This window comes from Vreelandella salicampi, assembly GCF_013415105.1.
Taxonomy (GTDB): Bacteria; Pseudomonadota; Gammaproteobacteria; order Pseudomonadales; family Halomonadaceae; genus Vreelandella; species Vreelandella salicampi.
In genome coordinates, this window is the sequence record NZ_JACCDF010000012.1 from 1 (window position 1) to 56,958 (window position 56,958).

Genomic DNA, 56,958 nt, shown 5'->3' on the forward strand with positions numbered 1-56,958 from the left:
AACTCAGTAGTGAAACCGCTCAGCGCCGATGGTAGTGTGGGGTCTCCCCATGCGAGAGTAGGTCATCGTCAGGCACTTATCCGAAAAATCCCCCCGGGCTTATGCCCGGGGGGATTTTTTTATTTTAGTCTTTTTTAAAGAACTACCGTTCACTACCACTCAATAGGCTTACCGGCCCAATCCCAAAAGCTTCCCGTGTCTTCCGGTGTTCGTTTGGCCATAACGTCGATAAGGCTTCGCGCTACAAAGTCAGGCGTAAAGAGCTTGTCTTCTGGTACGCGTGTTTGGAATGGCTTTGATAACTCCGTGTCCGTGGTACCAGGATGTAAGCAAAGAATGATCGATTGTTGATTGAGCCGCTTTAGCTCCATAGAAGCAGTTTTCAACAGCATATTGTGTGCTGCTTTGCTTGCACGATAGCTATACCAGCCGCCAAAGCCGTTATCTCCAATAGAGCCAACGCGAGCAGAGAGGCTAGCAATTATCGTGGGGTGTTTTCCCTGTAGTGAGCCTTTTAGGGCGGCAATCAACAGTGTCGGCGTTGCAGCGTTGATGTGCATCACACGGGCGAAAGTCTCAGCATTAAGGTCTTCCAGACGCTTTTCAGGCCCAACTCCGTGCTGACTGTCATGTAAGATCCCGATAGCGTTCAATAGCAGGTGTACAGGCTCTCCTTTTAGCTGGTCACTCAACAATTGTCGGCCACCCTCTTGCGTAATATCCGCCGACAGAGACTGTACGCGGGGGTCAGAGTAGCTTCGGGGGTTGCTTCTGCTTACACGACTATTAGCTTGCCAACTTGGGATGAAGCTGAAAGGGCTTGCGCCATGGCATGTCCAATACCGCCACCCGCGCCTGTTATGACGGCGGTAAAAGCATCGGGAAGGTGAGGCAGCATACAAAGCTCCTAAATGAAAACAGAAGTTTCCATTGAAGCGGCTTGTATATGTTTTGTCTATATTTTAGGCGGGGTTTTGCAGGAGTCTAAGCCGACGCGTTGATGCGGCCAGGTTGGGCGCTGTTACGACCATCGGGCTTGTACAATGTTTTTTCGGCAATCTGACGGATATAATCCAGCATCTGCTGGTTATGTTTCATGCGAAGTGAGAGCATCTGACCGGTTAGCTCGTTCATGCGCGCAACGCGTTCACTTTTTCCCAGTAGTTGTTGCCAGTCGGAGTGGCAGTTGGCATCTTTCGCCGCCCGCTTGGCGCCGGTAGCACCCTTTTCATAACCAAGCTTGCTTTGCACATCACGACGGAGGCTTTCCATGCGATCAAGCTCTGTCAGTAGGGATTGTTTATCATGCGCTAACGTAGCCAGTGCGTCGCCATCGATATCACCTTGGGTAAGGAGCGATTGCTCTTTTTCCATTAGCGTGATCAGCGTGTCCATCCGCTTTTGCTGATTATGGAGTAGGCGCGCAAGGCTCATGAGAACGTCTCCTTACAGAATCGGTGCTGATTACTCATTACCTAAGCTAGCAAGTAAACCGCTGGCAATGCGTTCAGGGTCAATGTCAAGTTTACCTTCACGGATGGCGTCACGAATTTCACCGACTTTGGTGAGGTCGATATCCTGCGAGGTGTTAACACTTTGCTGACTCAATCGCGTTGCATCCGCTGAAGACTGCTTAGCGCTCGCAGCGTTTCCAGCTTGGGGTTTCTGCGCTTCATCGCGCGGTTGCGCCTGGTTGGGGCGAAGCAGCGAATTTACGTTATCCACTTTCACGTTGTTAGCCTCCGTTAAACTTGGGTGGCGTTTTTCGCCAATTGACTATGCTATCGGCGGTGCATGGCAAAACTTTAGCGCCTGGCGGAGAAATTCGCGCTAAAAATCGAGCTGCAAAACGCCATCAGCGATGATGCGTGCTTCCAAGATTTCACGGGAGCCAAACCGCACGCGTATCCTCTCATCTAGGCCGCCGTCATCCATGGCCTCTCCCTCGCGAGAGATACGAAAGGCAGTGCCTTCGGCAATAACGGTGACGCGCTGCCCTCGCTCGACCAAGCGTGGTGCTTGGATGTCGTGGGCTTGAAACGAGCTGCCGCTTCGAATGGGACGGAGTGCAACATTGCCGACAATATTATCGGCGTCGGTTAGCGTGCGCGAAGAGAGCTCGCCAAGGTTGCCGCGTTGCGTATTGAGCATGGATTCAGTAATCAGCGTGCCGCGTGAAATATCCTCTGACGCTACTGCATAGGGGCCGATAACGTCCACTTGGGCTTGTAGGTAGCGAATTTGGCTCTGTTGTTCACCACAGCGAACGCCAACAGAGACGCGCCCCAGTGGCGCTTGATCGGCATTAGGCAGAAAAGGGGTTGGGTTGATGCAAGCGGGTAAATGGGGCGACGGCGCGCGCAGGTCTATCACGACCTCTTCGCCGAGCGTCTGGGTCTTCTCGTACAAAAATTGGTGAACCCGCTGGGTTAGCGCTTCATTATCAGCGAAAGCGGTGTTGGGGAGAAAAACCGCAGTAACTAATATCGCGCCAAATAGCGCCAACATGACGCGAGGTATCCATAAAGGGTGAAGGGGCAAAAATGCCAGCATGGCTGAGGTCTCGGTCGTCAACTAAGTCTAAGGCGAGAGAAAAAGAACGCCTGGAGTGTAACGAAAAGACCTAGTTGGCATCAGCAGAAATACCGGGTGAAAAAAGGGCTGTTCCATGCTTTAGAATGACGCCGAGGAGGGTATTCTTCATCATCAAGAAATTCCCATTTATTTCGCCTCTCAGAGAGGGTCGGCATGATCGATAAACTAGAATCTGCCTTCAATCATCACCAGCAGGCACTTAGCTTGCGCCACGCGCGGCATGAAGTGCTGGCGGCTAATATCGCCAACGCGGATACGCCTAACTATAAAGCGCGCGATATCGATTTTGGCAGTGAGTATAAAAAAGCGGTCGAAAACAGCGAACGCTCGCAAGGCAGCCGCGATGGCTTGGCGCTTGATCGTACATCAGCGCGCCACTTGCCGGGCGAAGGGCCCGCCTTGAAAGGCGGCGCTGGTAATATGGACTTGCTCTACCGCATCCCTGACCAGCCAAGCTTAGATGGCAATACGGTGGATATGGACCGTGAGCGCTCACAATTTGCCGATAACGCCGTGCGTTATCGTGCTGCGCTGTCGATGCTCAATAGCCGCATTCAAGGGCTGAAAAATGCCATGCAGCCGGAATAATAAGGCGAGGATAAATTATGACAATGTTTTCCGTATTTGATATTGCCGGCTCCGCCATGAGCGCGCAGTCGCAGCGGATGAACGTCACCGCAAGCAACATGGCTAACGCCGATAGCGTTGCCGGGCCGGACGGTGAAACCTACCGTGCCAAGCAGGTGATGTTTGAAACCCAATCGCAAAATAACCGCTACGGTGTCGGCGGTGTACGCGTAACGGAAGTGGTCGAAGACGACTCGCCGTTGCGCATGGAATACATGCCTAATCACCCCGCCGCGGATGAAGACGGCTACGTGGCCAAACCCAATGTTGAACCCGCGCACGAAATGGTCAACATGATATCGGCATCGCGTTCCTATCAGGCCAATATTGAGGTTTTTAACACCAGCAAGCAGATGCTGATGCAAACGCTTACGCTAGGTGAGGGCTAAATTATGATCAACGGTCTTAACCCCGCAACGCTGAGTAGCATTAATGGTGGTGGCGATGGCGCTAAGCTCAACGATAGTCAGTCTGATGAGCTGCGTGAAAGCTTTTTGACCATGCTGATCACTCAGCTGGAAAACCAGGATCCAATGGATCCGATGAAAAACGAAGAAATGACTTCGCAGCTCGCGCAAATTAATACCGTGAGCGGCATCGAGAAGCTCAACGACACGCTCAATGGCATTACCCAGCAGATGGATGCCGGCAAGATGTTGCAAGCGTCGGGCTTGATCGGTAATGCGGTATTGGTGCCGGGCAATAGCGTCAAGGTTAACGTCGACGATGAAGGCAAATCCTACGCCACGCCGTTTGGTATCGAGCTTGATAAGCCCGCTGAGCGCGTTGATATTTCGGTCACTAGCAAAACGGGCGAAGTGGTTTACACCGAACAAGTTGAGAATGTTAGCGCAGGGGTTCAATCGTTTAGCTGGGATGGCTTGAATAACAACGATGAACCGCTAGTGAAAGGTGACTACCGCGTAAGCCTTAAAGCGTTTGATGCTGAAGGCGAAGAAATGGGCGTAGAAGCACTCAATTATGCGTTGGTGGAGGGTGTGACACCCGCTAAAGATAACGGCGATGTGCGCTTAGATTTGGGCGCCATTTATGGCCAAGTCGGCATCGACCAAGTTAAACAAATTCTTTAATAAGCAAATTTCAGGGGTAAGAGAATGAGTTTTTCACAAGCGCTTAGTGGTCTTAACGCACAGCAACAAAAGCTCGGTGCCGTCGGCAACAACATCGCCAACTCGCAAACGGTCGGTTTTAAAAGTTCCGAAGTGCAGTTTGCCGATGTCTATGCCCAGTCACGTATTGGCCTGGGTACCCGGGTTTCCGCCACGCTGCAAAACTTTAGTCAGGGCAACATTGAGTCCTCCAGCCGTAATATGGACCTAGCCATCGCTGGCGAAGGCTTTTTCCGCTTTGAGCAGCCCGGTGGTGGAGTCGGTTATTCGCGCAACGGCCAGCTGACCATGGAGCCCAATGGCGACCTGGTAAATGCTCAGGGCGCGCGGATTATGGGTTATGCCGCAATTGACGGTGAGGTTCAGGGCGGTGGTGATGTTGAAGCATTAAACGTTGATGCTGGAGACTTAGCTGCTAATAAGACAAGTGAACTCGATGTATCGCTAAACTTGGATGCGGAAGAAGAGGCATTAATAGACGAAGACGGGGATCCACTTTTTGCTGGGGGTACTGATGAGGAAAATGCGGCAAATGTGGCTAACGGCTTAGGCGCCAACCAATATTCGTATTCCACTAACGGTACGATTTACGATTCTCAAGGTAATGCGCGTAACTTAACAATGTATTTCACTAAAACCGCTGCCAATGAGTGGCGTGTAGATGCTCGAATGTCCGGTGGACCAGCAGGAGCACCTAATTACGGATTTACTGATATAGGCGATGGCCTCGACTTCGCTCAAAATGGAACCCTAGATGGTTTTGAAGAATTTGATATTGATTTGAGCGCTGCTGATGCCATAACCAATGATGATGGCGATGTAGATAATGATTTAAATGAATTTGACAATACTGCTGATGGTACTGATGAAACTCTCGCTTTTCAGGAAATAACGGTTGATTTTGCAGGGACTACCCAGTTTGCAAATAGCTCTACCGTTAACGAACTTAACCAAGACGGCTATACCTCCGGTTCGTTAGTGGGTGTCACCATCGAAGACGACGGCACCATTGTGCGTAACTATTCCAACGAGCAGTCGTTGGCGGCTGGGCAGATTGCCCTAGTCAGCTTCCGTAACCCGGAAGGATTGAAGCCTGAGGGCGATAACTTGTGGTCGGCGACGGGCTCTTCTGGTCAGGAGCTGGTCGGTGCGGCGGGCACAGGCCAACGAGGTCTGATTGAGGCGAGCGCGATTGAAACCTCTAACGTCGACTTGGCAGGTGAGCTGGTGGATATGATTATCTCGCAGCGGGCGTATCAGGCCAACTCGCAGACCATCAGTACTCAGGATGAGTTGCTGCAGACCATTATCAACCTTTAATTGACCGTTAATCGGCCATTAAGCGCCTTGGGCGACGCATAAGGAGTCAACCGTGGATCGGATGCTTTATACCGCGATGAGCGGTGCCAAACACAGCATGGATCAGCAGTCGGTGGTCAGCAATAACCTGGCTAACGTCTCAACCACTGGCTTTCGCGCCCAGCTCGACGCCGTTCGCGCGGTGCCGATTCAGGGTGAGGCACGGTTAGATTCGCGCACTCACGCGGTGACCACAACGCCGGGCACGGATTACTCCCAAGGCCCGATAGAGAGTACCGGGCGTGCGCTTGATGTGGCGATGCAAGACGATGCATGGATGGCGGTGCAGGCCGAAGACGGTACTGAAACATATACGCGCCGTGGCGATTTGCAAATCGACTCTGACGGTATTTTGTTGAACGTCGGTCGCCCGGTGATAGGTGATGGTGGGCCTATAAACGTACCCCAAGGGTCTGAAGTGTTTATCGGCGCTGATGGCACCATCAGCGCTATCCCTGAAGGGGTCGGTCCAGAAGCGTTAGTGAACGTTGGCCGCATTAAGCTTGTGACACCAGAGCCGGGTGAGCTAAACCGCAGTGAAGATGGTCTCTTTCGCGCACCAGATAATGAAGAGGGCGAGCCGGGTGCCTTGGCGGCTAACGAAGATGCGAAGCTGACTAGCGGCGTGCTAGAAGGCAGCAACGTCAGCGCCGTAGATGCCATGGTATCCATGATTGATGTCGCCCGCCGCTATGATATGCAGATGAAAGTGATCAGTTCGGCGGATGAGAATGCCCAGCGTGCCAATGGCATGCTCTCTCTCCAGGGTTGATACACCTGATAGCCAAAGGAATTTTTAATGATTAAGTCTCTCTGGACGGCCAAAACAGGCTTGGAATCACAGCAGACCAAACTGGATGTGATCTCTAACAACCTGGCCAACGTCAGTACCAACGGGTTTAAGCGCTCGCGGCCGGTATTTGAAGACCTGCTTTATCAAAACATGCGCCAACCCGGCGCACAGAACAATATTCAAGACCGTCTACCCTCAGGCATGCAAGTGGGTACCGGTGTTCGTCCGGTGGCCACGGAGCGCCTACATACCCAAGGCGGGCTGGAGCAGACCGAAAACTCGCGCGACTTAGCCATTAATGGCAAAGGCTTTTTCCAAGTACTGATGCCTGATGGCACTACCGCGTATACCCGCGATGGTAGTTTTCAGCTGAATGAAAATGGCCAGATGGTCACCGCCAACGGCTACCCTCTGGAACCGGCTATTTTTATTCCCGAAAACGCCCTGTCAATCACCATTGGTGAGGATGGTATCGTCAGCGTGCGTGAGCCCGGCAACCCGGTAGATAATGAAGTCGGGCAAGTTAACCTTGCGTCTTTCATCAACCCCACCGGGCTTGAAAGTGTTGGCGGCAATCTTTATTTGGAAACAGGCTCATCCGGTGCGCCAAACCAAAACATTCCAGGCCAAAATGGCATCGGCTCACTCTCCCAGGGCTATGTGGAAACCTCCAACGTGAGTGTTGTCGAAGAAATGGTCAGCATGATCCAAACCCAGCGCGCGTATGAAATCAATAGTAAGGCGATTACGACCAGCGATGAAATGTTGGCGCGTTTAAGCCAGTTGTAATGGCCGTTATTATGAGGCAAGTGATGCGCCACGTTTGTTCAGCTTTTGGTAGGCGATTAACGCTTTTGGGTTTGGGGCTCCTCATCGTCGCAATCGCCGGTTGTGCACAAATCCCTCGGGCCTCTGTGGTCGGTGAGCAAGAGCAAATCAACATCGTAGATAGACCGCCACCGGTGCCCAATGGCTCGATTTACCAAGTACGGCGTGGCTATCAGCCGCTCTTTGAAGACCGTCGACCAAGAGCAATTGGCGATATTTTGACCATCGTTCTTGATGAAGAGGTCAGTGCGAGCAAGAACTCACAGTCCAATGCTGACCGTAGCGGTAGTGCGGGCTTAGAGCTTGAACAGCTACCCGATGCGTTGAGTACGCTTGCCGAATATGGTTTTGATGTGTCGGGGAATAGCGACTTTAGTGGTGGAGGAGGGTCGCAGGCAACCAACTCCTTTACCGGCACGATTACTGTCTCTGTGCTGGATGTCTTGAATAACGGTAATCTGCGCGTGCGTGGCGAAAAGCAAATCGCGATCAACCAAGGCACTGAGTTTATACGTTTTTCGGGCGTAGTTAATCCCCGCACCATTACGTCACAAAATACCGTGCCGTCGACGCAGGTCGCTGATGCACGGATTGAGTACGTAGGAGATGGTTATATTAATGAAGCGCAGCACATGGGCTGGTTACAGCGCTTCTTCTTAAACGTATCGCCCTTCTAGCGGTGATGTGACAATAACCGAGAGTAGAGATACACAATGCGATACCACCAAGTTTCAGCTAAACACTTTTGGCAGCGCGTTTGCGCTATCGCCTTGGTGTGCATGGCGTGTATCGCTGCGTTGCCCGCGCAGGCCGAGCAGGTGCGCGAACTATCAAGCTTTGCTGGTGTGCGTAATAATCAGCTAGTAGGGTATGGGCTTGTTGTGGGGCTCGATGGCACCGGCGACCAGACCACTCAGGCACCGTTTACCAGCCAGAGTCTCGCCAATATGCTCTCGCAGTTAGGGGTCACTATTCCTCAGGGCACCAATATGCAGCTGCGCAACGTAGCGGCGGTGATGGTGACGTCGGATCTGCCGCCTTTTGCGCGTCCGGGTCAAGAACTCGATATTGTGGTTTCCTCTGTTGCCAACGCCAGCAGCCTACGTGGTGGCACGTTGTTGATGACACCGTTGAAAGGCGCCGATGGTGATACTTACGCTATGGCACAAGGCAATATGCTGGTGGGCGGTGTCGGCGCCGAGGCTGGTGGCAGCAGTGTGCAGATTAACCAGCAGGCAGTGGGTCGGATTCCCAATGGCGCCACGGTGGAAAAAGAGGTGCCGCTAAACCTTGGTGCCAATGGCGGTACGCTGGAGCTGCAGCTAGATCAAGCTGATTTTGGCACTGCGCAGCGAATGGTTACCGCGATCAACAACGAATTCGGTCGATCCGTAGCATATGCACGTAATGGTGGGGTGATCGCGCTGGATGGCCCGGCTGACAATAATGCGCGTGTCAATTTCATGGCGCGCGTCGAGAACGTCGATGTAACCCCCACGCGTGCACCAGCCAAAGTGGTGGTGAATGCGCGGACAGGGTCGGTAGTGATGAACCAAGCTGTGACGTTACGCGAAGCTGCTGTGGCGCATGGCAACCTTTCAATTACAGTCGATGCCAACTTTGCGGTCAGTCAGCCCAATCCCTTGGGAGAAGGCGAAACGGTGGTGGTACCGAATGCCGATATCGATGTCGAGCAGCAAGAAGCCTATCTGCGGATGGTGGAAGGCGCTCAGCTTAGCGAAGTCGTGAATGCCTTGAATGCACTGGGAGCCACACCACAAGATCTCATGTCGATTCTTGAAGCATTGAAGCAAGCAGGGGCCCTGCGCGCTGAACTGGAGGTGATCTAGTGAGCGTGAATCAAGATATGACCGGCCAGTTCGCGCTGGATATGCAAGGCTTCCAGCGCTTGCAGCATACGGCGCGCGTGAACCCAGAGAAAGGTGTTGAAAGCGCGGCCCAGCAGTTTGAAGCGCTGTTTGTGAAGATGATGGTCAAAAGCATGCGCGACGCGGTGCCTACCTCGGGGTTGATGAGTAGCCGCCAAACCGATTTTTATCAGTCTATGCTGGATCAGCAGTGGTCGCAGGTGATTGCCTCGCGCGGTATGGGTTTAGCGGACGCATTGGTTGATCAACTTGAGCGCCAAGGGGCGTTTCAGCGTAGTGAGCCTTCAGCCAATAGTGATAACGCAATGCAAGAGCTTATTGCCGGCATTCCTCGTGGCACGCCACGCCCGCTCGATAACCCTAGCCCGCTATCGGATAAAGATAGTGCTGCGGTTGCTGCTAATGCCGAGCCTCAAGGCTTTTTGTCTGAGCTTGACGCGGTACGTCAAGCGGCGCCTGCAATGGATAGCCCTGCACTGAATAGCGTGAGTGAGGCGACGCCTGAAAACGACAACGCGGCGCGCGATCATGTTGAACGGTTCAAAGAAACACTGGCAGAGCCTGCACAAGCGGCTAGCCGTGCAACGGGCGTTCCTGCCGAGCTGATACTTGCCCAGGCGGCGCTGGAAACAGGCTGGGGACGGCATGAAATCACCACTCAAGATGGCCGAAATAGCCATAATCTGTTTGGCATTAAGGCCGGTAGCCGGTGGGAGGGTGACACCACCGACATCGTCACCCACGAGTATGTGAATGGCCGCCGCACACAGATGACCGATACCTTCCGGGTCTATGACTCCTTTGAGCAGGCTTTTACCGATTACGCCACGCTCATTGGCAGTAACCCGCGCTATGCCAATGTGGTGAGTGCGCCGGATGCCCAGCAAGCCGCACAGGCGTTACAGGCAGGCGGTTATGCGACAGATCCTCGCTATGCGGCAAAATTAGAGGCGGTGATGCAAACGCTGGGACCACTAGCATCGAATGACTTTCTGGCCACGTCGCGCTAGTGAACCCTTAAGTTTTTCTGCGCTTAGCCGATAAGTAAAACATCGGCTTAAGGAATCGAACCATGAGCATGTTTTCTACCGGGCTAAGCGGCCTTAATGCTGCGCAGAACGCCCTCAATACGACCAGCAATAATATTAGCAATGTCTACACGCCGGGCTATAACCGTGAGCTCACTCAGCTAGGTGAAGGCTCGGCGGGTACTAGCGGCGTACAGGTCGATAATATCGAACGCCAGTTTAATCGCTACGTCGCTAATCAGCTTAATAGCGCCAAAACTCAGTCGAGTGCGCTGGAAAAATATTCTGAGCAGGTTACCCAGATTGATAACTTGTTGGCGGACCGCGATGCGGGCTTGGCGCCGCTGATGCAAAACTTCTTCTCCTCGCTTGAAGACTTGGCTAGCGCGCCTTCTGACCCCGCTTCGCGTCAAGGGGTGTTGGGTAACGCGCAAACGTTAAGCGCGCAGTTCCGCTCGTTTGATGGTTATCTGCAAGACATGCAGAGCAATATCAATAGCGAGATTGAAGACGAAGTTACCCAGATCAATAACACCACCGAGCAGGTCGCTGGCTTGAACCGTGAGATCGCGCTTGCGCGGGCGCGTACCGGTGAAGCGCCTAACAGCCTGCTGAACCAACGTGACAAGCTGGTATCGGATCTTAATGAGCGGATGGATATTCGCCTCAATATCCAAGATGGGAAAACTTATAACATCAGCCTACCCAACGGTCAGCCGTTGGTGACGGGTACCGATTCCTTCACGTTAGAGCCGATGAAGTCGGAGCTTGATCCGCAGCGTACCGTTGTCGGTTACCGCGATGGTGGCGGTAACTTGGTCGAGCTAGAGGAAGACGTGATCACCGGCGGTGCACTGGGTGGTTTGATGAGCTTCCGCCAGGAAACGCTGGATAAAACCCAAAACCAGATTGGCCAATTAGGCGTTTCGCTCTCCACCGCTTTCAACGAGCAGCACAAGCAGGGCGTGGATCTAAACGGGGAGCAGGGTGAAGACTTTTTTAATGTCCGCCAGCCGCAGACGTATAGCTACGCAAGTAATAGCGCGGACGATCTTTTAACATCAGCTGAGTTCGACACTACTAATATCGATGATCTTCGGGCAACTGATTACACCGTAACGTTTGACGGAGGTGATCCAACCGTTACCCGTAATGATAACGGCCAGGTCGTCGATTTTGATGAAGATGCTTGGACTGATGAAAATAAGTTAAATTTTGGTGGTGTTTCCCTCGAATTTAGCTCGGTTCCTGCTGATGGCGACAAATTTGAAGTCCAGCCTGTCCGCCGTGCAGGTGCGGGGATGGAAGCTAATATCGCCGATTTGGATAAGATTGCGGCGGGTAGCTTCATCATCGACAGCAGCGGGGACATGCAGGTTAGTAATATTCAACTGAGCGGCGGTAATGCCTTTTCGCAGGCCGATCAGATAGAGGTGGATCTGGAAAATGATGCTGCCGGAACGACAGGTACTATGACATTTTCTAACCTCAGCGCGTCCACCACAGTGTTAGTGAATGGTGAGGAGCGGCAGCTTGATGGAGGTGTTATTCAGGCTAGTGGCCAAACAAGCGGAAATCCCGCTGATATTGAGGCTGATGATAAGATCACTGTAGACGGCATAAGCTTCGTCGTTGATTCAATGCCAGCGGCGGGTAACACTCAGTCTTTGACGCTTGAGCAGGGTGTTGCTTCTTCAGGCGATAACCGTAACGCCCTCGCCCTTCAAGACTTACAAAGCCAAGACGTTGTGGGCGGCAGTGCGTCGGTCAGCGGTGCGTACGGCGGGATGGTAAGCGATGTGGGTAACCGTACCAATATCACCCAAGTCAACTTGGATGCGCGCCAAGGCTTAACCGATCAGTTGGAAGCGGTGCAGCAGTCGGAATCAGGCGTGAATTTAGACGAAGAAGCAGCAAACCTGATCCGTTACCAGCAGTATTATCAAGCCAATGCGAAGGTAATCGATTCGGCAACGACGATCATGGACACCATTTTGGGTCTGCGCGGTTAACTCGGGAGCTTAAGTCATGCGTATTAGTTCGGTCACCATGTTTGAGCAGAGCACTGCGTCGATTAATCAGCAGCAGAGTGACTTTCTCAACGTTAGCAAGCAGATTGCCAGCGGCCGCCGCGTGGTTAATCCTTCTGATGATCCGCAGGCAGCTGCACGTGCTGTTCGCGTAGATCAATCGAAAGCGGTGACGCAGCAGTTTGAAGACTCCCGTGTTTCTGCACGAAACTCATTGGCGCAGACTGAGAGCATTCTCAATAGCGTGAGCGATGCCGTCACCAGCGCTAAGACGCTGCTCGTGCAAGCCTCTAGCGATACGTTAAGCGATGTTGACCGTGAGTCCATTGCCAGCGAAATGCGCGGCGTTTATGAGACGATGATTGGTCAAGCCAACGCCACCGACGGCAATGGCCGCTACTTATTTGGCGGCTACGCGGATAACGCCCCGCCGTTTGTTAAAAACGCCGACGGTGATGTGGAGTATAAAGGCGATAGCAATGCGCGTGAGCAGCGCATTGATTCCTCACGCTTAATGCCTGTTACCGAAAACGGCGACTCTATTTTTAAAAGCGTACCGAGCGGTGCGGGTTATGTGGCTGAAGCTACAAAGACAGACATTAATGGTGATCCTTTAGCTGGCAATAATGCTAGGAACGATGGAAGTGTTAGCTTTGGTGGCCCGCAGGTTAGCAACGTCAATGATGATGGCTACGGCGATAGTTATCGCATTGTGTTTTCTGATAATACAACTGATGCTGATGTTGAGTTTGACTACCGCGTAGAGCGCTTTGATGCTGCTAACGATGAGTGGGACACAGCAACTCCAGTTGAAAATGGTAACTATACAGGTGATGGTCAAACTGTCTCTTTTGGCGGATTGGATGTCACGTTTGACGGTGAACCAGAAGCTGGCGATCAAATCCTAGTCGCCCAAGCGGGCAGTGATCAGCGCGAGCCGAATCTTTTCCGCACAATGGAAGAAGCCATTCGGGTTCTGGAAAAGCCGGTAGAAACCGACGCGGAAAAAGCAGACTTGCGCAACACACTCAACACGTCGATGCGTGATTTGGATAACGCACTAGATAACGTATTGACCGTGCGTGCTTCAGCCGGGGCGCGTTTAAATGAGCTGGATGTGGTGGATGCCGTGGGCGGTAACCGGATGCTGAACTATGAGCAGACGCTTTCGGACCTTGTTGACCTAGATTATGTCGATGCGATATCGGAATATAGCTTGCGCCAAGTAGGTCTGCAGGCGTCGCAACAGGCCTTTGTCGATGTCAAAGGCATGTCGCTGTTTGATTATCTGCGTTAATACATCGCGTTAGCGCACCTTAAGAACCCTGGGCTAATTGCCTGGGGGTTTTTTATGGCTTAAGACACCTGGGCCATTAACTCAATTAAGCCCTGCATAAAGGCGACGCCATCGCTGAAAAGCCGCTGCAAAAAGCTGCCGATGTCTGTCATCAGCACCATCAGCAGCAGTAGCCCAACGGTGAGCGAGGTAGGGAAGCCGATATTGAACACGGTGAGCTGAGGGGCTGAGCGGTTTAAGATACCCAGCGCTAAGTTGATGATCAGCAGTGAGGCAACCAGTGGGAGTGCTAAGAGCATGCCGGAGGCGAAGATAGTGCCACCGTAGCGGGCAAGTACCTCAAAGGCGTTGGCGTTAATCAGGTCGATGCCGATGGGCAACGTTTGGAAACTCATCACCAGGGTTTCCAGCACCATAAGATGCCCATTCATGGCGAGGAACATCAAAAGCGTAATCATATAGAGAATACGTGATAACACCATGATGTTAGTGCCGCTTGCGGCATCAAAAAAGCTGGCAAAGGCCAGCCCCATTTGTAGCCCGATGAACTCGCCTGCGGCTTGCACCACGGCAAAGACAATGTGCATTACCGTGCCAATGGCCGCCCCGATGATGATCTGTTCAACAATAATTCCCGCACCGGCCCAAGACATAATCGGCACATCGGGCATGGGGGGAAGAACGGGCGCAATGACCACCGCCACCACAGCGGCAAGCGCGACTTTGGCTTGGTTAGGAACGCTAGAATGGCCCCAGAGCGGGGTGGCGGCCATGAACGCGGTTATGCGCACAAATGGCCAAAAAAAGGCCACCAGCCAACCGTGTAGCTGGGTGTAAGTGACCTCAAACATGCTCTTACATCACCATACTGGGGATGTTAGTAAAGAGGCGTTCAGTGTAATCAGTAATCAGCCCCAACAGCCAAGGACCCGCGATGACCAAGGTGGCAAAAACGGCCAGAATTTTAGGGATAAACGTAAGCGTCATTTCGTTAATTTGGGTCGCCGCTTGGAACAGACTGATCAAAAGCCCGGTGGCGAGAGCGGCAAGCAGCAACGGGCCTGCCAGTAACAGCGTGACGCGCATTCCTTGGTAGGCAATGTTCATGACCATTTCGGGTGTCATGGTGAAACTCCTGCACGGCAGTGTGCTGGTGAATAGGGGCTTATACGATATAGAAGCTTTCGGCCATCGAGCCGATGATAAGCTGCCAACCATCAACCAGGACAAAAAGCATCAGCTTGAATGGCAGCGAAATCGTGATGGGCGGTACCATCATCATACCCAGCGCCATCAACGTGCTGGCAACGACCAGGTCGATGATCAAAAATGGAATAAAGATCGTAAAGCCGATTTGAAAAGCAGTTTTCAGCTCGCTCGTGACAAAGGACGGAAGCAACACGCGCATGGGTAGCTCTTCCGGCCCTTCCATCGGGCCAATGTCTGCTAGGCGTGCAAAAAGGGCGATATCCGGCTCGCGTGTTTGTGCCAGCATGAATTCACGAAAAGGCTGCTGCGCGCGTACAAAAAACTCTCCGAAGTTGATGCTCTCTTCCGATAGGGGCACCCAAGCCGTTTGATAGACCTGCTCGAGTACCGGCGACATAATAAAAAACGTCAAAAAGAGCGCGATGCCGAGAAGCACTTGGTTAGGCGGCGTGGCCTGGGTTCCCATGGCGGTGCGCAGCAAGCTCAGCACAATGATGATGCGCGTAAAACTGGTCATCATTAACAGCATGGCCGGCAAAAATGCTAGCGAGCTTAAGAAAAGCAGCGTTTGCAGCGAGACGGACCACTGTTGCCCGCCGCTCTCCGTTGGCTCGCTGACAATACCAGGAATTTCCTGTGCGAAGCTCAGGCTTGGCAGCCCCAACAGCACGAAAAGCCCAAGTAGCGCAATAAATGCAGGTAGGAATCTCGATGGTTGTGTTGGCATGGAAGTTGAAGCGGGCATCCTATAAGTCATGGCGTTGTATCTGAGTCTGAGGATGCGGAAGCGCTATCGCGTGTGGGGTGCTTTTGGAGCGCTTTGGCCAAGCGTTGTGAAAAACGTTGGCCTGGCACGTTACCATTTGATGGCGGCCTGGGCGCGGAAAGCTCGTGCAGTTTGCTAATGTGACCGTTTCCTACGCCCAGCACTAGCCAAGTGCCTTCCACATCCACAATCACCACACGCTCGCGGTTACCAACAGCTGTGCTGCCGACCACTTTTAGGTTCACGTTTTGATGCGAGCCTTGGCGTGTCCAGCGCTTGAGCAGAGCCGAGCAGAGAAAAATGATGGCTACAACCAGAGCAAGCGCCGCCGCGGTCTTACCTAGCGCCGCCATGCCAATGAGGGCATCACTGCTGCCAGCAGACGTAATAGCGCTATTGGATGTGGCCTCTGTGCTCATCGGTTCAGCTTATGGATCCGCTCAGAGGGCGTGATAATTTCGGTAATACGGATACCGTATTTATCTTCGATCACCACGACTTCACCCTGGGCAATCAAATAGCCATTGATCAGAATATCCATCGGCTCGCCGGCCAAGCCATCAAGTTCAATCACAGAGCCCTGGGCAAGCTCCAGCAGTTGCTTAATGGTGAGTTTGGTGCGCCCTAACTCAACGGTCAGTTTGACCGGGATATCCATGATCATTTCAAGATCACGCGAAGCAGCGCTGTTATTTTCTTGATTCAACGGAGGGAAAACATCGCTGCTGGCGGCTTTTGCTTTCGGCGGCTCTGGAGCAGACGCTTCTTCCTGCTTTGAGGTATCGTCTTCTTCTACCGCTTGCTGCTCTGCCATGGCGGCAGCCCAGGGGTCTTCTTCCTCTTCCGAGCTATTCGTATCCGCGCCATCCGTACTTTGTTGCGCTGCTTGCTCAAACGCATCATCGTCTGTGTTGGTATCGCCGTCGGTAGGCTCTTGTTCAGACATGGCGGCCGCCCAATCGTCATCAGAAACGTTCTGATCGTCAGAGTTCTGATCGTCAGGCTTATTGGGATCAGTCATGCTTTCGATTCCTTGGCTTTCAGTCGCGTAGACCCGTTATTAAAGTCGTCGGACGATAGGTTATTCATGGCGGCGTGGTCATACATTCTCAAAACGCGCAGCGCACGCTGCTGATTTTGGCTGCCGAACTGGCACTCCATGACGGGCACGCCATCGACATGCGCGTTTACCTTTTCGGGGATCTCAACAGGGAGTACATCGCCTTTTTTTAGCCCCATGATCTCGGCAATACGACTAGGGATATGAGCGAATTCTGCTACGAGCTCTACTTCCGACTGCCTTAGCTCGCTCGCCATGCGTTTGTTCCAGGTGCCGTCCTGATCATGGTTGCTGTCGTTGATCGGGTTGGCGAGTAGGTCGCGCAATGGCTCTATCATCGCGTACGGCATGCAGACCTGAAAATTACTCGCTAAGTTGCCGACTTCAAGATTGAACTTGGTATTGACCACTATTTCATTGGGCGAGTTGGTGATGTTGGCAAATTTAGACTGCACTTCTGAACGTAAGAAGTTGATATCTAAGGGATAAACAACTTTCCAAGCCTCTTCGTAAGCTTCTAGCGCCAAGTTAAGTAAGCGCTGTATAATGCGCTGCTCGGTATTGGTAAATTCACGACCGTCTGACTTGGTCACAAAGCGTCCATCACCACCGAATAAGTTATCCACTACCATAAAGACGAGGTTAGGGGGGAATACAAAAAGCGCAGAGCCTCGCAGAGGCTTCATGGCCACAATGTTAAGGTTGGTTGGCACCGGCACATTGCGCGAGAAGTCGCTGAAGCTCTGGTAACGCACGGACTCAACGGTGATATCGGCGCTGCGCCTAATCAAGTTGAAGAGCCCGGTACGGAAGTAGCGCGCAAAGCGTTCGTTGATAAAGTCCAACGCATGCAGACGCTCGCGTATTACTCGATGTTGCGTAGAAGGATCATAGGGACGAATGCGCGATTCATCACCCTGCTGCTGGCCCGACGACGAAGAGCTCTCCTCGTCACCGCTGACCCCTTTTAGCAAAGCATCAATTTCATCCTGGGACAGTAGATCGTCCTGTGACATGACGGCTCCGAGTTCCCGGGTTATTGCACAATGAATTCAGTGAAAAGCACTTCACGTAAATCCAAGGGCGCTTGATTTTCTGCTAATGGCTCATTCAGCGCAGTGATGATGTCTTGTGAAAGCGCCTTTTTGCCTTCCGGTGATGTGAGCTCGCTGGCTTGCTTACCTGACAGAAGTGTTAGCAAGCGGCTGCGTACTTGAGGCATATGCTCATCTAGAATCACTTTACTTGTTTCATTACCAACGCGCAGCGTAATGCCCGTGTAGAGTAGCCGTGCGCCTGCACGGTCGCTTTCAAGGTTGACCGTAAAAGGCTCAATATCCAGAAAAATAGGCGACTGGCGCTCTGGCTCCGCTTGGGCTTCAGCGGCATTACCGTTGCCATTCTGGTTCATTACCATATAGATGGCCGCTGCGGCTCCCGCTGAAGAGAGCAGTACGAGGATAATCATTACCCAAAGCAGTTTTTTTGATCCACCGCTTGATTCTGCCATTGTGCTTCCCGTGGTCATTATGCGCGAGAGAGTATTATGCCCAATGCGCGTTTTTGTGATGAAATGAATAGGCTCGCTGTGCGAGCCCATCTTCTAGCTTAAGACTCACAAGCGTTAGTCATTAAGCATATAAATCAACGTGGCCATCGATTGCCACTGTCCTTGGCTGTAGCGATGTTTGTTCGCTAGTGTCTTCGCTGCCCCCTTCAAGGGTGTTGCCTGCCTGACCGGCTGTGTTGCTTCTACCCTCGGCAAGCTCAGATTCACCGTTTTGTTGGCGCTGTTCGCCGACAGAGGTTTCACCTAAGGAGATACCCTGTTCGGCCAACGCCTCACGCAGTTGAGGGATTGCCTGTTCAACGACTTGGCGCACTTGTGCGTGGGCTGATAGGAAGTGTGCCTGAGTGCCTTGCTCGCTTACCTTGAGCGAAATAGACAGCGGGCCAAGCTCAGCTGGGTGCAGCTGTAGTTTTACATGTTGCTCCCCGCCACGTTGCGCAAACTGCACTAGCTGCTGACCGAGCTGCTGTGGCCAAGCGGGGCTAGAAACCGGGGTGGCGACACTACCTTGTGCCGCCGCTCCCTGAGAAAGCCCGCTGGCGCTATTTTGCAGCGCTGCGGCAGATGACCCTGCACCATTCAAGCTCGCCTGGAGGGCAGCAGGCAATTCAAAATTGGGGGCGGGCGTCGAATTGTTAGTGCTAGCCAGCGCAGCAAGCAACGCATCGCTGCTGATGCGTGACGTGTTATTAGCGCTCGCGCCATCAAGTAGTGACAGCGCTCGATTAGCCGCTTCACTTTGTGACGTTGCGTCTGATGATTGGGCACTCGCTCGCATCGCGGCAAGGGACGGCGAGAATAGCGTAGACGCGGACGATTTCGTGTCGTCGTTAGCTGTTGTGATTTGTGCACTGTTAGCTTGCATCGCCGCCACGCCGCCTAGAAGTGCTGTCAGCTGGTCAGCAAGACCCACATCGCCTTCGCCATTCAGGGCTTCAAGGGCGCTTGCGAGTGCTTGTTGCTCCTGCTGCAATGCGTTGTCGCTCATTGATTTGCTGCCGGATGATCCTTCAAACGCTGACATCAGTTGGAGCCGCTGGGTAATTTCAGTCAACGGCGAGGCGCTATCTGATAACTCACCTTCAAACAGCTTGTTGCCGAGCAACGCATCGGCTCCCGCATTGTCGTTTAAGGATGCCGTTAGCGCTTGTAGCGCATTCATGAGTTCAGGTTGCTGGCGAATTTGCTCCATCAGCGCTTGCATATCGGCTTGTTGTAGCTGCTCTTCACTAAGGCCGAGCGCTTGAAGCTGGTCGGCAATCTGTTGTAGCGAAACCGGGCCACCGCCGCTTTTTACGTTCCCGCTAGCGGCTTGAGCACCGTGGCTCAGCGAGGTGTGCGATGCCTGGCTAAAGGCTTGCATAAAACCATTCGCCTGTGCGTCGCCTGAGCGAGTGGCAGACGCGGCAGCGTTGGATTGGCCTTGGTGCATCGAAAGCAGAGCATGAATGTTCATAATTCGTCCCTGACACCGTTACCGCGGTGTCTCAGATTGCTGGCGTGCCATACGGCTAGTCACCAAGTCATCGTTAATCTTCTGTTCTTGGCGCGCGCTGCGGCGCTGCGCTTCGAGCAAACGGCGCGAGGCCAGTGTGTCGTAGGAAGAGAGCTTGCGCTGTTCTTGGCGCCACTGCTCTTGGCTTTTCTCTACGCGGCTTTGCTGCTCTGCAAGCGCTTGCTGGGCGCGTGTCAGTGCGGCATCCAGCGAAGCAAGAAACTGTTGATAATTGTACATGCTGGCGGGGTCAATGCCCTGGCGCATGGCCGTTTGGAGACGCTCGCTGTATTCCGCCCGGTAGCGGTGCAACGCTTGTAGCTGCGCCTGCGTTTGCTGCTCGGTTTGACGTTCTTTCGCCAGCAGTTGCCCAGCTTGATCGCGCGCATCTTTAGCGAGACCCGATAGCATCTCGAGTTGCGATGTGCCTGTTTGGGACGTGCTCATGCTTGCCCTCCAGCGGCCTGCTTACCAGCAACGGCGTCTAGTGCTTGCCGTGATGCCTCCATCGTCGCACATTCGTCAATATTCTGCTGTAAGAAGTGCTCAAGCTCGGGAAAACGCTTGACCGCTTCATCGAGTTGCGGGTCATGCCCCGGCGTATACGCGCCAACGCTGATCAAGTCACGGTTGCGCTGGTAGCGCGAGAAAAGACGTTTAAAGTTACGCGCATTACGTTGCTGCTGTTCATCCGTAATCGCTGTCATGGCGCGACTAATAGAAGCTTCTATGTCGATTGCCGGGTAATGCCCCGCCTCGGCTAGTACGCGTGATAGTACAATATGACCATCTAGAATAGCACGTGCTGAATCAGCGATGGGATCCTGTTGGTCGTCTCCTTCGGTGAGTACCGTATAAAATGCGGTAATCGAGCCGCCGCCGCGTTCCGCGTTGCCCGCGCGCTCTACTAGGCTTGGCAATTTGGCAAACACCGAAGGTGGATACCCCTTGGTGGCGGGGGGTTCGCCGATCGCGAGGGCAATCTCGCGTTGCGCCATGGCATAGCGCGTCAGCGAATCCATAATCAGCAAGACATTACGCCCCTGATCACGAAATCCTTCGGCTAAGCGCGTTGCGTAGGCGGCGCCCTGTAAACGCTGTAGCGGTGAGGTATCGGCGGGTGCTGCCACTACCACGGCCCGGCTGCGGCCTTCAGGGCCGAGGATGTTATCAATAAAGTCTTGCACTTCGCGACCACGCTCACCAATCAACCCCACTACGATCACGTCGGCTTTTGTATAGCGAGCCATCATGCCCAGCAGCACGGACTTCCCCACACCAGAGCCAGCAAATAGACCCATTCGCTGGCCGCGGCCGACGCTTAATAGTGCGTTAATGGCGCGGATGCCCACGTCGATTTGCTCATCAATCGGCGCGCGCGAAAGCGGGTTTAATGGAGGGGTGCTGAGTGTGGCGCGTGGCGCCTCATCTATGCTTTCGTAACCATCTAACGGGTTGCCATTGCCATCAAGTACACGCCCGAGAAGACCATCTCCCAGCGGAAAGCGGCGGGCGCTGTGCCCGGCATCACTCAACGGTGATACGCGTGCGCCAGGCATCAATCCGAATATTTCTTCCAGCGGCATTAAATAGAGCTTGTCACCGGCAAACCCGACGACTTCGGCTTCGGCGTAACGCGCGCTTTGACCTAGACGGCCATCGCTGCCGGGTAGTTCAATGCGACAAGCGCTACCTACCGCGACTTTTAACCCCACGACTTCGATCACCATCCCGGTAGCGCGTACGACACGTCCACTAATGCGATAGTGCGGCAGCTGGTCGACGCGCTTTAGCGTACGACGCAGCGCTGTTTGCCAGCGTTGATGGTGGTGTGTAGTGGCGGTCGTCATGGCATTACTCTGTCGCGTTATCCGGCGATTCGTTATCGCTAGGCGCTAACGTATGACGCTGGCGTGTTTGCGACTGAATCGATTGCCAGCGACTTTCAAACGTGGCGTCTAGCTCACCTTGTGCGCTCGTCACACGGCATCCGCCGCGAGCGAGTTGGTCGTCGGGCTGTAGTTTCCAGTTGGCAGCACGTAGTTCGTCGCCTAGGTGTTGTTCCACAATCGCGTGGTCGTCCGGATTTAACCACAGGCGCTGTTGGCCGACTAAAGGGGGCTCGGTATGTAAAAGTTGACGCACGGTATCGAGGATATGCTCGGGCGAGGTGTTTAACGCATCGCTAGCCAGCTGTTTTCCGGTAGCAAGGGCCAAGTCAACAAGGTCATGGGCCACGGTATCGTCAAGTAGGCCAAGTGCCTCGTTAAACTCTTGGGTCAGCGTTGCCAGTGGGGTAATAGTCTGCTTTATCTGCTTCTCAAGTTCTTTGTTCGCTTGCTCGCGGCCTTCTTCAAGTCCTTGCGTACGCCCCTCTTTTTGCCCACGTTCAAAACCGGCTTGATATCCTTCTTCTTCGGCCTGGCGACGCACCTTGTCATAGAGGGCTTGGCGCTCTTGCTCTTCGCGCTTGCGCGCCGCTTCTGCCGCTTTCTTTGCAGCAGCAACTTTGCGTTTGTGCTCGGCAGCGGGCGATTCTTGCTCACCGGGCTTGCGATGCGCGGGCTGACTCAGCTCGTCCATTTGCCAACGCCGCCAATGGCCATGACGGTCGAATTCGGCGGACTGGAAATCAGACATACTCGTCGTCTCCACCGGCTAAGACGATTTCGCCCGCGTCGGCTAGGCGGCGTACCACTTGAAGAATGGCTTTTTGCTCGGTTTCTACTTGTGAAACGCGGATAGGGCCGCGGGCTTCCATGTCTTCACGCACCAGGTCTGCCGCGCGTTGCGACATATTGCGTAGGAACTTGTCGATTAGGGCGTCTTCTGCACCTTTGAGTGCGACCACCAACGAGTTGGTCTCGACTTCTTGTAGCAACATTTGTATCGCACGGTTGTCGAGGTCGAGCAGGTTCTCGAACAGGAACATCTCGTCGATGATCTTCTGTGCCAAATCTTCGCTGTGCGCACGGACGGTTTCGATAGCCGTCTCTTCCTGAGAAGAGTTCATCAGATTGAGAATTTCGGCAGCGGTTCTTACGCCGCCCATTTTGCTGCGTTTGAGGTTTTGGCCTTCAAGCATATTACTGAGTACTTCAGTGAGCTCTTGAAGCGCAGCTGGCTGAACGCCGCTAAACGTAGCGATACGCAGGAGGACGTCGTTACGCAGTTTTTCGTCGAAAAGCTCCAAGATATCGGATGCCTGGTGGCGCTCTAGGTGGACCAAAATGGTGGCGATAATTTGCGGGTGCTCATCGCGGATGAGTTCCGACACCATTGAGGCTTCCATGAGGTTGAGCGCATCAATGCCTGAGTTTTCCCCGGTGGTTTCGAGAATATCCTCAATTAAGCTGGACGCACGCTCGCTGCCAAGCGCTTTGGTCAGCACCGAGCGAATATGGTCGCTAGAGTTGAGGTTAAGCGCGACAAACTCTTCTGTCTCTTGATGGAAAGCTTCCAGCACTGCCTTCATGTCTTCGTGAGAGACCTGCTGCAGCTTTGTCATTTCCATACTGATTTCTTGCACCTCGTTAGCGCCGAGGTACTTAAAGACTTCCGCGGCGCTGTCCTCGTCGAGGGCGAGAAGTAAGATGGCGCTTTTACGCGCGCCGGTCATTTCTGCGACTGCACTACTCATTTCGAATTCATCCAGCTGCGAATGATCATGGAGACCATGCGGGGGTCTTCTTGGGCCATTTCACGAAGATCATTGAGGTTGTGCTCGTAAAGCGACGTTTTACGCTTACGTTTGGGCTTGCGGTACGTCTCATCCGCCTCTTCACCACCTTCGGTGCTTTCCCCGCTTTCATCGTCGTCGTCTTCACCCACGCTTGTGTGCAGCGTGCCGCCGCCTGGTACCGCGGCCGCCATGACCGGCATTTGCGTGTAACGCTTGATTAGCGGTCTCAAAATCAGCAAGTAGAGTAGCAGTGCGGCAAGGGCGACAAGCAAATAACGGCCGAGGTTTGATGCCATTTCCAGCACCTCGGGGCGTTGCCACCATTCTCTGGTGTCTTCCTCTTCGCGCTCCTCGGCAAACGGCGTATTCACCACGTCAATGGCGTCGTCGCGCGCGGGTGAAAAGCCCATGGCTTGACGAACCAAGCGCTCTATTTGCTGCACTTCCACGTCACTCAGCGCTACTTGTTCCCACTCACCCTCTTCGTTCATTTCTTCGCGGTAGTTGACCACGACGGCGGCGGTTAAGCGTTCGATTTGCCCTCGGCGGTACTGGATATGCTCAACGTTTCTATCAACTTCGTAGTTGATCACATCATCTTGGTTCAGGCTACGCAAATCGCCGGGGTTGTTGGCGTCTTCTTCGCCCTCTTCTTCGCCTTCACCGTCTTCGGGAGCGTTGATAGGGGAGGGGGCAACGCCTGGCGGCGTATTGCTTAATGCCCCGGGAATACCGGTGGCGAGCGGGTCTTCACCATCAAGCGAGAGGCTCGTCTGGCGGCTGCGAACGGCGGCTTCGTTGGGCGGCTGGTTAGGTCCGTAGGTTTCAGAAGTTTCTTCGCGGCGTGAGAAGTCAATCTGCGCGGCCACTTGAGCACGAATATTATCGTCGCCGAGGATAGGCGTCAGAATATTTTCTATGCGTTGTTGATAAGAACGCTCAACTTCTTTGATGTATTCCAGTTGAGAGCCATCCAAGTCGTTATTGCCGCCCGTGTCAGCCGAGAGTAAGCGCCCGTCTTGGTTAACCACTGAAACATCTTCCGCCGCGAGCTCAGGCACGCTGCTTGATACCATGTGCACAATCGCACTGACTTGGCCCTGGCCTAATACACGGCCAGGTAAAAGCGTGAGCACTATCGATGCTTTAGCAGACTCACGATCACGAATAAAAACCGACGGTTTAGCCATTGATAGGTGCACGCGGACATCTTCAACCGGAGCGAGCGATTCAATGGACTCGGCTAACTCACCCTCAAGGCCGCGCTGGTAGTTGACCTGTTCGGCAAACTGGCTAATGCCGAAGGCCTGATCCTCCATGAGTTCCAGACCGATGTTGCCCCCGCGAGGCAGGCCTTGCTCGGCAAGTTGCAAGCGCAGCGTGTGGACATTTTCGCTAGGAACTAGCAGGGCTTGTCCGTTGTCGCTAAATTGGTAAGGGACGCCACGAGTGTCAAGCTCGGTAATAATGCGTCCACCATCGGCTTCACTGAGATTGCTGTAAAGCACGCGGTATTCGGGGCTACTTGCCCACATAAATAGCGCCGCGATAATTGCCACACTAGCCGCGCCTGCAATGAGAAGGACGACCAAGGGATTGCCACGAAGCTGCTGTTTGACGCGCTCAGTTGTAGACAGGGCAGGCTGATTACTCGCCTGTGCCCCGTCTTGCTGGGAAGTTTGTGTCGTACTGTTTTGACGGCCTGTCGCTGTGCCGGTTTCGCTCATGCGTTCCTCCAAGAAGGCAAGCAAAACCGGTTACGACCCAGGCACATCACCAAAGAAGACATAGGCTATATCCGTCAATCGCGATTGTCCGCTATTCTAGTCATGCGGAATTATGATGGACGCCATTATCCGGTGGCACGTCGAGCCTAAAGGAACGAAAAGCCTAGGTTTTTATACGCATTTGTTCGCATGAGGAAGCTGACACCGGTGTTAGGCTTTGCGCATTATTCCATTTTTCAGCGCTTGAGGCATGTGTATGAGCTCACCGGCGATTCAATCCGCGTTGCAACAGATGCAGCAGCTAGCTAGCCAAGCCAGCCAGCAACCCCTTCAAGGGTCTCAGGTGTCTACGGCGGCTGGGCAGGGTAGCTTCGGTAGTGAACTTCAAGCGTCTATCCAGCGCATCAATCGTTTGCAACAAACCGCTAATAGCCAAGCCGTGGCGTTCCAGGCTGGTGATTCTGACTTGGCGCTTAACGAAGTGATGGCCGATATGCAGAAAGCGAGTGTTGCCTTTCAGATGGGCATGCAGGTACGTAACCGCGTGGTTTCGGCCTACAGAGACGTGATGAACATGCAGGTATAACGTCGCTGTTTGGCGATGTTAGGCGGTTAAGTCTACCAGACCGCCTTGCAGTTCATTAAGGCGTTCGGCAATACGCAATATCTCTTCTGCGGGAATCTGGCGAATAACTTCACCCGATTCACGGTCAACAACGCGTGTGATAACACGCGAGCTCTCCTCGCTTAAATCGAACTCCAGCCCGCGTTGGCTCATGACTTCATTGATGCGTTGCAAGGGTTCGGTCAGTGCAGCGGGCGACGTCACGGCGTTATTGCTTTCTGCTTGAGCAAGCTGCGATCCTGCGGTAGGCAGCTTATCCAAGACGTTTTCCAGACGTTGCCTGGGGGTGACATCGTTTAATGACGACGCTGATAGCGTATGAGTCGCATCCGTTAGTGGTGAGCTCATATCTATTCCTCTTTTTTAATGCCCGTGTGGTAGCTAGGTTAATCAGGCTATCTAGCAGGCGTTTCTTTTTTTATAACCTCAAATCGACTATCGGCAATTCTTTCCAGATCTTTAAATTTTGTAACGCTAGTACAGTATAGCGAATAGCGGCGAAGCCGCCAGGCAATCGACGTTGTCTAGCATTTCTCCACTTTCCCGCAGCCGCTGGGGATTTAAGCCGTTGAAAGGGGGCAGGGTAGACATACGTCAAACCGAGCGGCTTTACACGCTGATGGTTGAAAACATCAATCGAAGGGCTCTGGGGTATTAGGCGAGAAATATTAAGCTAGCTATGCGCTAGGTGGGGCGGTTCTGGTATCCTTCAGCGCGGCATTAGGGCATTCGCATTAGCCACCAGATTTGTCGTTAAGGAATATAGGGAAGTGAGGCGAGGATGTCAGCGCAAGAAGATGAATATGAACGGGTCGCAGGATCGGTTGCGATTGAGTCACTGCTTAAAGGTTTAATTGAAAGCGGTGGCGTTTCGCTGTGCTTAAATGAGCCTGACGCGCGGCCAGAGCCAATTGTGCTGATGGAGCAGCATGCAGGGGAAACCTTGGTGATGGACCTGTCTTCGGTCGATCATCTGCTAGCTCGCTTGCAAAACGGCGCGACCTTTTTTTTGCGTGGCCAAGCGCAAGGCAAGGTGGTGCGTACTCCGTCGCTTGAGCTTACTGAAGTTCGTCATGCTGGCGGGCGCTATTTATGTTGTAGCGACTATCCGGCGTTTCTTGATGTGTTACAGCGCCGGGAATCCTTCCGTGCTGAGCTGCGGATGGGCATGGAAGTGCCGGTCACGCTGTTTGGGCATGATGATTTGGCTGTCCAGGGTGAGCTTCGCGACTTATCCCAAGATGGCTGCCAAGTCGAGCTACCTATGACCGCCAGCGGTATTCTTTCCCAGGCGGACGCTCAGCCGCTAAAAATGGGGTTTAAATTCCCTGATGGTACGTATTTTGAAGTCCAGGGCGAAGTACGCCACCGGAAAACCGATCCTGATCATCAGCTGCTAAGGATTGGCTTTCGCTTTACGAATTGCAGTTCTGAACAAGAGCGGCAAATTTGGTATTTCGTTTGTGAAATTGAGCGTGAGGCGTCACGTTACAAGAAAGATAACCAGTCAGGACGTCAACCGTCGCCGTTGTTTGAAGTGCCCAAAAAACGCAGCAACAGCGATAATATCGGCCAACGCGAGCTAAAACACTACGCTACGCCGATGGCGCGGCGTTTGGCCAAAGTGGCGGCGTATCTCGACTCTCAAATGCTGCTGTTGCAAAACGGAAGCGACGTAAATTCTCGCCAACTTTCGCGTTACGCTGATAGGTTGCTGACGCTGCATGAAGAGGACCGTGAAGCTCTGCTGTTTGCAACCCGCTGCATGACGCGCGAGCCATTACTGGTACGCCACAGCCTCTCCGTCGCCGTGCATTTATTGGATCTGGTGGGCAGCAATATTCCCCAGGATTTACGTAAGGCCATTGCAGCGAGCGCCATGGTGCACGATTTGGGTAAAGCACTCGTGCCACAAGTGCTCTTTCAGGCGCCTAAGTTTGAAGGGACGCACCGCAGTGTGATGAGCGAGCATGTCGAGTTGATTTTGTCGCGGCTAAACAATTGTCACTGGCTATCGGCGCGCATTGCCCAGGCCGTGATTGGTGGTATTAACGAGCGTATGGATGGAAGCGGCTACCCGAAAGGGCTAAGCGGCAATCAGCTGCATGAGTTGGCAAAAGCCAGCGCGATTGTAGACGTGGTAGAGGCGATGCGCCGTGATCGAGCCGACCGGCCCGCACGCACCGCTCAGCAGATCTATCGTCACTTGCTTCGCCACCCACATCAGTTTGATCCGAGCTGGATGAAGCGTTATATCGAGCATTTTAAGGCTCTGCCCATTGGTTCTTTGGTGCGCTTCTCAAGTGAGCAGTTGGCCTGGGTGCTACGCTTAGACGCTAAAGGCAATGCCACTGAAGTACAGATTGCTAAACAAGCCGAGCCCCCTTCCAATGAGAATTTAAGGGCGGTTATCCGGGGTGATGTGGCCGAGCGACTGGGGCGGCCTGTTGGTGAAGTGGCGGTTTCTACCTAATGCCGACGTGGCGCGAGGTTAAAAACCTAAGTTAGAAAAACAATGCAAAGATGAAAAACATAGCGTCGCGTTAAAGTCACCGTAGTTGGCGCCGATATGATAAATATTAGCGGTTCATTTCATGACAGGAGTTAGTATTTATGACTTACTCACGTGGCGCCAATGCCTACGGCCGAGGAGCCAATGCGTATGCTCGGGTAGGGGTCGAGAGCGGAGTGATGTCGGCGAACCCGCATCAGCTTATTGTGATGCTGTTTGACGGCGCCCAGGCCGCCATTCGCGCAGCTCGCATTCATATGCAGGCAGGCAATGCTGGCGAGAAAGGCAAATCGATCTCAAAGGCGCTAGATATTATCAATAATGGCCTCGCCGCGGCGCTCGACCAAGAAAAAGGTGGTGAAATTGCCGAGCGCTTGGGCTCGCTTTATGAATACATCGCACGGCTATTATTGGCGGCTAACCTGCGCAATGATGAAGAAAGCCTAAACCAAGCAGAGCAACTGCTTGAAGATATCGCCTCGGCATGGCGAGAAATTGGCCAACAGCAAAGCGCATGAGGCATGTGCATGTCAGCGTCTAACTCCACCTACGACCCGGTGGCGCAGCAATCATTGCTCGACGCCTATGCCGCACTGCTTGATAGTGCGGCACAGATGCATGAGCTTGCGAAAGCGGAAGAGTGGACAGCGCTTATCGAACAGCGTACCCACTACGTTATGCTGGTGGAAAAGTTGAGGCAGCTCGACGGTGCTCTGACGTTAGATGAAAGGGCGCAGAGGCGCAAAGCCGAGCTTTTAGAGGCGATTCTTGAGCACGACGTTGAGATTCGTCGTCAACTTGTTGCGCGCCGTGACGAGTTGGGCAAACTGATCGGCGTCTCTCAACGCCAGCGCAGTTTGCACCGCGCATATGCACCGCAACAAGGTGATTCCGACGCATTTTATGCGCTTGGTGAGGCGGATACGAAGAGGTCAACGTGAGCGGTATCACGCCGTTAATCGATACCTTAATGCATCAAGTGTTGGGCAAACGAGGAGATGCCTCGCCGCGTGTCTTAAATGAGCCGGTGCGCCCCGTAGACCCTGGTGAGGGGCTGCGAGCTGTGCGTAGCGACTCAAGTTTGGATGCACGCTCTTCTGACCCTCGTTTAACTGATCTGCGCCGTTTACCACCCCAACTGGATTTTCCTCGCCAAGACGTTCGTGGCGGACTAACTCCCCAAGGCCCAGGCTCAACCCAGACGCACTTTAGCCCCGCCGCGCGCAGCATTGCCGATGTTCTGCTGCGCTTCCCTGCGCCCCCTTCCGTGTTACGGCCCGAAGCGCCGTTGATGTCGACAGCCGAAACCGCTTCGCCACAAACCCTCGCTACGCGGCTGGAATCGAGCATCCGTGACAGCGGTCTGTTCTATGAATCACACCTGAAGCGTTGGTTTCAAGGCGAAGGGTCACGGCAACAGTTATTGCGTGAGCCGCAAATGCAGCCCGGTATTCGGCCGTCGCCTTCGTTGGCGAATCTAGCGCTGGGAGGTGCTAGCGGCACCGCGGCTGGCGCTGGGAGCTCGGGGTGGGGAGCTATTAATAACCCTCTTGCGCCTAACGGGCCGCCGCTTTTGTTGCCGTCCTCCGTTCCTTTTGTGGTGCCGGAAAGGTCTGGTTTAAGCTTGATGCTGCAGGGGCTTCAAGGCGGCCAGCTAGGGCAGGGTGGCTCAAATAGCCCTGGCGGAAGCTCTTTGATTCAGCCTGGTAGTGTGTTGCTGTCGGCGACCGGCAGTCCTGAGGGGGCGGCTGGGCGTGGCGCCAACGTGCCGAGTGGCACACCGCTAAATGCGACCCCTGACGCCGCGCGAGGAGAGCTGGCCGGTGCGCGTGAGATGCTAGAAATGGGTACGGCGCGGCAATCGCGAGATATCGTACATGAGAGCTTGCAAAGCATGGTGCGTCAGCAGTTAGAGATGCTGGTGATGCCCACGATTCGCTGGGAAGGCGATGTATGGGCGGGAATCTTCATGGCGCTGGTGGTTACGCTCCCCACTCGTGAAGAAGAGCAAGGAGGTGAAGAAAAAGGCGACCAGGAAGCGGATGGTTGGCGCTCCGAAATGCGCCTTGAGGTGCCTAATTTGGGTGAGTTAGAGGTGGTCTTATCGCTCTACCGCAGGGCGTTAAGCGTTGATCTCACCACTGAGAGCGAAACGGTTCACCAGCGCTTAGAGGAGGGCGTGCCTGCGCTTGAAAAGCGGCTATCTGCGCTGGATCTACGTAAAGTGCAAGTGCGCGCGCGCCATATAACACAAGAGGGCGCTGATGAACTCTCCGGGTGAGCGACGGCGCGAGGCAGTAGCACTCGCGTATCAAAGCGATGACGGTGCCCCGCGTGTGGTCGCCAAAGGTTATGGTGAGCTAGCGGAGCGTATCATGGCGGAAGCTCAGCGCCAGGGAATCTATGTGCACGATGCACCGGAGCTGGTGGCGCTTTTGATGCAGCTTGATATAGATGAAGAAATTCCCGGCAGCCTTTACCAAGTCGTGGCGGAACTTTTGGTGTGGGTGTTTGAACTTTCTGCCGAAGGAGTTAGCCCTCGCGACGCGTCTGAGTAGCCAATATCGCCATTGTATGCAACCATGAAGTAGATAGAGGTTCCCTATAAAGGGTGCATGCAGAAAGGGTGAACCATGGATCTACCGTGTCGTTTTCATAGGGCAGCATGAGTCAAACCAGCTTTCTCGACGAAATCCAAGAAATCAACTTAACCTACTTGCTTCTTGCCCAGCGCTTGCTGGGAGAAGACCGCGAGACAGGGATGTTCCGTCTCAAAATTGACGCCGAGATGGCGGATCTTCTCATGGCGCTTAATGCACGGCAGCTCACTCAGTTAGCGCGTACTAACCAGCTTCTGTGCCGTCTGACGTCCGTTAGCGCCGAGCAGCTTCACCAAGTGACACAAAATCCGCGCGATCAGGGGTTGGCTGGGTTGCACACTTCGCTGCTGCTAGCTGGTGAAACACCCGAGTCTCTGCCTAAGCGTCCGAAGACATCTTCCTCAAAGACACCCGACTCAGGTGAGGAGAGTCAGTGAGTCAAAAAAGCTTGGTGGATGAAATGCACCAGGTGCAGCTGGCCATTGAACTAATTGAGCTAGGTGCACGGCTACAGGTGCTGGAGACGGAAACAGAATTAAGCCGTACGCGCTTAATTAAGCTCTATAAAGAGGTGCGTGGTATGTCGCCGCCGAAAGGCATGCTGCCCTTCTCGGCCGACTGGTTTATAACTTGGCTTCCGAATATCCACTCGTCGCTTTTTTACAATACCTATATCAGCTTGATGCAAGATGGGGATTGCGAACGCATTGATGCGTTTGTGAAAGCCTATCGCTTATATGACGAGCAAATCTCCTTAGAGGGTGTCGAGCCCGCCTTGGGGCTGACGCGCGCTTGGACGCTCGTGCGCTTTTTCGAGAGCGACCTTTTACAGCTGAATAGTTGTACCCGTTGTGGGGGGCGCTTTGTCGCGCATGCGCATAGCCCCACACAAGATTACGTGTGTGGTATTTGTCAGCCACCTTCGCGAGCGGGGAAAACCCGCAAAGCTTCCGCTAAAAAAACGTCGAAATAGCCACCTAACGTTTGCACTGCTATTCAAGTTGGACAAAAAAGTGCCGAGTATATAGATGCAACGCATTCATAATGGTACTTTTTCATCAGCGCCGGTATTAAAGCGTTGTGCGTTTATTCGCTGCCGAAAGGCTTTTCTGGCGACAAAAGAATAGCAAGGAAACTGCCTGTGCTTATTCCTCTAGGGTATTTAGTAGTTCTACTTTCCGTATTTGGCGGCTACGTTTTAGCGGGCGGGAGCCTGGGGCCGCTGTTCCAGCCAACTGAGCTTTTGATGATTGGTGGCGCTGGTGTCGGGGCGTTCATTGCGGCCAACAACGGTAAAGCGCTAAAGGCCACGTATAAAATCTTCCCCAAACTAAGGCGCACGAAAAAATATAATAAAGCCATGTATATGGAGCTCATGGCGCTGCAGTTCAAGCTGCTGTCTAAAATTCGACGCGAAGGGATGCTCGGGATCGAGCGGGATATTGATAACCCACAAGAGAGCCCGCTATTCCAAGAGCATCCGACGCTGCTGGCCGACCCCCATATCATGAATTTTATCACCGATTATCTGCGCTTGATGGTAAGCGGCGGCATGGAGCCAATGGAGATTGACGAGCTTATGCTGCATGAGATTGAGGCGTTTGAGCAGGAGTCGCACATTCCCATTGACGCTATCGCTAAAGTGGGTGATGCCATGCCCGCGTTTGGCATTGTCGCGGCGGTGATGGGGGTGGTGAAAGCTCTGACGTATGCCGATGCCAGCCCCGAGCAAATGGGCGTAATGATTGCCCACGCGTTGGTGGGGACTTTCCTGGGTATTCTGCTCGGCTATGGCTTTGTGAACCCCGTCGCGAGCCATTTGGAACGCCAAGCCAAGGAAGCGGAAAAAATGCTGCAGTGCATCCGCGTGACGCTGCTGGCGAGCCTGCATGGTTACGCCCCCCAGATTGCCGTTGAGTTTGGCCGTAAAGCCTTGTTTACCGCCGAGCGCCCAAGCTTCACGGAACTGGAAGATTACGTGCGCGACGCCAAAAAGGCAGGCAGTGCATGAGTCAAGGCGGAGATAGGCGCCCGATTGTTATTCGGCGCAAAAAAGTGGTACACGCTCACCACGGAGGATCATGGAAAATTGCGCTGGCAGACTTCATGACCGCGCTCATGGCGCTTTTTTTGGTGATGTGGATCTTATCCACCGCCAGTGAAGAGCAGCGTAAGGGGGTCTCTGAGTACTTCAGTATGCCGCTGACCACTGCTATCACGGGCGGAGATCGCTCTGGCAGTACCAGTGCGATTCCCGGTGGTGGGCCAGATCCTGCCCATATTGATGGCGAGCGCGCCCGTATCGACACCCTTCAGCATACCCGCCCCAGTATGCAGGACCGGCGCTTTTTCCGCGACGTGCAAGAGCGCATCGAGCAAGCCATCGCCCTAGACCCTGAGCTTAACCAGATGCGCAACCAGATGCGCTTTGATCTCACCCGGGAAGGGCTGCGCATTCAGCTACTCGATACCGAACAGCGCCCTATGTTCGAACTAGGTAGTGACCAGGTTGCGCCCTATATGCGTGACCTATTGCGCACGATGGCGCCACTGATAAACGAGTTGCCCAATGAACTGAGCATTAGTGGCCACACCGACAGTATTCCTTATAGCGGTGGGTATCGCGGCTACAGTAACTGGGAGCTGTCCAGTGACAGAGCTAACGCCTCGCGACGTGAGCTTATTGCCGGCGGACTTGATCCGGGTCAACTGCTGCGGGTTTCAGGCTTTGCTGACCGGGTTACTCTACCGGACACTGAATCGGATGACCCGGTCAACCGCCGCATTGAACTCGTGGTACTGCTGCCGGAGATTGCCGACGCCATCCGCAACCCAAGCGTGATGTCGGACATGCCGTCGCCGATTCCCCTGCCGGTTCCCGGTTTAGACGTGGACGCAGGTATAGAAGTGGACGCTCTAAATGACAACTTTTCACAGCCGCCAGAGACCGCTGAGTAGCTGGCCGTTGACATAAAAATACGACGTACAAGGTGGGATGGTGCATGGATATCACGGATTTTTTTGACACCTTTTTTGAAGAAGCCGAAGAGTTGCTTGCGGATATGGAGCAGCACTTGCTGGAGCTGGATGTCGAAGATCCGGACAGCGAACAGCTAAACGCCATTTTCCGCGCCGCCCACTCTATCAAAGGGGGCGCGGGCACGTTCGGCTTTACGGCGTTGCAAAAAACAACGCACATTTTTGAGAACCTGCTCGACCACGCGCGTAAAGGCGAACTTGCGCTGCGGGCCGACCTCGTTGATACGTTTTTAGAGGCAAAAGACATCATGCACGACCAACTTAATGCCTACCGTAGCGAGGAGGAGCCCGATCAGGAGGTATTTGAGCGTATTTGCCAAACGCTTCAGCAGATTGCGATAGAAGAAATTGGTAAAGGGCTGGAAGCGGCAGAAGGTGCACCGATTGCCAATGCCACCTCATCTTCCTCATCGAGTGACACCAAAACAGCATCTGCCAAAGAGGTGCCGGTGGAAGAGGCGAGTGGCACAGATGCTCCGTCAGCGGCGTCTGGCGACATGCTTAAAGTCACACTGATCAACGTAGATGAAAAAGACCGTACTCTGTTGGTTGAGGAGCTTGAGCAGCTAGGCGATGTACAGTCCCACTCGGGAGATGAAGCACACTACGAAGTGATTCTTCAGGGCAACATCAGTGCGGACGATATCGAAGCCGTGATGTGCTTTATTATCGAGCCGGAGCAAGTGGAAGTCACCGCTATTGAAGGCGAAGTGCCAGCGCCCAACGCCCCCGCGAAAGCGCCAGAAAAGGCACAGCCGCAAGAGAAAGCCCCAGAAAAAGCGGCGGAGCCGGCAGCAAAAGCCGAGAAAAAGCCCGAGAAGAAAGCCGAAAAGCCGAAGACTAAAAAAGCTGCCGCCGAGTCCTCTTCGATTCGTGTTTCCGTCGACAAGGTGGATCAGATCATCAACTTGGTGGGCGAGCTGATCATCACCCAATCGATGCTCGATCAGACGGTGAGTGACCTTGAAGACCCTAATAGCTCACTGCAAAACGGCATGAGCCTCTTGCAACGTAACGCGCGGGATCTGCAAGAGTCGGTGATGTCGATTCGCATGATTCCAATGGAGTTTGTTTTCAGCCGTTTCCCCCGCGTGGTACGTGACACAGCGGGAAAGCTGGGCAAAGACATTGAGCTGGTCACCGAAGGTAAGTCTACTGAACTCGATAAGAGCCTCGTGGAGCGCATTACCGACCCCTTAACGCACTTGGTGCGCAATAGCCTCGACCACGGCATTGAAATGCCCGATGAGCGCGAGGCCGTGGGCAAACCGAGAACCGGTAAGTTGACGCTCTCCGCTCGCCATCAGGGCGGCAATATTCTGATTGAAGTGAAAGACGATGGCGCAGGCATGGATCGCGAGCGCCTGTTAGCCAAAGCGCGGGAAAATGACCTGAACGTGTCCGACACCATGAGTGATGAGGATGTTTGGCAGCTGATTTTTGCCCCCGGTTTCTCCACTGCCAAAGAAGTGACCGATGTGTCCGGGCGTGGTGTGGGCATGGATGTGGTGAAGCGAAACATCCAAGGCATGGGGGGCCGCGTCGAGATTCAGTCGAAAAAAGGCGAAGGCACCAATACGCGCATTGTCTTGCCGTTGACGTTGGCGATTTTGGACGGCATGTCGATCAAAGTTGGCGCAGAGACGTTTATATTGCCGCTTTCTGCCGTGCTTGAGTCACTGCAGCCGGCCAAAGGCGATATGTACGCCATGGCCGGTGACGATGTGGTACTTAAAGTACGCGATGAGTACCTGCCGGTCATTGCTATTCACGAAGTGCTCGACGTTGAAAACGCCATCACCGATCCGACCAAAAGTATTGCCGTCATCGTGCAAGGTGAAGGGCGCCGCTACGCCATGCTCGTTGACGAATTGATCGGCCAGCAGCAAGTGGTGGTGAAAAACCTAGAAGATAATTATCGCAAAGTGCCAGGCATCTCAGCGGCGACCATCCTCGGTGATGGTAGCGTGTCGCTGATTCTGGATATTACAGGGCTACACCGCTTAAGCCGGGCGAAAAAAGAGTCTGGCAAACCGGTAAGTCAGCAAAACCCGATGTACTTTAAGGAGGCAGAGCCGTCATGAGCCAGGCTAACAACGATGCGGTGCTTGCCGCCGCAGAAGCAGACAACCGTGAATTTTTGGTCTTCTCACTAGGGGATGAAGAGTACGCGATTGATATTCTCAAAGTGCAGGAGATTCGTGGTTACGAAAACGTAACGCGTATTGCCAATGCCCCCGACTTCATCAAAGGGGTCACCAACCTGCGCGGTGTGATCGTACCGATTGTGGATCTGCGCATTAAGTTCCATTTGGATAGCGTTGAGTACGGTGGTCAAACGGTCGTGATCGTGGTCAACGTGGCGGATCGTATTGTTGGCATCGTGGTCGACGGCGTCTCTGACGTGATGACACTTACGCCGGATCAAATCAAGCCGGCCCCCGAGTTTGGCGTGACGCTCTCTTCAGACTTCCTCAGTGGCCTAGGCAGTCTAGAGGATCGCATGCTGGTGCTGGTCGATATCGATAAGCTACTGACCAGCGAAGAAATGGCGCTGGTGGATAGCACCAGCAACCGTTAACAGGGTTGGTTACGCAGGGAGCGTTGTGCGTGACACAGCTAATACGACAACTAATGCAAAACCTGACGGTTCGGCTCAGCTGGATCCTCGTCCTATTGACGTTTTCCGTACTGGTGCTGCTGGCTTGCGGTGCGGGCTTTTATGCGCTGCAACAGGGCGCGCACATTGTGGCTAACGGGGGTGACGCGGCGGCGCAACAAGCTGCGTTTGCCGACATTGCTCAGTGGTTGCGCTGGGCACTACTCGCGCTTGTGTTGCTCACCGTGGTAACGGTGATCGTTGTGATGTGGGGAGTGGCGGCTAATGTGTTGCGGCCGTTGGATAACCTAGTGGGTTACTTCGAGCGGATGGCGCAGGGCGATTTAAGCCAGTCGGTACATGTGCCGGGGAATAACGAGATAGGCCGCCTTTATCTCGCCTTGGCAGACATGCAAGCCTCTCTCTCGCACACGGTGGGCGAGGTGCGCGAGAGCGGAGCCTCTATCTACGACCGCTCGCAACATATCGCGAGTGGTAATAACGATTTGTCGGCGCGTACCGAGCAGCAGGCATCGTCGTTAGAAGAGACGGCATCAAGCATGGAGCAACTCTCCTCCACGGTGTCCCATAATGCTGACAATGCTCGCCAAGCCAGCCAGCTTGCGGGGGACGCGACATTCACGGCAAGGCGCAGCGGTGAAGAAGTCGGCGAGATCGTCACGACGATGGAAGAGATTAGCCAAAGCTCCCACCAGGTCGGCGATATTATTACCGTGATCGATAATATTGCGTTTCAAACCAATATATTAGCGCTTAATGCCTCGGTTGAGGCGGCGCGGGCGGGCGAGCATGGCAAGGGATTTGCCGTCGTGGCCCAAGAAGTGCGAAGCCTGGCTGGCCGCAGTGCAGATGCCGCCAAAGAGATTCGCCACCTAATCAATCAATCGCTAAGTAAAGTGGATGCAGGCACTGAGCGGGTCAACCAGGCAGGGAAGACCATGCATACGTTAGTGGAAGCGGTGGAGCGTGTCAGCGATATCATGGATGAAATTGCCGCCGCGTCTGAAGAGCAAAGTAACGGTATTGTTCAGGTCAACCAGGCGGTAACGCAGATGGATCAGGTAGTACAACAAAACGCTGAACTGGTGCAGCAAGCCGCGCATAGCGCCAATGAACTGGAAAAAGAAGCAGCGCGCCTACGTGACGCTGTTGAACGTTTTACGATTCAAACAGAGCACCATCTCAAGCTAACGTAAAGCGCGCCGATCCCCTGACGACAAAACAAAACGTAAGGCATAACCATGCGAAATAACCAACCGGTGACTCAACGCGAAGTTGAGATTAACGATGAAGATTCTCTAGTTACAAGAACGGATTTGAAAGGCTGTCTTACTTACGCTAATCCGACGTTTATTGAGATCAGTGGCTTTACGCAAGATGAGTTGATTGGCGCGCCACATAACATCATTCGCCACCCTGATATGCCGCCGGCAGCGTTTGAAGACATCTGGCGTACCATTAAAAAGGGGGGCACTTGGCGGGGCTTGGTAAAAAACCGCTGCAAAAATGGCGACCACTACTGGGTGGAGGCCAGTGTGTCACCCATTATGGAAGGCGACGACATTATCGGTTACGCCTCTGTCCGGGTTAAGGCGAGCCGCGACGCCATCGACCACGCTGAGCGCGTATATGCCGAGATGCGCGACGGCCGAAATTCACGCGTGTATTTGGACAAAGGACGCATTCGAAAGCGTGGTATCATCGCGCGCTTATCGCGGGTGCGCCTTGACACGATTCGTGCCAAGTTAACCGCCATGATCGTGGTTGCAGGCCTTTTATTGCTCGTTTGCAGCGGGCTAGGGCTATACGGTTTACAGGTAGCAGGTGAACGCTTAGAGCGGGTTAACAACGACGGCCTACTCGATGTGATTCGCTTGCAGCAGATCGACCAAACCATCGCTCAGGCGCGACAAGCGATGATCGAACCGGAGCGGATGGCGCTCATCGAGCAGCGCTTTGATATAGGGGAGTCGATAGAAGCGCAAGCGGCTGAGGTGGCGTCTGCATGGGAGGCGTATTACAGCCGTGAGGTGAATAGCAATGAGCTCTCACGTGAATTTGATCAGCAGCTGCAGACGTTTTTAGCGCAAGGAATGAACCGTGCGGCCAGTGTGCTGCAGTCAGAAGATACCTATGACGCTTTCACCGGGCTTGATGAGGTGATTCGCGTGATGAACCGTGACGGCCAAGCGATTTCGACGCAGGTAAACCAGCTGATTGAGCAAAAACAGCGCGCCGCAGAAGCCATGGCGGCTGACGCAGAAGAAGGGCAAACCTTGATGCTTTCCGCACAGGCCGTGGTGCTGGTAGTGGGCCTGCTGCTACTGGTGCTGATCGGTGTGCTAACCCTGCGCGCGATTACCCGACCGCTGAACAATGCCGCACGTTTTACCCTGCAGATTGCGAGTGGCAACCTGGCGGTGAAGGAGCCGGTACAGCGCCGCGACGAAGTGGGCTATTTGATGGATGCGCTGAATATCATGCGCAAAAGCCTCAGCAGTATTATTGGCGATGTGAAAAGCGGTATCGATGTCGTTACACCTTCGGCGCGGGACATTGCCAGCGGCAATGAAGAGCTGTCAGCCCGCACCGAGCAGCAAGCGGCGGCGTTGCAGCAAACGGCATCAAGCATGGAAGAGATGACCACTACGGTGCGCCAGAATAGCGAAAACGCACAGGAGGCGCGTCGTTTAGCCGAAAATAACAACGCTCAAGTGACCCAAACGAGTGACCTGATGGGGGAGCTTGTCGCGAACATGGAGCGCATTACCCATAGCGCCAAAAAGATGACCGATATCATCGACGTGATCGATTCTATCGCCTTCCAGACCAATATCTTAGCCCTCAATGCATCGGTTGAGGCGGCGCGTGCGGGCGAGCACGGGCGCGGCTTTGCTGTGGTCGCCGACGAAGTGCGAAAGCTCGCTGGGCGCAGTGCCGATGCCTCTGGTGAAATTCGCCAGCTCATAGACGGCTCTAACCGCGATATCAACGCTGGAGCGGGACTGGTGAAAAAAGCCGAAGGGGCGATTGCCGAGGTGATTCAAGCGACCCAAAGTGTGACGCAAATTATGCACGAAATTTCCTCCGCCTCTGAAGAGCAGAGCAGCGGTATTGTGGAAGTTAACCAAGCCGTGGCCGATATGGATCAGAGCACGCAGCAAAATGCGGTGCGCGTGCAGGAAACGGCGCGGGCGGCGGCGGCGCTAGAGCAGCAAGCATCGTTGCTGGCGCTATCGGTGGAAGCCTTTCGTTTAAAATCAGGCGGTTCGTTGCACTCAGCTGCGTTGCAGCATTCTGTTAATGTGAGTTCGAATCCGTCAGGTAGTTTGCCAGGACGCCAAAGCGATGGCGATGAGCGCCGCGAAACTCGGCCGACATTGTCGAATAAACGACAGCCGGCCGCTGTGGATGAGTGGGAGGAGTTTTGACACAGCAACGTGAAGGAACGGACGCCAGCCAGTGGGCGTCGAGTAGCCAAATCGAACGCGATCTGGTGCTGACAGACGCTGACTTTACGCGTATCCGCGAGCAGATATACCTGCGCGCGGGTATCGTATTGGCAGAGCATAAGCGTGAGATGGTCTATAGCCGCTTAGCCAAGCGGCTGCGTCACCATGGCCTTACGCGCTTTAGCGACTACCTTTCGCGTCTTGAGCGCCAGCCGGATGCGAAAGAGTGGGAGGCGTTCACCAACGCGTTGACCACCAACCTCACCGCATTTTTCCGTGAGGCGCATCACTTCCCGCTGTTAGCGGAGCACATTAAGCATAAAACCGGCCCGGTGAATGTTTGGTGCTCGGCAGCGTCAACCGGTGAAGAACCCTACTCAATCGCTATGACGCTCTTGGAGACGCTAGGCCCCAAGGCTAGCCAATCCAAAGTGGTGGCGACTGATATCGATACTGAAGCGCTGCAAAAAGCGCGGGCGGGCGTCTACCCGCTTGAGCAAGTTAACAAGCTTGACGAAGTGCGTGTTAAGCGCTTTTTCCAAAAGGGGGCAGGTCGTCGCCTGGGGTTGGCGCGAATACGCCCGGAAGTCTCGGAGCTCGTTGAGTTTTTGCCGCTGAATTTGTTAGCACCGCAGTGGCCGATTAAAGGACCGTTCGATGTGATTTTTTGTCGCAATATCATGATTTATTTCGATAAAGACACACAGGCAAAAATCCTCAAGCGATTTGCGCCGATGCTAAAACCCGACGGTATCTTGTTTGCCGGGCACTCGGAGAACTTTTCTTACATCAGCAGCGAATTCAAACTACGTGGGCAAACGGTGTATACATTGGCGCCAAAATAACGGGCGTTCAGTTGGTTTATATCTCGCTAACAGCGTAGGGGCGTGTCAACCGATGGTGGTGGCCAGCTCAACTCTCGTATTAACACGAAAGGAGGCGTGCATTGAGCGCATCTAAAATTAAAGTCCTATGCGTCGACGATTCAGCACTCATTCGCGACTTACTGACCGAAATCATCAACACCCAGCCGGATATGGAAGTGGTGGCGGTGGCCCCCGACCCTATCGTAGCGCGGGATCTCATTAAGCAGCATAATCCGGATGTGCTCACACTTGATGTGGAAATGCCGCGCATGGATGGCTTGGATTTCCTCGAGCGTTTGATGCGTTTGCGCCCCATGCCGGTGCTGATGGTCTCTTCGCTGACCCAGGCAGGCTCTGAGATAACCCTACGCGCACTGGAATTAGGTGCAGTGGATTTTGTCGCCAAGCCGAGCTTGGGGATTCGCACGGGCATGATGGAGTATGCCAACGAGATTGCGGAAAAACTGCGCGCTGCCGCCCGTTCGCGCCCCCGCCAGGCGCGACACAAGAACACCCCACCGAAGCAAGAGATAAAGGCTCCGCTAGTCTCGAGCGAGAAGCTGATTATCATTGGTGCTTCCACCGGCGGTACCGAAGCCATTCGTGCGGTATTAGAGCCGCTGCCAGCCAATGCGCCGGCGATTTTGATTACCCAGCACATGCCGGGCGGCTTTACCCGCTCGTTTGCCGAGCGGCTTGATCGTCTGTGCCGCATTACCGTCAAAGAAGCGAGCGACGGCGAGCGCGTCCTGCCGGGCCATGCCTATATTGCCCCCGGGGATCAACACCTGGAACTCGCGCGCAGTGGGGCCAACTATGTTGCGCGTCTTAACGACGGCCCGCCAGTCAATCGTCATCGGCCCTCGGTTGACGTGCTGTTTCACTCAGCTTCGAAGCAAGCCGGGAAAAACGCCGTCGGCGTTATTTTGACCGGCATGGGCAAAGACGGCGCTGCGGGGCTTTTGGAAATGCGCCAAGCCGGCGCTGAGACGATTGCGCAAAACGAAGAGACCTGTGTCGTCTTTGGTATGCCGCGCGAAGCGATTGCGCTCGGTGGGGCTACCGAAGTGGCCTCCTTGGACGACATACCCGGTCGCTTGATGTCGCTGGTGGCTGCATCCGGCCGCGCTCAGCGCGTTTAATGACGGCGTTCGTAATGAGTCAGTACGCCGTGTAACTGATATTATAGACGAGATTTTTGCTGCTTCCGCGCAATACGCTCACACCATCGTCATCGCATGAGCATGGCGATTGGGAAGAATTTTAAAAGCTGATACTGATAGAGGATGACCCATGGCAGATAAGAACATGAGCTTTTTGGTAGTGGATGACTTTCCTACCATGCGCCGCATTGTGCGCAGCCTACTCAAAGAGCTTGGCTTTACCAACGTGGAAGAAGCCGAAGACGGGCAAGACGCGCTCAATAAACTGCGTGCCGGCAGCTTTGAGTTTGTGGTCTCTGACTGGAACATGCCGAACCTTGACGGGCTCGAAATGCTCAAAGAGATCCGCCAGGATGATGCGCTGAAAGAGTTACCGGTGCTGATGGTGACCGCTGAAGCCAAAAAAGAGAATATCATTGCCGCTGCGCAGGCCGGCGCCAATGGCTACGTGGTGAAACCCTTCACCGCCGCGACCCTCGAAGAAAAGCTCAACAAAATCTTCGAGAAAATGGGCAAGTGAGCGGAAGGGCGCTAAAGCGCCTGAATAATGTGAGGAGAAAACACCATGAGTCAGAATGAGCAGGACGGCTCAGACCAGCTGTCTGAGGAGGCCTCCGAAGAGCTGATTCACCGCATTGGCAAACTGACGCGCATGTTGCGTGAGAACATGCGTGAGCTAGGCCTGGATAAAGAGATCGAGAAGGCAGCCGAGGCGATTCCCGATGCGCGTGATCGCTTGCACTACGTTGCGGCGATGACCGAACAGGCAGCCGAGCGCGCACTCAATGCCATTGACCGGGCCCAGCCCATGCAAGATCAGCTCACAGAGCGTGCCGAAGCGCTGGATAAGCGCTGGACCGAGTGGTTCGAAGCGCCGAAAGAGCTTGATGAAGCCAAAGCGTTGGTGAAAGATACGCGCAGCTATTTAAGCGACGTGCCGGACATGACTGCTGCGACCAGTAAAGAGCTTCTAGAAATCATGATGGCCCAGGATTTCCAAGACCTGACCGGCCAAGTGATCAAGAAGATGATGGACGTGATCCGCGAGATCGAACATCAGTTGGTGCAGGTGCTGATCGATAACGTGCCGGAAGCGCGAGCGCGGGAAACCATGCAGCGTAAGGCCGAAGATCAGTGGAAGCATGATAACGCCCGGCGCAATGAGGAACTCCTCAACGGCCCGCAAGTCAATGACGAGGCGCCCGACACCGTCTCCGGCCAAGACCAAGTGGATGACTTACTAGACGAGCTTGGGTTCTAGCGCCAGGCATTTTCTGTGTTTCCTTTGCGTACCTGCAACGTGGTCACGGGCTCAGCCGCCTTTCGGGGCGGCTGAGCCCGTATGCGCTGCCCTCAATGATAGATGACCCGCCATGGCAGATAATGATAGCGACGAGGAAAAGACCGAAGAGGCCACGCCCCGACGCGAGGAAAAGGCGCGCGAAGAAGGTCAGGTGCCGCGCTCGCGCGAGCTCACCACTTTTTTAATGTTGCTCGGCGGTGTTATTGGTCTTTGGAGCATGGGAATGATGCTTTATGACCAGCTGGGCATGGTCATGGAGCAAGCGTTTCTGTTTGAGCGCCGCGAGGCACTGGAAACCATGCCCATGTTAGTCTCGGCGTTGGATTTAGGCGAACGCACGTTGTACGCGATTCTGCCGCTATTTCTATTGCTTACGGTCATTGCCCTGGTCGCACCGGCACTTTTGGGTGGCTGGCTTATCTCTGCTAAGTCGCTGCAGCCTAAAATTTCCAAGCTCAATCCGGTGAAGGGGTTGCAGCGTATTTTTGCCCTACAGGCGCTGATTGAGTTGGCGAAAGCGCTCGCCAAGACGGTGCTGGTCGGCGGTGTAGGCGCGGCGTTTTTATATTTTAATATTGGCAAGTTTTTGGCGCTGATGGACCAGCCGGTACAGCAGGCGCTGGCGAATGCCTTGAACATGGCGGCCCAGGCGGCGGGGCTGATGGTCTTGACGCTGATCGTGGTGATTTTGATCGATGTGCCGTTTCAGCTCTATAGCCATGCGAAAAAATTGCGCATGACCAAAGAAGAAGTCAAACGCGAGCACAAAGAGTCGGAAGGCGATCCTCAGGTTAAAGCGCGCATTCGCCAGCAGCAGCAAGCCATGGCGCGGGGCCGGATGATGAGCCAAGTGCCCGACGCCGATGTTATCATTACCAACCCGAGTCATTATGCCGTCGCGCTGGTTTACCAAGAAGGCTCAATGGGTGCGCCACGCCTGGTCGCGAAAGGGGCGGATGCCGTCGCCGCTAAAATTCGCGAAGTGGGCGAAGACGCTGGCGTGCCGCGTCTAGAAGCGCCGCCGCTGGCACGAGCGCTTTATCACCATGTCGATTTAGACGCAGAAATACCCGCCCAGCTGTATAGCGCTGTGGCAGAAGTCATGGCTTGGGCGTATCGCTTAAAGCATGTAACCGATCAAGGAGGCGAGGTGCCCCCCACCCCCGACAACCTACCGGTGCCGCCGGAACTGGATAGCCGCACAGGTCGCGACAACGAGACACCGTCATGAAAGGGCTGAGTCAACTGCTGAACCAGCGTGATCGTCTTAGCGACGTGCGCATGAAGATGCTCGCCGGGCCGATCTTGATCCTCATGATTCTTGGCATGATGATCCTGCCGCTGCCGCCGTTTGTGCTGGATTTGCTCTTCACTTTCAACATTGCGCTGGCGATCATGGTGCTGCTGGTCAGCATGTTCACACAAAAACCGCTCGATTTTGCCGCGTTCCCAGCCGTACTGCTGTTTACCACGTTATTGCGCCTTTCGTTGAACGTAGCCTCCACCCGTGTGGTGCTGATGAACGGCCATGAAGGGGGCGACGCCGCGGGTAAAGTCATCGAGGCGTTTGGTACCTTCCTTGTTGGCGGTAACTTTGCCGTGGGCCTGGTGGTGTTCCTGATCCTGGTGGTGATCAACTTTATGGTTATCACCAAAGGTGCGGGTCGTATCGCCGAAGTCGGCGCGCGTTTTATGCTTGATGCCATGCCGGGTAAGCAGATGGCGATTGATGCCGATTTGAACGCTGGGCTGATCGGTGAAGAGGATGCCAAAAAACGCCGTGCCGAAGTGTCCCAGGAAGCCGATTTTTACGGCTCCATGGATGGTGCGAGCAAGTTCGTGCGTGGCGATGCCATGGCGGGCTTGGTGATTATGGTGGTTAACATCATCGGCGGACTGCTGATCGGTATGATGCAGCACGATATGAGCTTTGCCGATGCGGGGGAGACTTACACGCTGCTAACCATTGGTGATGGTTTGGTCGCGCAGATTCCGGCGCTGGTCATCTCCACCGCGGCGGGCGTTACCGTCTCGCGCGTGACGACCGACCAAGACGTTGGCCAGCAAATGTTGAGTCAGCTGTTTGTTAACCCGCAGGTGTTGATTCTCTCCGCTGCGGTGATGGGGCTTCTGGGGATGGTTCCCGGCATGCCCAACCTAGTGTTTTTGATTTTCACCGCGCTGCTCGGTGGGTTAGCGTGGTTTTTGATTCGGCAAAAGAACCAGCAGTTGGTGAAAGAGGAAATCTCCGCGGAAGCGCCACCGCCCTCCCAAGAGGCACCCGAAGCCAGCTGGGAAGACGTGCAGTTAGTCGATACGCTGGGCCTGGAAGTGGGCCACCGGTTGATTCCGCTGGTCGATTCGCGCCAAAAAGGCGAGCTTTTGGGGCGGATTAAAAGCGTACGCAAAAAGTTTGCCCAGGAAGTCGGTTTTTTGCCGCCGGTGGTGCATATCCGCGATAATTTGGAACTTTCGCCTAACGCCTATGTGCTGACCATGAAAGGCGCGGAAATCGGCCGCGCCGAGGCGCACCCGGGCAAATGGCTGGCGATTGACCCCGGCCAGGTCTCGGGCGAGTTGCAGGGCACGCCGACGCAAGACCCGGCGTTTGGCCTCCCCGCGATATGGATCGATAGCAATCAGCGCGAGCACGCCCAGGTGTACGGGTATACGGTGGTGGACGCCAGCACTGTGATTGCCACGCATCTTAACCACTTGCTGCACCGCCATTCACCCGAAATGCTGGGGCGTGCCGAGGTGCAGAAGCTTCTCGACAAACTCAGCGACGAGCAGAAATCGCTGGTCGAAGAAGTGGTCCCCAAGGCGATTTCGCTGACGGTGCTGCAGCGTATTTTGCAGAATCTGCTCGACGAGGATGTCTCCATCCGCGATATGCGCACCATTCTCGATACCCTGGCCGAGTACGCGCCGCAGCAGCAAGATGCCAACGAGCTTACCGCGCTGGTGCGCGTGGCCCTTGGTCGCGCGATTACCCAGCAGTGGTTCGCCGGGCAAGACACACTCAACGTGATGGGGCTGGATGCCCAGCTTGAACAAGTGCTACTGCAGGCCATGAACGGCAGCGGAGCGCTGGAACCCGGTCTTGCCGATACGCTGATGACGCAAGCCGAGCAGGCGCTTGAGCGCCATGAAGGCGCGGGAGAGCCGCCGGTACTGGTCGTCCAGCACTCGCTGCGCGCCGTGTTGGCGCGCTTCTTGCGCCGCCGGCTACGCCACTTGGTGGTGATGTCGCAGGCAGAAATTCCCGATGATCGCACCTTGCGTGTGATTACGCTGGTAGGCGGGCGTCAGTAATGGCGCGAGCGCTTTTTATTCCACGGGCAGAGGGTGAAACATGAGCGTAAGACGTTTCGTGGGCGCCAATAGCCGCGATGTAATGCGCCAAGTGCGCGAGTCGCTAGGCGACGACGCACTGATTGTCGCTAATCGCCGCACCGAGGGTGGGGTAGAAATTCTCGCCATGGCGGATTCGGCGGTGGATCACTTCGAGCCCACGCCGGAAGAGCCACCGGCGACGTCGTCTGCTAGTAGCGCGCCCGCGCCTGCTACCCCCGAGCCGTCCGCGAATGTGGCATCGCCCGCGCCTCAGTCGTCGTCTTCCGCCGCACCCACCGCACCCGACCCGCTGCAGGCGATGAGCGAGCGCTTGCTCAAAGAAATGCAGGATATGCGCGCACTGCTCGCCAGCAGCGGTCAGCCGGCGGCCCATGCGCCGCCCAAAGGTTGGGCGCAGCGCCTGCACCAGCTGCTGTTTGAAGTGGGCTTTAGCGTTGAGATTGCCAACGAAGTACTGCCGGGGATGCCGCCGGATTTTGCCGCGTTGCCTGAAGATAGTGAACGACCGCTTACCTGGCTGCGCGAGCAGTTGACCGAACGGCTTTCGGTGCTCAACGCGGAAAACGCCTTTTTTGATGAAACCGGCATCGTGGCGCTGGTGGGGCCCACCGGAGTGGGCAAAACCACCACCACGGCCAAGCTCGCCGCGCGCTTTGTGATGCGCCACGGCACGCGTCCGGTCGCGCTGGTCACCACGGATAGCTTTCGTATCGGCGCCCATGAGCAGCTGCGTATCTACGCCCGCTTGCTGGATATCCCCATGTACGCGCTGGACGCCGAGCAGCCTATCGACTCGCTGTTGGGCCGCCTTCAAGGCAAGCAGTGGGTGATTATCGACACCGTGGGCATGAGCCAGCGCGATCAACGCGTGATTGAGCAAATTGCCCACCTGCAAGGCGGGCGCTCGCGGGTACGTTTGGCCCTGCTGCTTAATGCCGCGAGCCAACCCGAAACCCTAGAAGAAGTGGTGCTGCGCTATCGCCAGGCCGCCCGCGCCGCTGGGGCAGAGCTTGATGACTGCATTATCACCAAGCAGGACGAGGCGGGCCGTTTGGCGCCGGTGCTGGATATTATTATGCGCCACGGCATGCGCGTGCTGTTTGGCTCTCACGGCCAGCAGGTGCCGGAAGACATGAGCGTCGCCGATGCCGATGGGCTCATTGAGCAAGCGCTGAAAACGCGTACGCCGCGCTCCCCGCATGCCGTTGATACGCCGAGCGAATCTTCTCTGGCGCTGCCACGCTGGTCGCGGGATGTACTGGGCCAAGGGAGGCGGCTGTCATCGCTTTTGAGCCGCCTGCGTCATCGCATCGGCGGCTTTGCTCATTTGGAAGCGAGTTGGGATTTGGCCGCACTGCCGGCGACCGTGCAAGATCAGCGTATCAATCAGCTGCTCGCGGATTACCCGCCTGCCGGCGCCACGCTGGGGATGCAGTGGTCACCGCGGCGCAACGAACGCAATTGCGATTGGGCGATGCCCGATATCGGCCTCGACCCGGATGGTGCGTGGCTGGCGCTGGCGTGGTTACAGCACCGTCAACCGGCCGGTTGGCAGCCGCGGCTGGCGGCAGTCACGGCGCAAAGTGGCGTCGCAGTTCATTTGCTGCCGCTGCTGCCCGATGCCGCTACGCGCGAATGGCTCGATACCGAGCGCCTTACCTGGGTTAGCCAAGTGCGCGCCTCGCAGCGAGTGGTTTACCAAGGCGAGCGCACCAACTTGAAGTCACTATTTGCTGAAAGCACGTTAACCCACAGCGTGGATGTGCGCTTTCGCGGTCAGCCGCTGGAGCTGTGGGATGTTTATACCGAAGTGGAGAGCGACGACGGCCAGGCGCTTCTCGCCTGGTACGGGGGAGTTCGCGACCCCGAAAACGCCAAAACCGTGGTGCGCCGCTACTGGCTGACGCCGCAGCACTTAGGCGCCGATGCGCTTTCGCTGTTGGTCACCCAGCTTCAAGGCGAGGGGCTGGCGCCGTTGACTCGCCGCGCCTGGCAGCAGCTCAAGCAGGATGACGGTGGCGAAGTCAGCGCCGAAGTACGTTTGTTGATGGCGAGCGGCTGCGCGTCGGTGGCAAGCCATCTGGATGTGGCCACCGACGAAGCGGCGGCCACGCTACGTAGCGATTTGCTTGGTTTACTCGGCGGTCGGCGGCGGCGGCGCGATACGGCGCTGTTGGACGCACTACTTTATGCGCTGATGGCTCGAGATGCGATTCGCCAGCTGGGGAGCGTTAACCGGGAGGGTGTCGTGTGACAGGCTCGCAAGATCAAGCGTCAGGGCTGCGTAAATGGGCCAACCTGCAGCGTCAACAGCAGTCGGATGCGACTGGTGATGTGGTAGACGACCCACAGTCGCCCGAAGAGGAAGCGGTAGACAGCTCGGTCGAAAATGCCGAGATGCTGGCCGAAACCGAAACCGAAACCGAAACCGAAACCGAAACCGAAACCGAAACCGAGCCGCGCAAGGAAAGCGCGCCGGACGAGCAAGCCCCGACGGCGGCGGCCGCCGCAGAGCCGGAGACGGTAGCACCGCCAAAGCCAAAAACCGTGTTGTTGGTCGTGGGCTTACCCTCGCCAAGCACATTACAGGCCAATCGCGTTAAGGCGCGGTTAGGCCAGTGGTCAGCGCTGGGGCGGCAGTGGGCCGGTGACCCTGATGACTGGGACGTGCGCGTGGTGATGCCCGATGACCCCGCGCTGCACCACTTGGCGCGTGAACATTCGCGCTGGGCGCTTTGGGTGAGCAGCCATGCCGATACCTTCGCCGATACCTACCGCACGCTGCGTCAGCTGCGTAATGCGGGTGGCCCCAGGCGGCTACTGGCGCTGCACGAGCCCCACTTGCCGCGTGCCGGGCTTTTGGATAATTTGCACGCGGCCGCACAGGCTTATTTAGGCGTTGAACTGCTAATTTTGGCCCAATAGGCGCCATTTGGCGTAAGCTTAAGTGATGAGAATAACGCAGCGAGGCAAATGCCATGCAACGACACAATGATAGGCAGCGTTGGGCAAGTGCCTTCGCCTTGTTCGCTGCGCTGTTAACGGGCGCGGCCCAGGCCGCGCCAGGTAGCTGGGTGGCGCAGGTGCCGGGTATGATGGTAGCGATGAGCGACCGCCAAAGCGCCTCGCAACACGCAGCGCCTCCTCCGGATGCTCCTGTTCAGGGCGGGGCGATAAATCGCATTCAGTGGCGTTTCCAACACCCGCCAGGGCAGACGGTCAACGCTTGGCTGTGTCAATCTGAGCGCTGTACAGCGTTAACGGGAATGCGCGGGAGCACTCGGGCTTTTGCTGGTGAACCCGCCTCGGTACCGCTGCATTTTCGTTTTACCTTGCCGGCAGGGAAGCCGCCGGTGCGGGTGCGGGGCATGCAAGTTATCGTCAATTACCAGTGAAGGTAGTCAGCCGCGAGGCAAACGATGTACACAGCACAGGGTAGATTTGAACAGCAAGATCAATTGACCCAATACATGCCATTGGTGCGACGCCAGGCGTTATCGTTGCAGGTGCGGCTGCCGGCAAGTATAGAACTTGATGACTTGATTCAAGCGGGCACGGTCGGGCTTTTAGAAGCACTAAGCCGTTTTGACGCCAGCCAAGGGGCTACCTTTGCCACTTTCGCCAGCCAGCGTATCCGCGGGGCGATGGTCGATGAGTTGCGTACCCGTGACTGGTTGCCGCGCAGCGTGCGTCGCTCCGCGCGGGCGGTGGATGGAGCCGTGCGCGAGTTGGAACAGCGCCTTGGGCGCGCGCCGGAAGAGCACGAGATCGCCGCTGAGATGGAGATACCGCTAGGCGAGTATCAGCAGCTCCTTCACGACACCAATAGCGGCCAGCTGCTGCCGTTTGAGGCGCTGGTGGAAGAGAGTGGCGAGCCCGCCGCCGGGCAAGGGGCGCAGAGTCAGCCGTTTGAGCAGCTGCTTGATAGCCAGCAGCGCGAACGTCTCGTAGCGGCTATCGACATGTTGCCCGAGCGGGAAAAGCTCTTAATGGCGCTCTACTACCAAGAAGAGCTGAATTTAAAAGAGGTCGGTGCGGTGCTCGGCGTGACCGAATCGCGCGTATCGCAGCTGCACAGTCAGGCGGTTAGCCGTCTGCGTGCGAAACTACACGACTCCGCCTAAGCGGAGCCGGTAATAACCCTCGCCGTGCCGAGGGCACGGCAATTTTTGACGTTAAGTGACCGGCAAGGAGCCGTTGATGAACCCTTCAACGCTAATCGGTATGTTTGCCAGCCTTGTGCTGCTGGTGAGCGTACTTTTTTTTACCGCAGAGTCGCCCGAAAGCTTTCTCAATTTGCCGGGGCTGGCGATTGTGATTACCGGCACACTCGCCGCGACGTTTATCAGTTACCCCCTACGCGAAGTGCTGCGCGTGGTGCGTTTGGTGGGGGTGGTGTTCCGGCGTGAGAATACCTACGTGCGCGACGACATTAAAGAGCTCGTGGATATGTCGCGGCTGTGGTTCAAAGGCGACGTTCGCGCGGTCGAAGAGGCGCTGGAATACACCCGCAACCCCTTTTTGCGCTCGGGGATTCAGCTCGTCATTGCCAACACCAAAGAAGACGAGATTTTCGATATGCTGCGCTGGCGGATCGCGCGGCTTAAGGCACGCGAACACGCCGAGGCGCAAATTTTTCGCACCATGGCTACCTACGCGCCTGCGTTTGGGATGATCGGCACCTTGGTGGGGCTGGTGAATATGCTGGAAGTTATGGACGCCGGCGATTTAGAAATTATTGGTCCGCGGATGGCCGTGGCCCTTTTGACCACCTTTTACGGCATTTTGTTATCCAACCTGATCTTTAAGCCCATCGCGGTTAAGCTTGAACGCCGCACGGAAGAGCGCTTGATCACCATGAACATGGTGCTGGAAGGGATCTCGTTGATTACCAAACGCCGGCTGCCCTCGTTTATCGAGGAGACGCTTAACTCGTTTATCGAGAACTATCACGATGAAATTCGCGATCCTAACGTGAAAACGCGTAAGAATAAGGGGTAGCGGCCATGCTGGACCGCGATACGCGTCAAACGTTAGAGCCGGCGCCATCAGGTGAGGGCGACGATGAGAGCTGGCTGACCAGCTACCTTGACGTGTTAACATTGTTGATCACGCTGTTTGTGCTGTTGCTCGCGCTAACGCCCCCCGGAGGCGGCGAAGCAAGCGACAGTGAACGCATGCGTCCGCCGAGTGCGGTACCGTCGATGTCGCTTGCTACCATGGCCACCGGGATACAGCCCCGCCACGAAGGCTTGCAACCGCAGTTTTCCGGCCTGACGATGCCGGGCGTTAAGGTGGAGCAGGGGCGTGAGGGCATCACCTTGCGTATTGATGACAGCCTGTTGTTTTCCAGCGGTGAAGCGCAGCTGACGGCGCAGGGTCGTGGCGTGATTGGCAGCCTGGTCGACGTGTTAGAATCCTTTGATGGGCAAATTTCAATTGAAGGCCACACCGATAGCATTCCTATCTCGACCGTACGTTTCCCTTCTAATTGGGAGCTTTCTGCGGCGCGGGCGATTGCCGTACTGCGCTATTTGAAGGGTGAAGGGATTAACGTTTCTCGTATGCGGGCCGTTGGCTACGCTGACACCCAGCCCATGGAAAGCAACGACACGTCGGAAGGCCGTGCGGCCAATCGGCGCGTTGAGCTACTGTTACGCCAACCGGTGGGTGGGTAAACTGTTTCCGAGGCAACGCTCGTGACGCCATTGTTTGCAAACAAACCGACGGCTAAGAAATCCTCTGCACGCGCTTTAGCCGCCCACATTCAGCCTTTTGGCGCGGTGGCGGCGGTGGATAGCGCGTGTCGCCGCGTGCATTCGGTAAGCGCGAACCTTGGCGCGCTACTCGATATCTCCTTGCCGGAGCCAGATAAGCTGTCTCTTTCGTGCCTTTTAGGTAAGCGGTTGAGCCAGCGTTTGCGCCGTGCCATGCAAGGGCGCGAGAACCTACCGGCACCGCTCACCTTTGTGCGCCAAACGCACGGGCGCAACGAACGCTACCAGATTCATGCACTGCGCAGCGGTTCGCAGGTGTTGGTCGAAATCGAGCCACTGCAGGCGTTGGGTAAATGGCGCTTGCTTGGGGCCGTGAACGAACGATTAATGAAGCTCGCCGATGCCACCCACCAGGAAGAGCTACTCGACAACTTGGTGGGGTCGATCCAAGAATTAACCGGCTATGACCGGGTAGTGGTGTGTCATTTCGATAGCGATTGGCACGGACTTATTCTTGCCGAGGCACTGGGTGGGCGTCTGCCCACGATCTTGGGGCAGCGCTTTCCAGCCAGCGAATTTCCCGTCGCGTTGCGCCATGCCTACGAGCGCAATCCCATCCGCTACATTCAAGATCTTGAGGCGCCTTCCGTGGGTTTTTTACCCAAGTCGGCGGCACCCTCACTGGAAGATAGTCTATTGCGCGCCCCAGCGCCGGATCGCGTGCGCTACTTACAGAATCTTAATGTACACGGCTCGTTAAGCCTTGCCATGCAAGGCGATGCGGGGCTTTGGGGTATGGTCGTTTGCCATGCGGCGACGCCGTACCCCACGCCGCCGCCGGTGCGCGATGCCGTGCGGGCGTTGGTGCAGATGGCCACGCAGCGTCTACTATTGCTGCGTGCGCGGCAAGAGGCGCGCTACTTACAGCGCGTGCAAGATAGCCTGGTACTCTCCAGCACCGACCGTAAGGAGCCGCAAAGCCCAGAACAGCTGTTGAGCGCGCAGGCCGAGATATGGATGGAGCTTTTTCGTGCTCACGGCGTGGCGCTCTGGATTGGCGGCAATAGCTACCTAGCAGGCAATAGCCCGGCGCCTACCGTGATCAACCAGCTCGTTAAACGGCTGACGCGCACCCATGACCATTCTGGCCCCTGGTGCAGCCGTGAGTTGGCGAAAAACCCGCTGACCAGTTCGCTGACGATGGACAAGCAGTGCGGTTTGCTGGCGGTTCCGTTGCCGTTTAGCCCGGATGAGCGCGGCTGGCTGTTGTTTTTTCGTCCCCAGCAGGTTGAAACGCTTTATTGGGCCATGCAGCCTTCGCCCAATCATCCTTCGCCAAACCAGCCGTCTGTGCTGACGTTGCCTTCGCCATCTACCGCCTGGTACGAAGAAGTGGTGGGCAAAAGCGAAGCTTGGCAGCGCGTTGAGCGCTTAGCCGCGGTGGATTTAGGCGAAGACCTGACGCTGGCGATATCGGCGTATGAGATCAGCAAGCTTAATGGTTACTTAGAACAGGAGCGCAAAGCACTGGCAGAGGCCAATCAACGCCTGGAGCAATTGGCGCATTTTGACCCCTTAACGCAGGTGTGGAACCGTTACCGCATCGAGCAGGCCATCGACGCTGAGCTGGTGGCGGCTAAGCGCTATGGGGCACATTTTGGACTGCTACTTTTTGATGTGGACCACTTTAAAGAGATCAATGACACCCATGGCCATGCCTTGGGTGATGACGTATTGGTTGCCTTGGCACGTATGGTAGAAGGGTCGCTACGCGGCTGCGACCACTTAGGCCGCTGGGGCGGAGAGGAATTTATCGTGCTCGCCAAGCATGCGGATCTGGAGGCATTAATCGGCCTGGCAGAGCGCTTACGCGAGCTGGTGACCATGCTCAGCGTTGACGGGCTGAGCAAACCGTTGACGGTGAGCATTGGCGTGGCCGCTTGGCAGCCGGATGATAGCTGCAAAAGTATGGTGGCACGGGCGGATGAGGCAATGTACCGAGCCAAGCACGGGGGGCGCAACCGGGTGGAAGTCGCAGCGAGGGAGGTGTTGTGACGCTACGCTCGTTAATCGGAGACTGGATGTCCCCGCGGCGCGCCACGTGGAGCGCCGGAGTAATGTTTGTGGGCTTGTTGCTATTGGTGATTTGGGAAATGCGCCACTTCTACCACAGTCAACAGCAGCAAGCGCAGATGCACACGGCCGCCAATGCCGAGATGGTCGTGCAGTGGATGGAAAGCGCCCTTGATGCGTCGCGGCACTCACTGCAAGGCGTCGGTGATCTTTACCACCTTTGGCAAGCCCAAGGCTTGGCACAGCAAGATTTGGCGATGCTGCTAAAGCGCCAGCGCGATAGCCTGGATGTGTGGCAAGACGTGGCCGTGCTATCGCCAAAGAGGGAACTTGTGGCTACAACCGCGCCGCTATCCTTGTCCATCGACGAGTCGAGGTTACTTCAAACGCTTGCCTGCAACGATTGCGGGCCAAAAAGTGCGGTATCACCGCTTTACCGTGAGGGAAACAACGGTTCGCCGTATCTGCTTCACGCCCTGCGCATTGAAAATAGTAACGGCGAATTGGATGCTTTGGCTGTCGCCTGGTTATCGCCTGGCTATATCGTTCACGTGGTGAACCAGTTGCCGCTGCGCAGCGGTGATAGCGTGGCGCTTTTAGATACGTCGGCGCGGGTGATGGTCCAGCGTAGCGACGATCAGCGCGAGGCTGAATCGCTACTGGGCAAAGTGGTGAGCACCGAGCAGCTTAACGCCTTTTTGGATTCATCTGTTTTGAGTGACAGTTGGGTGCGTCACTCACCGCTGGATGGGAATCAACGGCTGTTCACCGGGCGCAAGCTGAAAACGGCCCCGTGGCTTGTGATCGTCGGCGAAAACACCACCGTTTACCTGCACGACTGGTGGCGACGCTTTTGGGCGTTGCTGGTCGGCAGCATGCTGCTGTTGGCGCTAGGTGGGCTAACGTTGCGTCATTACCGCCATCTGTATGTCGCTGAGCAGGCCCTGCGAGAGCACCGCAACCGGCTAGCCGAGGAAGTGACCGCGCGCAAAAAAACGCAGCAGGCCAGCGAGCTAAAAGCCGCGCAGCTTAAAATTGCGGCCATGGCGTTTGAAACACATCTGGGCATGTTTATCGCCGATGCGAATAACCGTATCGTGCAGGTCAATCGCACTTTTAGCGAGATCACTGGCTACAGCGAAGACGAGGTGCTCGGGCAGACGCCAGCGCTGTTGAATTCGGGTCGCCACGATGCCGACTTCTATCGCGTGATGTGGCGGCAACTGAACGAGCACGACCGCTGGCAAGGTGAGGTGTGGAACCAGCGCAAAAGCGGTGATATCTATCCCCAGTGGCTCACCATTAGCGTGGTGCGTAACGATGCCGGTGAGGTGACCCACTATGTGGCAACGCTTAGCGATATCACCCAGCGCAAAGCAGCTGAGGAGGAAATTCACCAACTGGCGTTTTTTGATTCGCTTACCGGGCTGCCCAATCGGCGTCTGTTGATCGACCGGCTAGAGGCCGCGCTTAAGGACACCCAGCGCGAAGGCCACTACAGCGCTGTGATGTTTACTGACCTGGATAACTTCAAAACCATCAATGACAGCCTTGGTCACTATTTGGGCGATGCACTGTTAAACGCCGTGGCCGAGCGGTTATCTGGCATCGTGCGCGATAACGATACCGTGGCGCGCTTAGGCGGCGATGAATTTGTGGTAATGCTGCACAAGCTTGGCGTTAATCATCAAGCGGCGACGCACAGCGCCGAAGCCGTGGCGCAAAAGTTGCTAAAAACGCTGCTGGAGCCAATTGATGTGGACGGGCACGTGCTGCAAATCAGCGGGAGTATCGGCATTACCCTGTTTCATAGTGACGGTGAGGGCGTCAGCGCGATTCTCCAGCAGGCCGACCTTGCTATGTATCAAGCCAAGGCCGCTGGGCGAAATGCCCTGCGCTTTTTTGACCCGACGATGCAGGCGGCGGTGATCGACCGCGCTCAGCTTGAAGCCGATTTACGCCATGTTATTGAGCGCCAAGAGCTGACGCTTTTTTACCAAACCCAAGTGAATGCACACGGGGACGTCGTTGGCGTTGAGGCCTTGGTGCGCTGGGAGCACCCTAGCCGCGGCGTGGTCTCGCCGGGAGTGTTTATCCCCTTGGCAGAAGAGAGCCACTTGATTGGGCCGGTGGGGGGGTGGGTGATGGAAACGGCCTGCAAGCAGCTAGCGCAGTGGGCGCGAGACCCGTCAACCGAGCCCTTAAGCATCGCCGTGAACGTCAGCCCCAACCAGTTTCGCCAGGTGGGGTTTGTCGAGCAGGTCGAAACGGTGTTGGCGCGTACCGGGGCGAATCCGCAGCGGCTTAAGCTTGAAGTCACCGAAAGCCTGTTAATGGAAGATTTAGCAGCGGTGTGCGAGCGCATGGAGCAGTTGCGCGAACTCGGTGTGCGCTTCTCACTGGATGATTTCGGCACTGGTTATTCGTCGCTTGCCTACCTGAAACGGCTGCCGCTGGATCAGCTTAAAATCGATCAATCCTTCGTGCGCGATGTGCTTGAGGACCCAGCAGATGCGGCCATTGTGCGCACCGTGATTGCGCTCGCC

The 56,958-nt window shown here is 55.3% G+C and carries 57 protein-coding genes and 1 rRNA gene (1 of these 58 only partly in view); 40 read left to right on the forward strand and 18 right to left on the reverse strand.

What is annotated here, in order from left to right; all coding sequences use genetic code 11:
* Positions 1 to 74 (forward strand): 5S ribosomal RNA (rrf, locus tag HZS81_RS18305); the annotation flags it as partial.
* Positions 75 to 152: 78 nt separating this feature from the next.
* Here rrf and HZS81_RS13060 read toward each other — a convergent pair.
* The 4 genes from HZS81_RS13060 to flgA form a co-directional block, all read right to left on the reverse strand.
* Complete coding sequence (locus HZS81_RS13060; RefSeq protein WP_338401863.1) at positions 153 to 692, reverse strand: SDR family NAD(P)-dependent oxidoreductase; 540 nt, start codon at positions 690 to 692, stop codon at positions 153 to 155.
* Between the two features lie 292 nt (positions 693 to 984).
* Complete coding sequence (locus HZS81_RS13065; RefSeq protein ID WP_179931014.1) at positions 985 to 1,434, reverse strand: flagella synthesis protein FlgN; 450 nt, start codon at positions 1,432 to 1,434, stop codon at positions 985 to 987.
* A 30-nt stretch (positions 1,435 to 1,464) separates the two neighbouring features.
* The gene (gene flgM / locus HZS81_RS13070; protein WP_179931015.1) at positions 1,465 to 1,731 is read right to left on the reverse strand and encodes a flagellar biosynthesis anti-sigma factor FlgM; all 267 of its coding nucleotides are present in this window, start codon (positions 1,729 to 1,731) and stop codon (positions 1,465 to 1,467) included.
* 99 nt (positions 1,732 to 1,830) lie between these two features.
* Complete coding sequence (flgA, locus tag HZS81_RS13075; RefSeq protein ID WP_241697501.1) at positions 1,831 to 2,508, reverse strand: flagellar basal body P-ring formation chaperone FlgA; 678 nt, start codon at positions 2,506 to 2,508, stop codon at positions 1,831 to 1,833.
* A 240-nt stretch (positions 2,509 to 2,748) separates the two neighbouring features.
* Here flgA and flgB point away from each other — a divergent pair, with 240 nt between their 5' ends.
* The 11 genes from flgB to flgL all read left to right on the forward strand — a co-directional run bounded on the left by flgB (position 2,749) and on the right by flgL (position 13,576).
* Positions 2,749 to 3,183, forward strand: a complete 435-nt coding sequence (flgB, locus tag HZS81_RS13080) for a flagellar basal body rod protein FlgB (RefSeq protein WP_179931017.1) — start codon at positions 2,749 to 2,751, stop codon at positions 3,181 to 3,183.
* 17 nt (positions 3,184 to 3,200) lie between these two features.
* The gene (gene flgC / locus HZS81_RS13085; RefSeq protein WP_179931018.1) at positions 3,201 to 3,611 is read left to right on the forward strand and encodes a flagellar basal body rod protein FlgC; all 411 of its coding nucleotides are present in this window, start codon (positions 3,201 to 3,203) and stop codon (positions 3,609 to 3,611) included.
* A 3-nt stretch (positions 3,612 to 3,614) separates the two neighbouring features.
* Positions 3,615 to 4,313: a flagellar hook assembly protein FlgD gene (locus HZS81_RS13090; RefSeq protein WP_179931019.1), complete on the forward strand. Its 699-nt coding sequence runs from the start codon at positions 3,615 to 3,617 to the stop codon at positions 4,311 to 4,313.
* Positions 4,314 to 4,337: 24 nt separating this feature from the next.
* Positions 4,338 to 5,672: a flagellar hook protein FlgE gene (flgE, locus tag HZS81_RS13095; RefSeq protein ID WP_179931020.1), complete on the forward strand. Its 1,335-nt coding sequence runs from the start codon at positions 4,338 to 4,340 to the stop codon at positions 5,670 to 5,672.
* 52 nt (positions 5,673 to 5,724) lie between these two features.
* Positions 5,725 to 6,483 carry a flagellar basal body rod protein FlgF gene (locus HZS81_RS13100; RefSeq protein WP_179931021.1) on the forward strand — a complete coding sequence of 253 codons (759 nt, stop codon included), beginning with the start codon at positions 5,725 to 5,727 and terminating at the stop codon, positions 6,481 to 6,483.
* A 27-nt stretch (positions 6,484 to 6,510) separates the two neighbouring features.
* On the forward strand, positions 6,511 to 7,293 hold the full coding sequence (gene flgG, locus HZS81_RS13105) for a flagellar basal-body rod protein FlgG (RefSeq protein WP_179931022.1): 783 nt from the start codon (positions 6,511 to 6,513) through the stop codon (positions 7,291 to 7,293).
* A gap of 23 nt (positions 7,294 to 7,316) precedes the next feature.
* Complete coding sequence (locus tag HZS81_RS13110) at positions 7,317 to 8,009, forward strand: flagellar basal body L-ring protein FlgH (RefSeq protein WP_179931023.1); 693 nt, start codon at positions 7,317 to 7,319, stop codon at positions 8,007 to 8,009.
* Positions 8,010 to 8,111: 102 nt separating this feature from the next.
* Positions 8,112 to 9,182, forward strand: coding sequence for a flagellar basal body P-ring protein FlgI (locus HZS81_RS13115; RefSeq protein ID WP_241697505.1), 1,071 nt, complete (start codon positions 8,112 to 8,114; stop codon positions 9,180 to 9,182).
* A 17-nt stretch (positions 9,183 to 9,199) separates the two neighbouring features.
* The gene (gene flgJ / locus HZS81_RS13120; protein WP_194249382.1) at positions 9,200 to 10,231 is read left to right on the forward strand and encodes a flagellar assembly peptidoglycan hydrolase FlgJ; all 1,032 of its coding nucleotides are present in this window, start codon (positions 9,200 to 9,202) and stop codon (positions 10,229 to 10,231) included.
* Between the two features lie 62 nt (positions 10,232 to 10,293).
* Positions 10,294 to 12,261, forward strand: a complete 1,968-nt coding sequence (gene flgK / locus HZS81_RS13125) for a flagellar hook-associated protein FlgK (RefSeq protein ID WP_179931026.1) — start codon at positions 10,294 to 10,296, stop codon at positions 12,259 to 12,261.
* A 16-nt stretch (positions 12,262 to 12,277) separates the two neighbouring features.
* A complete protein-coding gene (flgL, locus tag HZS81_RS13130) occupies positions 12,278 to 13,576 on the forward strand; it encodes a flagellar hook-associated protein FlgL (protein WP_179931027.1) in 1,299 nt (432 codons plus the stop codon).
* 59 nt (positions 13,577 to 13,635) lie between these two features.
* Here the strand turns inward: flgL and fliR are convergent, their stop codons facing one another.
* The 13 genes from fliR to fliF form a co-directional block, all read right to left on the reverse strand.
* Positions 13,636 to 14,427, reverse strand: coding sequence for a flagellar biosynthetic protein FliR (fliR, locus tag HZS81_RS13135; RefSeq protein WP_179931028.1), 792 nt, complete (start codon positions 14,425 to 14,427; stop codon positions 13,636 to 13,638).
* A 4-nt stretch (positions 14,428 to 14,431) separates the two neighbouring features.
* Entirely contained in the window at positions 14,432 to 14,701 is a 270-nt protein-coding gene (gene fliQ, locus HZS81_RS13140) for a flagellar biosynthesis protein FliQ (protein WP_179931029.1), read from the reverse strand.
* A 40-nt stretch (positions 14,702 to 14,741) separates the two neighbouring features.
* Positions 14,742 to 15,530 (reverse strand): flagellar type III secretion system pore protein FliP, encoded by a 789-nt coding sequence (fliP, locus tag HZS81_RS13145; protein WP_277814999.1) that lies wholly within the window; start codon positions 15,528 to 15,530, stop codon positions 14,742 to 14,744.
* 8 nt (positions 15,531 to 15,538) lie between these two features.
* A complete protein-coding gene (gene fliO / locus HZS81_RS13150) occupies positions 15,539 to 15,970 on the reverse strand; it encodes a flagellar biosynthetic protein FliO (RefSeq protein ID WP_179931030.1) in 432 nt (143 codons plus the stop codon).
* On the reverse strand, positions 15,967 to 16,572 hold the full coding sequence (gene fliN, locus HZS81_RS13155; protein WP_179931031.1) for a flagellar motor switch protein FliN: 606 nt from the start codon (positions 16,570 to 16,572) through the stop codon (positions 15,967 to 15,969). Before fliN ends, fliO begins: the two co-directional genes overlap by 4 nt.
* Complete coding sequence (fliM, locus tag HZS81_RS13160) at positions 16,569 to 17,627, reverse strand: flagellar motor switch protein FliM (protein WP_179931032.1); 1,059 nt, start codon at positions 17,625 to 17,627, stop codon at positions 16,569 to 16,571. The genes fliN and fliM overlap by 4 nt, the downstream gene beginning before the upstream one ends.
* A gap of 20 nt (positions 17,628 to 17,647) precedes the next feature.
* On the reverse strand, positions 17,648 to 18,121 hold the full coding sequence (gene fliL / locus HZS81_RS13165) for a flagellar basal body-associated protein FliL (RefSeq protein ID WP_179931033.1): 474 nt from the start codon (positions 18,119 to 18,121) through the stop codon (positions 17,648 to 17,650).
* 121 nt (positions 18,122 to 18,242) lie between these two features.
* Positions 18,243 to 19,637 (reverse strand): flagellar hook-length control protein FliK, encoded by a 1,395-nt coding sequence (locus HZS81_RS13170; protein ID WP_179931034.1) that lies wholly within the window; start codon positions 19,635 to 19,637, stop codon positions 18,243 to 18,245.
* Positions 19,638 to 19,655: 18 nt separating this feature from the next.
* The gene (gene fliJ, locus HZS81_RS13175; RefSeq protein ID WP_179931035.1) at positions 19,656 to 20,123 is read right to left on the reverse strand and encodes a flagellar export protein FliJ; all 468 of its coding nucleotides are present in this window, start codon (positions 20,121 to 20,123) and stop codon (positions 19,656 to 19,658) included.
* Positions 20,120 to 21,526: a flagellar protein export ATPase FliI gene (fliI, locus tag HZS81_RS13180; RefSeq protein ID WP_179931036.1), complete on the reverse strand. Its 1,407-nt coding sequence runs from the start codon at positions 21,524 to 21,526 to the stop codon at positions 20,120 to 20,122. The genes fliJ and fliI overlap by 4 nt, the downstream gene beginning before the upstream one ends.
* 4 nt (positions 21,527 to 21,530) lie before the next feature.
* On the reverse strand, positions 21,531 to 22,316 hold the full coding sequence (gene fliH / locus HZS81_RS13185; protein WP_179931037.1) for a flagellar assembly protein FliH: 786 nt from the start codon (positions 22,314 to 22,316) through the stop codon (positions 21,531 to 21,533).
* On the reverse strand, positions 22,309 to 23,316 hold the full coding sequence (fliG, locus tag HZS81_RS13190) for a flagellar motor switch protein FliG (protein WP_179931038.1): 1,008 nt from the start codon (positions 23,314 to 23,316) through the stop codon (positions 22,309 to 22,311). Before fliG ends, fliH begins: the two co-directional genes overlap by 8 nt.
* Positions 23,313 to 25,085: a flagellar basal-body MS-ring/collar protein FliF gene (fliF, locus tag HZS81_RS13195; RefSeq protein ID WP_179931039.1), complete on the reverse strand. Its 1,773-nt coding sequence runs from the start codon at positions 25,083 to 25,085 to the stop codon at positions 23,313 to 23,315. Before fliF ends, fliG begins: the two co-directional genes overlap by 4 nt.
* Positions 25,086 to 25,341: 256 nt before the next feature.
* On the opposite strand from fliF, the gene fliE reads away from it, so the two are divergent.
* Positions 25,342 to 25,671 (forward strand): flagellar hook-basal body complex protein FliE, encoded by a 330-nt coding sequence (gene fliE / locus HZS81_RS13200; protein WP_179931040.1) that lies wholly within the window; start codon positions 25,342 to 25,344, stop codon positions 25,669 to 25,671.
* An 18-nt stretch (positions 25,672 to 25,689) separates the two neighbouring features.
* On the opposite strand, the gene HZS81_RS13205 is transcribed toward fliE, so the two are convergent.
* A complete protein-coding gene (locus tag HZS81_RS13205; protein WP_179931041.1) occupies positions 25,690 to 26,058 on the reverse strand; it encodes a flagellar protein FlaG in 369 nt (122 codons plus the stop codon).
* 433 nt (positions 26,059 to 26,491) lie between these two features.
* Between HZS81_RS13205 and HZS81_RS13210 the strand changes: the two genes are divergently transcribed.
* The 27 genes from HZS81_RS13210 to HZS81_RS13340 all read left to right on the forward strand — a co-directional run.
* Complete coding sequence (locus HZS81_RS13210; protein WP_179931042.1) at positions 26,492 to 28,183, forward strand: HD domain-containing phosphohydrolase; 1,692 nt, start codon at positions 26,492 to 26,494, stop codon at positions 28,181 to 28,183.
* A 140-nt stretch (positions 28,184 to 28,323) separates the two neighbouring features.
* Entirely contained in the window at positions 28,324 to 28,740 is a 417-nt protein-coding gene (fliS, locus tag HZS81_RS13215; RefSeq protein WP_179931043.1) for a flagellar export chaperone FliS, read from the forward strand.
* 9 nt (positions 28,741 to 28,749) lie between these two features.
* A complete protein-coding gene (gene fliT / locus HZS81_RS13220; protein WP_179931044.1) occupies positions 28,750 to 29,163 on the forward strand; it encodes a flagellar protein FliT in 414 nt (137 codons plus the stop codon).
* Entirely contained in the window at positions 29,160 to 30,503 is a 1,344-nt protein-coding gene (gene fliK, locus HZS81_RS13225) for a flagellar hook-length control protein FliK (RefSeq protein WP_338401864.1), read from the forward strand. Before fliT ends, fliK begins: the two co-directional genes overlap by 4 nt.
* Positions 30,487 to 30,780 (forward strand): EscU/YscU/HrcU family type III secretion system export apparatus switch protein, encoded by a 294-nt coding sequence (locus tag HZS81_RS13230; protein ID WP_179931045.1) that lies wholly within the window; start codon positions 30,487 to 30,489, stop codon positions 30,778 to 30,780. The genes fliK and HZS81_RS13230 overlap by 17 nt, the downstream gene beginning before the upstream one ends.
* Positions 30,781 to 30,887: 107 nt before the next feature.
* Positions 30,888 to 31,259, forward strand: a complete 372-nt coding sequence (gene flhD / locus HZS81_RS13235) for a flagellar transcriptional regulator FlhD (RefSeq protein ID WP_179931046.1) — start codon at positions 30,888 to 30,890, stop codon at positions 31,257 to 31,259.
* Positions 31,256 to 31,795, forward strand: coding sequence for a flagellar transcriptional regulator FlhC (gene flhC, locus HZS81_RS13240; protein WP_179931047.1), 540 nt, complete (start codon positions 31,256 to 31,258; stop codon positions 31,793 to 31,795). Before flhD ends, flhC begins: the two co-directional genes overlap by 4 nt.
* 168 nt (positions 31,796 to 31,963) lie before the next feature.
* Positions 31,964 to 32,833 (forward strand): flagellar motor stator protein MotA, encoded by an 870-nt coding sequence (motA, locus tag HZS81_RS13245; RefSeq protein ID WP_179931048.1) that lies wholly within the window; start codon positions 31,964 to 31,966, stop codon positions 32,831 to 32,833.
* Positions 32,830 to 33,780, forward strand: a complete 951-nt coding sequence (motB, locus tag HZS81_RS13250) for a flagellar motor protein MotB (protein ID WP_179931049.1) — start codon at positions 32,830 to 32,832, stop codon at positions 33,778 to 33,780. The genes motA and motB overlap by 4 nt, the downstream gene beginning before the upstream one ends.
* A gap of 44 nt (positions 33,781 to 33,824) precedes the next feature.
* Entirely contained in the window at positions 33,825 to 35,945 is a 2,121-nt protein-coding gene (gene cheA / locus HZS81_RS13255) for a chemotaxis protein CheA (RefSeq protein WP_179931050.1), read from the forward strand.
* The gene (gene cheW / locus HZS81_RS13260; protein WP_179931051.1) at positions 35,942 to 36,442 is read left to right on the forward strand and encodes a chemotaxis protein CheW; all 501 of its coding nucleotides are present in this window, start codon (positions 35,942 to 35,944) and stop codon (positions 36,440 to 36,442) included. Before cheA ends, cheW begins: the two co-directional genes overlap by 4 nt.
* Positions 36,443 to 36,495: 53 nt before the next feature.
* Positions 36,496 to 37,677, forward strand: coding sequence for a methyl-accepting chemotaxis protein (locus HZS81_RS13265; protein WP_179931156.1), 1,182 nt, complete (start codon positions 36,496 to 36,498; stop codon positions 37,675 to 37,677).
* 45 nt (positions 37,678 to 37,722) lie between these two features.
* The gene (locus HZS81_RS13270; protein WP_179931052.1) at positions 37,723 to 39,912 is read left to right on the forward strand and encodes a methyl-accepting chemotaxis protein; all 2,190 of its coding nucleotides are present in this window, start codon (positions 37,723 to 37,725) and stop codon (positions 39,910 to 39,912) included.
* Entirely contained in the window at positions 39,909 to 40,778 is an 870-nt protein-coding gene (locus HZS81_RS13275; RefSeq protein WP_179931053.1) for a CheR family methyltransferase, read from the forward strand. The genes HZS81_RS13270 and HZS81_RS13275 overlap by 4 nt, the downstream gene beginning before the upstream one ends.
* 101 nt (positions 40,779 to 40,879) lie before the next feature.
* On the forward strand, positions 40,880 to 41,941 hold the full coding sequence (locus HZS81_RS13280) for a protein-glutamate methylesterase/protein-glutamine glutaminase (protein WP_179931054.1): 1,062 nt from the start codon (positions 40,880 to 40,882) through the stop codon (positions 41,939 to 41,941).
* 151 nt (positions 41,942 to 42,092) lie between these two features.
* Positions 42,093 to 42,482 carry a chemotaxis response regulator CheY gene (cheY, locus tag HZS81_RS13285; protein WP_179931055.1) on the forward strand — a complete coding sequence of 130 codons (390 nt, stop codon included), beginning with the start codon at positions 42,093 to 42,095 and terminating at the stop codon, positions 42,480 to 42,482.
* A gap of 45 nt (positions 42,483 to 42,527) precedes the next feature.
* Positions 42,528 to 43,223, forward strand: coding sequence for a protein phosphatase CheZ (gene cheZ, locus HZS81_RS13290; protein WP_179931056.1), 696 nt, complete (start codon positions 42,528 to 42,530; stop codon positions 43,221 to 43,223).
* Positions 43,224 to 43,335: 112 nt separating this feature from the next.
* Positions 43,336 to 44,496: a flagellar biosynthesis protein FlhB gene (gene flhB / locus HZS81_RS13295; protein ID WP_179931057.1), complete on the forward strand. Its 1,161-nt coding sequence runs from the start codon at positions 43,336 to 43,338 to the stop codon at positions 44,494 to 44,496.
* Positions 44,493 to 46,580 (forward strand): flagellar biosynthesis protein FlhA, encoded by a 2,088-nt coding sequence (gene flhA, locus HZS81_RS13300; RefSeq protein ID WP_179931058.1) that lies wholly within the window; start codon positions 44,493 to 44,495, stop codon positions 46,578 to 46,580. The genes flhB and flhA overlap by 4 nt, the downstream gene beginning before the upstream one ends.
* Positions 46,581 to 46,620: 40 nt before the next feature.
* Positions 46,621 to 48,876, forward strand: a complete 2,256-nt coding sequence (flhF, locus tag HZS81_RS13305; protein ID WP_179931059.1) for a flagellar biosynthesis GTPase FlhF — start codon at positions 46,621 to 46,623, stop codon at positions 48,874 to 48,876.
* Positions 48,873 to 49,547, forward strand: a complete 675-nt coding sequence (locus HZS81_RS13310) for a hypothetical protein (RefSeq protein ID WP_179931060.1) — start codon at positions 48,873 to 48,875, stop codon at positions 49,545 to 49,547. Before flhF ends, HZS81_RS13310 begins: the two co-directional genes overlap by 4 nt.
* Before the next feature lie 53 nt (positions 49,548 to 49,600).
* A complete protein-coding gene (locus HZS81_RS13315; protein ID WP_179931061.1) occupies positions 49,601 to 50,017 on the forward strand; it encodes a flagellar protein FlhE in 417 nt (138 codons plus the stop codon).
* Positions 50,018 to 50,041: 24 nt separating this feature from the next.
* Positions 50,042 to 50,746, forward strand: a complete 705-nt coding sequence (locus HZS81_RS13320; protein WP_179931062.1) for an RNA polymerase sigma factor FliA — start codon at positions 50,042 to 50,044, stop codon at positions 50,744 to 50,746.
* Between the two features lie 76 nt (positions 50,747 to 50,822).
* The gene (locus tag HZS81_RS13325) at positions 50,823 to 51,623 is read left to right on the forward strand and encodes a motility protein A (protein WP_179931063.1); all 801 of its coding nucleotides are present in this window, start codon (positions 50,823 to 50,825) and stop codon (positions 51,621 to 51,623) included.
* A 5-nt stretch (positions 51,624 to 51,628) separates the two neighbouring features.
* Positions 51,629 to 52,300 (forward strand): OmpA/MotB family protein, encoded by a 672-nt coding sequence (locus HZS81_RS13330; RefSeq protein ID WP_179931064.1) that lies wholly within the window; start codon positions 51,629 to 51,631, stop codon positions 52,298 to 52,300.
* A gap of 21 nt (positions 52,301 to 52,321) precedes the next feature.
* Positions 52,322 to 54,394, forward strand: a complete 2,073-nt coding sequence (locus HZS81_RS13335) for a sensor domain-containing diguanylate cyclase (protein ID WP_338401865.1) — start codon at positions 52,322 to 52,324, stop codon at positions 54,392 to 54,394.
* Between the two features lie 26 nt (positions 54,395 to 54,420).
* Positions 54,421 to 56,958, forward strand: the 5' portion of a protein-coding gene (locus HZS81_RS13340) for a bifunctional diguanylate cyclase/phosphodiesterase (protein ID WP_179931065.1). 138 nt of this gene lie beyond the right edge of the window; only the first 2,538 of its 2,676 coding nucleotides appear in the window; its start codon is at positions 54,421 to 54,423; its stop codon lies beyond the right edge, outside the window.

What these genes read in the sequence shown, in the direction of transcription:
- fliI (WP_179931036.1), bottom strand. Translation starts at nt 21,526, where the DNA reads ATGACGACCGCCACTACACACCACCATCAACGCTGGCAAACAGCGCTG.
- fliL (WP_179931033.1), bottom strand. Translation starts at nt 18,121, where the DNA reads ATGGCAGAATCAAGCGGTGGATCAAAAAAACTGCTTTGGGTAATGATT.
- fliE (WP_179931040.1), top strand. Translation starts at nt 25,342, where the DNA reads ATGAGCTCACCGGCGATTCAATCCGCGTTGCAACAGATGCAGCAGCTA.
- fliJ (WP_179931035.1), bottom strand. Translation starts at nt 20,123, where the DNA reads ATGAGCACGTCCCAAACAGGCACATCGCAACTCGAGATGCTATCGGGT.
- fliG (WP_179931038.1), bottom strand. Translation starts at nt 23,316, where the DNA reads ATGAGTAGTGCAGTCGCAGAAATGACCGGCGCGCGTAAAAGCGCCATC.
- HZS81_RS13270 (WP_179931052.1), top strand. Translation starts at nt 37,723, where the DNA reads ATGCGAAATAACCAACCGGTGACTCAACGCGAAGTTGAGATTAACGAT.
- fliO (WP_179931030.1), bottom strand. Translation starts at nt 15,970, where the DNA reads ATGAGCACAGAGGCCACATCCAATAGCGCTATTACGTCTGCTGGCAGC.
- HZS81_RS13205 (WP_179931041.1), bottom strand. Translation starts at nt 26,058, where the DNA reads ATGAGCTCACCACTAACGGATGCGACTCATACGCTATCAGCGTCGTCA.
- flgB (WP_179931017.1), top strand. Translation starts at nt 2,749, where the DNA reads ATGATCGATAAACTAGAATCTGCCTTCAATCATCACCAGCAGGCACTT.
- fliM (WP_179931032.1), bottom strand. Translation starts at nt 17,627, where the DNA reads ATGTCACAGGACGATCTACTGTCCCAGGATGAAATTGATGCTTTGCTA.
- flhA (WP_179931058.1), top strand. Translation starts at nt 44,493, where the DNA reads ATGAAAGGGCTGAGTCAACTGCTGAACCAGCGTGATCGTCTTAGCGAC.
- fliR (WP_179931028.1), bottom strand. Translation starts at nt 14,427, where the DNA reads ATGTTTGAGGTCACTTACACCCAGCTACACGGTTGGCTGGTGGCCTTT.
- flgG (WP_179931022.1), top strand. Translation starts at nt 6,511, where the DNA reads ATGATTAAGTCTCTCTGGACGGCCAAAACAGGCTTGGAATCACAGCAG.
- HZS81_RS13065 (WP_179931014.1), bottom strand. Translation starts at nt 1,434, where the DNA reads ATGAGCCTTGCGCGCCTACTCCATAATCAGCAAAAGCGGATGGACACG.
- HZS81_RS13320 (WP_179931062.1), top strand. Translation starts at nt 50,042, where the DNA reads ATGTACACAGCACAGGGTAGATTTGAACAGCAAGATCAATTGACCCAA.
- HZS81_RS13315 (WP_179931061.1), top strand. Translation starts at nt 49,601, where the DNA reads ATGCAACGACACAATGATAGGCAGCGTTGGGCAAGTGCCTTCGCCTTG.
- HZS81_RS13170 (WP_179931034.1), bottom strand. Translation starts at nt 19,637, where the DNA reads ATGAACATTCATGCTCTGCTTTCGATGCACCAAGGCCAATCCAACGCT.
- flhB (WP_179931057.1), top strand. Translation starts at nt 43,336, where the DNA reads ATGGCAGATAATGATAGCGACGAGGAAAAGACCGAAGAGGCCACGCCC.
- HZS81_RS13090 (WP_179931019.1), top strand. Translation starts at nt 3,615, where the DNA reads ATGATCAACGGTCTTAACCCCGCAACGCTGAGTAGCATTAATGGTGGT.
- flgJ (WP_194249382.1), top strand. Translation starts at nt 9,200, where the DNA reads ATGACCGGCCAGTTCGCGCTGGATATGCAAGGCTTCCAGCGCTTGCAG.
- fliQ (WP_179931029.1), bottom strand. Translation starts at nt 14,701, where the DNA reads ATGACACCCGAAATGGTCATGAACATTGCCTACCAAGGAATGCGCGTC.
- fliT (WP_179931044.1), top strand. Translation starts at nt 28,750, where the DNA reads ATGTCAGCGTCTAACTCCACCTACGACCCGGTGGCGCAGCAATCATTG.
- motB (WP_179931049.1), top strand. Translation starts at nt 32,830, where the DNA reads ATGAGTCAAGGCGGAGATAGGCGCCCGATTGTTATTCGGCGCAAAAAA.
- flhD (WP_179931046.1), top strand. Translation starts at nt 30,888, where the DNA reads ATGAGTCAAACCAGCTTTCTCGACGAAATCCAAGAAATCAACTTAACC.
- flgE (WP_179931020.1), top strand. Translation starts at nt 4,338, where the DNA reads ATGAGTTTTTCACAAGCGCTTAGTGGTCTTAACGCACAGCAACAAAAG.
- fliF (WP_179931039.1), bottom strand. Translation starts at nt 25,085, where the DNA reads ATGAGCGAAACCGGCACAGCGACAGGCCGTCAAAACAGTACGACACAA.
- HZS81_RS13230 (WP_179931045.1), top strand. Translation starts at nt 30,487, where the DNA reads ATGAACTCTCCGGGTGAGCGACGGCGCGAGGCAGTAGCACTCGCGTAT.
- fliP (WP_277814999.1), bottom strand. Translation starts at nt 15,530, where the DNA reads ATGCCCGCTTCAACTTCCATGCCAACACAACCATCGAGATTCCTACCT.
- fliN (WP_179931031.1), bottom strand. Translation starts at nt 16,572, where the DNA reads ATGACTGATCCCAATAAGCCTGACGATCAGAACTCTGACGATCAGAAC.
- flgC (WP_179931018.1), top strand. Translation starts at nt 3,201, where the DNA reads ATGACAATGTTTTCCGTATTTGATATTGCCGGCTCCGCCATGAGCGCG.
- HZS81_RS13110 (WP_179931023.1), top strand. Translation starts at nt 7,317, where the DNA reads ATGCGCCACGTTTGTTCAGCTTTTGGTAGGCGATTAACGCTTTTGGGT.
- cheY (WP_179931055.1), top strand. Translation starts at nt 42,093, where the DNA reads ATGGCAGATAAGAACATGAGCTTTTTGGTAGTGGATGACTTTCCTACC.
- HZS81_RS13325 (WP_179931063.1), top strand. Translation starts at nt 50,823, where the DNA reads ATGAACCCTTCAACGCTAATCGGTATGTTTGCCAGCCTTGTGCTGCTG.
- HZS81_RS13115 (WP_241697505.1), top strand. Translation starts at nt 8,112, where the DNA reads ATGGCGTGTATCGCTGCGTTGCCCGCGCAGGCCGAGCAGGTGCGCGAA.
- HZS81_RS13210 (WP_179931042.1), top strand. Translation starts at nt 26,492, where the DNA reads ATGTCAGCGCAAGAAGATGAATATGAACGGGTCGCAGGATCGGTTGCG.
- flhF (WP_179931059.1), top strand. Translation starts at nt 46,621, where the DNA reads ATGAGCGTAAGACGTTTCGTGGGCGCCAATAGCCGCGATGTAATGCGC.
- HZS81_RS13330 (WP_179931064.1), top strand. Translation starts at nt 51,629, where the DNA reads ATGCTGGACCGCGATACGCGTCAAACGTTAGAGCCGGCGCCATCAGGT.
- HZS81_RS13265 (WP_179931156.1), top strand. Translation starts at nt 36,496, where the DNA reads ATGCAAAACCTGACGGTTCGGCTCAGCTGGATCCTCGTCCTATTGACG.
- fliH (WP_179931037.1), bottom strand. Translation starts at nt 22,316, where the DNA reads ATGTCTGATTTCCAGTCCGCCGAATTCGACCGTCATGGCCATTGGCGG.
- cheW (WP_179931051.1), top strand. Translation starts at nt 35,942, where the DNA reads ATGAGCCAGGCTAACAACGATGCGGTGCTTGCCGCCGCAGAAGCAGAC.
- flgK (WP_179931026.1), top strand. Translation starts at nt 10,294, where the DNA reads ATGAGCATGTTTTCTACCGGGCTAAGCGGCCTTAATGCTGCGCAGAAC.
- fliS (WP_179931043.1), top strand. Translation starts at nt 28,324, where the DNA reads ATGACTTACTCACGTGGCGCCAATGCCTACGGCCGAGGAGCCAATGCG.
- flgL (WP_179931027.1), top strand. Translation starts at nt 12,278, where the DNA reads ATGCGTATTAGTTCGGTCACCATGTTTGAGCAGAGCACTGCGTCGATT.
- cheZ (WP_179931056.1), top strand. Translation starts at nt 42,528, where the DNA reads ATGAGTCAGAATGAGCAGGACGGCTCAGACCAGCTGTCTGAGGAGGCC.
- cheA (WP_179931050.1), top strand. Translation starts at nt 33,825, where the DNA reads ATGGATATCACGGATTTTTTTGACACCTTTTTTGAAGAAGCCGAAGAG.
- flgA (WP_241697501.1), bottom strand. Translation starts at nt 2,508, where the DNA reads ATGTTGGCGCTATTTGGCGCGATATTAGTTACTGCGGTTTTTCTCCCC.